Genomic DNA, 56343 nt, shown 5'->3' with positions numbered 1-56343 from the left:
AAGCACATCGTCAAACATATTCATTTCGTCGGGATCGGCGGCGCGGGCATGAGCGGCATCGCCGAAGTGCTGCTGAATCTCGGCTATCACGTGAGCGGCTCGGATCTCTCCAACGGCGCCGTCACCGAGCGCTTGCGGGCGCTCGGCGCACGCGTCGAGATCGGCCATCACGAGCAGAACATCGAAGGCGCGAATGCGGTCGTCGTATCGACGGCCGTGCGTCCGGACAATCCCGAAGTGCTGGCCGCGCGCCATCGCCGCGTGCCGATCGTGCCGCGCGCCGTCATGCTCGCCGAACTCATGCGGCTCAAACAGGGCATCGCCATCGCGGGCACGCACGGCAAGACCACGACGACCTCGCTCGTCGCGAGCGTGCTGGCCGCGGGCGGGCTCGATCCGACCTTCGTCATCGGCGGACGGCTGAACAGCGCGGGCGCGAACGCGCGGCTCGGCACGGGCGATTTCATTGTCGCGGAAGCGGACGAATCCGATGCGTCGTTCCTCAATCTTTTCCCGGTGATCGAAGTCATCACGAACATCGACGCCGATCACATGGACACCTACGGCCACGACTTCGCGCGGCTGAAGCAGGCGTTCATCGAGTTCACGCACCGGCTGCCGTTCTATGGCATCGCGGTGCTGTGCGTCGACGATCCGAACGTGCGCGAAATCCTGCCGTTCGTGTCGAAGCCGATCATCCGCTACGGTCTCGGCGCGGAAGCGCAGGTGCGCGCGGTGAATGTCGAGGCGCGCGACGGCCGCATGCATTTCACGACCCTGCGCGAAGACGCGCCGGCGCTCGACATCGTGCTGAACCTGCCGGGCACGCACAACGTGCAGAACGCGCTGGCGGCCATCGCCATCGCGACCGAACTCGAAGTCGCCGATGCCGATATCCAGCGTGCGCTCGCGGAATTCAACGGCGTGGGCCGGCGTTTCCAGCGTTACGGCGAAGTGAACACGACGGGCGGCGAAGGTGCGTACACGCTGATCGACGATTACGGTCATCACCCGGTCGAAATGGCCGCGACGATCGCGGCGGCGCGCGGTGCGTTCCCCGATCGGCGTCTCGTGCTCGCGTTCCAGCCGCATCGCTATACGCGCACCCGTGACTGCTTCGAAGATTTCGTGAGAGTGCTGTCGACGGTCGATGCCCTCGTCCTCACCGATGTCTATGCGGCTGGCGAAGCGCCCATCGTCGCGGCGGACGGCCGCGCGCTCGCGCGTGCGATCCGCGTCGCGGGCAAGGTCGAGCCGGTGTTCGTCGAAACGGTGGACGAAGTGCCCGACGCGGTCACGACCATCGCGCGCAACGGCGACGTGGTGATCGCGATGGGCGCGGGCTCCATCGGCGGCGTGTGCGGAAAGCTGGCTAACCCCCAGCCTCAGTAAGAGCAAGACAATGAGCAACCAAGTGAATCAAATCGATCCGGCCGTATTCGGCAAAGTCGCGGTGCTGCTGGGCGGGAATTCCGCCGAGCGCGAGGTCTCGCTCAATTCGGGGCGTCTCGTGCTCGAAGGCCTGCGCGAAGCAGGCATCGACGCGCACGCGTTCGATCCGGCGCGGCGCCCGCTTTCGGATCTGAAGGCCGAAGGCTTCGTGCGCGCGTTCATCGCGCTGCATGGCGGCTATGGCGAGAACGGCCAGCTGCAAGGCGCGCTCGACTTCTACGGCATCCGTTACACGGGCAGCGGCGTGCTCGGTTCGGCGCTCGGCATGGACAAGCTGCGCACGAAGCTCGTGTGGCAGCAGACCGGCATTCCCACGCCGCCGTTCGAAACCGTCTTCCGCGGCGAAGACTACGCGGCGCGCGCGCAGGACATCGTCGCGAAGCTCGGGCTGCCGCTCTTCGTGAAGCCGGCGAGCGAAGGGTCGAGCGTCGCCGTCATCAAGGTGAAGAGCGCGGAAACGCTCGTGCCGGCGCTCGAAGAAGCCGTCAAGTACGACAAGATCGTGATCGTCGAGAAGAGCATCGAAGGCGGCGGCGAGTACACGTGCTGCATCGCGGGCGATCTCGACTTGCCGGTCATCAAGATCGTGCCGGCGGGCGAGTTCTACGACTATCACGCGAAGTACGTCGCCAACGACACGCAATACCTGATTCCGTGCGGTCTCACAGAAGCTGAAGAAACGCGCATGAAGGCGCTGACCAAGCGCTCGTTCGAGATTCTCGGCTGCACCGACTGGGGCCGCGCGGATTTCATGCTCGATGCAAACGGCAACCCGTACTTCCTCGAAGTGAACACGGCGCCCGGCATGACGGACCACTCGCTGCCGCCGAAGGCCGCGCGCGCGGTCGGCATCAGCTACAAGGATCTCGTCGTGAAAGTGCTCTCGCTCACGCTGAAGAATTAGGTCGAACACACACCGGACACGAACAAGCGAAACCATGTGGAACAACGTTCGCCAACTCAACCTCGCCGCCAATGCGCTGCACGTCGTGCTCGTGCTGCTGCTGCTGGCCGCCGCGGGTTACTGGGCGATCCAGCGTCCCGAGTTTCGTCTGCGCGAACTTCAGATCGACGGCGATACGACGCACATCAGTTCGCCGGTCGTGCGCGCGAGCGTGGTCGGTCATTTGAAGGGCAATTTTTTCACGGTGGATCTGGACGCGGCGCGCACTGCGTTCGAGCAGGTGCCGTGGGTGCGTCATGCGAGCGTGCGGCGCGTATGGCCGAACGCGCTCGCGGTGACGCTGGAGGAGTACAAGCCGCTCGGCACCTGGGGCAACGATCAGTTGGTGAGCGTCGACGGCGAACTCTTCACCGCGAATCAGGGCGAGCTCGACGACGACCTGCCCGCGTTCGACGGTCCCGAAGGCACGGCGAAGGAAGTGGTCGCGCGGTATCACGATTTCCAGAAGTGGTTCGCGCCGCTCGACGCGCAGCCGGACGAAGTGACGCTGTCGCCGCGCTTCGCGTGGACGGTCAAGCTCTCGAACGGCACGCAGATCGAGCTCGGCCGCGAGCGCAATCAGGACACGCTGAACGAGCGCTGCAAGCGTTTCGTCGCGTCGTGGCCGTCCGTGACGGGAAGATGGGGGAAGGACATCGAATATGCGGATTTGCGTTACCCGAACGGCTTCGCGATACGCGCAGCGAACATGCGTTTCATCAACGACACCGACAAGGCCAAGAAGTAAGCAGACATCACGGGCAATGAGCACGCTATGAGCAAAGACTACAAAGACCTGCTGGTTTCCCTCGACATCGGAACGTCGAAGGTGGTCGCGATCGTCGCCGAACTGAAGGGCGAAGGCCACTACGAGGTGATCGGACTCGGTCAGAGCGACTCGAAGGGGTTGAAGAAGGGCGTCGTGGTCAATATCGAGGCCACGGTGCAATCCATCCAGCGCGCGCTCGAAGAAGCCGAGCTGATGGCGGACTGCAAGATCACGAACGTCTTCACGGGCATCGCGGGCAGCCATATCCGCAGCTTCAATTCGAGCGGCATGGTCGCGATCAAGGACAAGGAAGTCACGCAGGCGGATGTCGCGCGCGTGATCGAAACGGCCAAGGCGATCAACATTCCGACCGATCAGCAGGTGCTGCACATCCTGACGCAGGAATTCATCATCGACGGGCAGGAAGACGTGCGCGAGCCGATCGGCATGAGCGGCATCCGCCTCGAAGTGAAGGTGCATATCGTGACGGGCGCGGTGAGCGCGGCGCAGAACATCGTCAAGTGCGTGCGCCGCTGCGGGCTCGAAGTGAACGACCTCATTCTGCAACCGCTCGCGTCGTCGCTCGCGGTGCTGACCGAGGACGAGAAGGAACTGGGCGTGGTGCTGGTCGATATCGGCGGCGGCACGACCGACATCGCCATCTTCAGCGAAGGCGCGATCCGCCATACGGCCGTGATCCCCATCGCCGGCGATCAGATCACGAGCGACGTCGCGATGGCGCTGCGCACGCCGACGCCCGACGCGGAAGACATCAAGGTGAGCTACGGCATCGCGAAGCAGGCGCTCGCCGATCCGGACGAAATGATCGAAGTGCCGGGCCTCGGCGAGCGCGGTCCGCGCACGCTGTCGCGCCAGGCGCTGGCGGCGGTCGTGGAACCGCGCGTCGAAGAGTTGTTCTCACTCGTGCAGCAAGTCGTGCGCGAGTCGGGCTACGAAGAGTTGTTGTCGAGCGGCGTCGTGCTGACCGGCGGCGCGGCGATGATGCCCGGCATGGTCGAGCTCGGTGAAGACATCTTCCTGAAGCCGGTGCGCATCGGCGTGCCGGAATACGCGGGCGGCCTCGCGGACGTGGTGCGCAATCCGCGCTACTCCACTGCAATGGGCCTGCTTGCCGAAGGACGCTCGCAACGCATGCGCGGCCGCAAGGTCGCGGTGCAGAACGGATCGATGGGACAAGTGTTCACGAGGATGAAGGACTGGTTCCTCGGGAATTTCTAAGAAGAAGCATCAAAAGAACTTCGCGCTGGTACCGGCGGCTGGCGCGCGATGTGAGGTTGCCCGATCTCTCATCGAATAACGCCGATCTTCATTCTTGACGGAGGCAACATGGATTTCGAAATGCTGGAAACGGAAACCAACGGAACGATCATCAAGGTCGTCGGTGTTGGTGGTGCGGGTGGCAACGCGGTGCAGCACATGATCACGCGCGGCGTGCAGGGCGTGGACTTCATCGTGATGAACACCGACGCGCAAGCGCTCGCTCGTTCGCGCGCCCCGACGGTGCTGCAGCTCGGCATGACCGGTCTCGGCGCGGGCGCGAAGCCGGACAAGGGCAAGGAAGCGGCGGAAGACGCACGCGAGCGTATCGCCGACGCACTGCGCGGCGCGCACATGGTGTTCATCACCGCGGGCATGGGCGGTGGCACGGGCACGGGCGCGGCGCCGGTCGTGGCGCAGATCGCGAAGGAAATGGGCATTCTGACCGTTGGCGTCGTGAGCAAGCCGTTCGAGTTCGAAGGCGGCCGCCGCATGCGCGTGGCCGAAGCTGGCTCGCAACAACTGGAGGATCACGTCGACTCGCTGATCGTCGTGCTGAACGACAAGCTGTTCGAGGTGATGGGCGATGACGCCGAGATGGACAAGTGCTTCCAGTGCGCGGACGACGTGCTGAACAACGCTGTGGCCGGTATCGCGGAAATCATCAACGTCGATGGACTCGTGAACGTCGACTTCGAAGACGTGAAAACGGTGATGGGCGAGCAGGGCAAGGCGATGATGGGCACGGCGACGGTTGCCGGCGTCGATCGCGCGCGTCTCGCTGCGGAACAGGCGGTGGCGAGCCCGCTGCTCGAAGGCGTGGATCTGTCGGGTGCGCGTGGCGTGCTGGTGAACATCACGTCGAGCCGTTCGCTGCGTTTGTCGGAAACGCGTGAAGTGATGAACACCATCAAGTCGTATGCAGCCGACGACGCCACGGTGATCTTCGGCGCGGTGTACGACGACGCGATGGGCGACGCGCTGCGCGTGACGGTGGTCGCAACGGGCCTGGGCCGCGCGGCGAAGAAGCAGCAGCAAGCGCCGATGACCCTGCTGCGCACGGGCACCGACAACCAGCCGGTCGCGCATGCGCATCACGCTCCGCACAATTCGTACGGCACGCAGCACGGCCAGGGCACGACGGACTACGGTCAGCTCGACACGCCGGCCGTGTGGCGTTCGACGCGTGAGACGGCGGCATCGCACGTTCAGGCGCTGCAGGAAAAGGGCGTCGATACGTACGACATTCCGGCGTTCCTGCGCAAGCAAGCGGACTAAGCGCACGCACGGTATTTGCTGCTGAGTTCGTCATGACGACGCAGCCCACCGCGTGCACGCGCTGAACGACCGGCGCGGATGATGCTGGCTTCGCGTGGGGCGACTGTCCAAGGCCGCGTCCTGATTTAAATGGACGCCGGGCCGTGGCCAGCCGACCCCCACGAATTTGCCCCTGACGTCAAGGAAGGCAGGTTGAAGCCGGGATCGCCGCAACGCAGTTCGGCAACGCCGCGGGACGATGCGATCGCGAGGATGTCGCGAGCACTGATGAGGGAAGGACCGAGCATGATCAAAGTGGGTGAAACGTTGCCGGATGTCAGCATTTTCGAGTTCATCGAAGAGGCGACCGAAGGCTGCGCCGTGGGACCGAATGCGTTCCCGGTACGCGAGCGGTGCGCAGGCAAACGCGTGGTGATCTTCGGATTGCCGGGCGCGTTCACGCCGACGTGCTCCGCCAGACACGTGCCCGGCTATGTCGAAGCGGCGGCGGACCTGTCCGCGGCCGGCATCGACGAAGTCTGGTGCGTTTCCGTCAACGACGCGTTCGTGATGAGCGCGTGGGGACGCGATCTCCAAACCTCGGGCAAGGTGAGGATGATCGCGGATGGCAGTGCGCGTTTCACCCAGGCACTCGGACTGGATCAGGATTTGTCCGCGCGTGGCATGGGAATCCGTTCCCAGCGCTACGCAATGGTGGTCGACGACGGCGTGGTCAAGACGCTGTCCGTCGAAGCGCCCGGCAAGTTCGAAGTCAGCGACGCTCAAAGCATCCTGGCGACGTTGCGCTGAGTGCAGCGGCGCTGCGTTGCCCGCGCGCAACGCTCGAAGCGCCCTCGTACCAGGCCGCAACTTGGGGCCGATGACCGGAAATGCCTCCATTCCGGGCATCGGCCCGTTCTACTTCACTTTGACGCCGATTCCGCGTAACACAGGGAAACAGTTGATACTCCCCGGATCAGGACGGCGCGCGATGAATGGAGTATAATTCGAGCTATTAGTGTTTAATGAGCGATTGATTTCCTTTATAGGAAAAACACATCGGAAGAACATCATGTTGAAGCAGCGAACAATCAAGACCGTCGTCAAGACCGTGGGTATCGGGCTCCATTCCGGCCGCAAGGTCGACTTGACCCTGCGCCCCGCGCCTATTGGCACGGGCATCGTGTTTTCGCGTGTCGATCTGGCCGAGCCGGTCGATATTCCCGCGTCCGCGATGTCGATCGGCGACACCCGTCTCGCGTCCGTGCTGCAGAAAGACGGCGCGCGCGTGTCCACCATCGAGCACTTGATGTCGGCGTGCGCGGGCCTCGGCATCGACAATCTGTATGTCGATGTCACCGCCGAAGAAATCCCGATCATGGACGGTAGCGCGGCTTCGTTCGTGTTCCTGATTCAGTCCGCGGGTATCGAGGAACAGAACGCGCCGAAGAAGTTCATCAAGGTGACGAAGCCGGTCGAAGTGCGCGACGGCGACAAATTCGCGCGTCTCGAACCGTATTTCGGCTTCAAACTGAGCTTTACCATCGATTTTCGCCATCCGGCTGTCGACAAGACCGGTCAGGCGCTGGAAGTGGATTTCGCCACGACGTCGTATGTGCGTGAAATCGCGCGCGCGCGCACCTTCGGTTTCGCTCACGAAGTCGAAATGATGCGTGAGCTCGGTCTTGCGCGCGGCGGCAGCATGGATAACGCGATCGTGCTGGACGAATACCGCATCCTGAACAACGACGGCCTGCGGTACGACGACGAGTTCGTGAAGCACAAGATGCTCGACGCAATCGGCGATCTGTACGTGGTGGGTCATCCGTTGCTGGCGTCGTACAACGCGTACAAGGGCGGTCATGCGATGAACAACATGCTGCTGCGCGAATTGCTCGCGAACGAAGACGCGTACGAGATCGTCACGTTCGAGGACACGCAGAAGGCGCCGCGCGGTTTCGGATTCGATACGCAAACGGCGTTTGCTTGATAGCAGGCGTCAACGGAGCAGTGAGGAATGAGCGGCAGCGAAAGCGCCGCTCATTTTTTTTTGCGCGCGACGTATCAGCGGCCGTTTGCGCCGATCGCCGAAGCGTCGCGCGTTCGCCGGCGCCGCGTCATTTCCGCGACCTGCCAGCTAGCCAGCGCAACGCAGCCGAAGATCGTTTCCCGCATGCGCTTGATGAGCGGCAACGCAATCGCCACGTCCATCGGCACGCCGAACAGGGTCGCGAACGCCAGCACGGCCGCTTCCTGCACGACGAGCCCGGCGGGCACCATGAACGCGGCGTGCCGAACCGCCTGCGTCAGCGCTTCGATCGCGAGCGCCTCGCCGGCGCTTACCGGCGCGCCGAGCAGAGCCAGCGCCCAATAGACTTCGAGCGCGCCGAGCATATAACCGGCGAGTTGCCATCCGAACGCGCTTAGCAGCATGCAGGGGCGACGCATGAGCGCATCGAGCGCGGCATCGAGATGCGCGCCGCCGATGCCTTGCGTCAAAGGATGCGATGCGCCGAACATCCGCGCCGCGAAACGCTCGATTGCCTGGAACCATCCGCCTTTTCTGACGAGGGCGAAGGCGAGCACGGGCAGTGGCAGCGACAACATCAGGCCGAGCCCGATTGACTCGATGCCCGCGCCGCGCCGTGATGTCAGCGCAAACACAATGCCGAGCGCTGAAAACGCGTACTGAACGCCGATCGTCACCAGCACTTCCACGATCACCGACGCGCTTACGGCCGTCGCGTCCCGCACGCGCCATCGCGCGAGCCGCATGCCGACCACTTCGCCGCCGATGCTCGCAACGGGCAGCAGCCGGCTCACCGCTTCGCGCACGGCCGCGACCCACCACAGAAAACCGAGCGACGCGCGGCCGCCCAGTAGCACGCGCCAGCCTTGCGCGTCGAGCAGCAGCGGCAGCGCATGAAAGGGCACGAGCCACAGCAGCGTCCATCCGGCCTTGTCGATGGCCGCGGCGACGTCGTGCACGCCCTGATGCAGGACGAATGCAATCAACGCGACGATGCCGACGGGCAGCATCGCCCAGCGGAGCAGGCGTTTCATGTCTCGGAAGGAAAGAGGTCTGCGAACCCGCCGCAAATCGCACCCGATGAAGCGATAGCCGACGCGACGCGCGGCGACAGCAACGCGTCGAGTTCGTCGGCGTGACGATAGTCGCGCATCGATGCGGTGATCGGCGCATCGGCGTGCGTCGCGGGATGGCAGTAGATTTCCGTGACGCCGGGCGGCAGATGCGCAAGCGCGCGCAGTATCGCGGCGGTGTCCATCGCGCCGCTCGCCATCATGCCGAACACGCGATCGTTATGCGCAATGCCCGCGCGCGCAAGCCGTGCACGCATCAGCGCGATCCACGGACGAAGTGCGAGCGGCGCGCCGCTGTCGAACGGCAGGCGCATCGCGCGCATGCCGAAGTCCCGCCCGATGTCGAGAATCAGCGACAGCACCGTCGGATGCAAATGGAAATGCTTGTGCGTATTGACGTGATCGAGCGCGAGCCCGGTCGCGGCGAATGCCTCGAATTGCGCGCGGATCTCCCGCGCCAGTTGGCGGCGCACGTCGGGCAGAAAGAAGAAGCGAAAGCCATCGCGCACCATGCGATCCGCGAAGCGGCCGTTTTCATCGACGAGTGCGGGAATGCGGGCGGGCGGCAAGACCGCATGACCGTCCGCGAGCACGATATGCAGGCCGACGCGCAAACGCGGACGCGCCCGCGCGACCTCGACGGCATCGCGGGCGGCGGGCGCGCCGACCATCAGGCTCGCGCACGTGAGCACACCTTCGCGATGCGCGCGCGCGACCGCGTCATTCACGCGCTCGTGCAGGCCGAAGTCATCTGCGGTGACGATCAGGCCGCGCACGGCATCACGCCTCGTGCGCGCGCAGGAAACGGAAGAATTCGACGCCTTCGCGCAGGCGCCGCTTCATCATGTCCCAGCTCGTGAGCATCTCGCGCACGATCTCCCAGATCTTCGACGGGCGGAAATAGAAGCGCTTATAGAAGCTTTCGAGCTCGTGATAAATCTCGTCGCGCGACAGATGCGGATAGCCGATCGCGGCCAGTTGCACGCCTTCCTTGCTGACGAGATTGATGGTCTTGTTCTCTTCGAGCCAGCCGTTCTCGACGGCCTGGTTATAGAGCGTCGTGCCGGGATACGGCGCGGCCAGCGAAACCTGAATCGTGTGCGGATTGATTTCCTTGGCGTAACGAACCGTCTTTTCGATGGTCTCTTTCGTCTCACCCGGCAAGCCGAGAATGAACGTGCCATGCACCTTGATGCCGAGTTTGCGGCAATCGTCGGCGAAGCGTCGCGCGATATCCGTGCGCAAACCTTTCTTGATGTTCAGCAGGATCTGATCGTCGCCGGATTCGTAGCCGACCAGCAAAAGACGCAGCCCGTTTTCCTTCATGATCTTGAGCGTCGAGTACGGCACGTTGGCCTTCGCGTTGCACGACCACGTGACGCCGAGCTTGCCGAGCCCGCGCGCGATTTCCTCGACGCGCGGCTTGAAGTCGGTGAAGGTGTCGTCGTCGAACATGATTTCCTTGACTTCAGGCATGTTGTCGCGAATCCACTTCACTTCTTCGAGCACATTCTCGACCGAACGCACGCGATAGCGATGCCCACCCACCGTCTGTGGCCACAGGCAAAACGTGCAGCGCGAACGGCAGCCGCGTCCCGTGTAGATCGACACATACGGATAGTTCAGATAGCCGATGAAATAGTTCTTCACGTTCAGATCGCGCTGGTAGACCGGCGCGACGAACGGCAGCTCGTCCATGTTCTCGAGGATCGGACGCGCTGCGTTGTGCTCGATCGAGCCGTCTTTTGCGCGATAGCTCAGGCCCTGGATTTCGGCAAACGGCCGGCCCTCGGCAATCTCCTTGCACGTGTAGTCGAATTCCTCGCGGCACACGAAGTCGATCGCTTCGCTCGCCGTGAGCGAATTGTGCGGATCGACCGCCACTTTCGCGCCGACCATGCCGATCAGAATCGAAGGCGCGCGCTGTTTCAGATGCTCGGCGAAGAGCGCATCGGACGGAAACGAGGGCGTGCTCGTGTGGATGACGACGAGTTCGTATTGCGCGGCGATATCGAGCGTCGCTTCGACGGTCAGGCTATCGGCGGGGGCGTCGAGCACGCGGCTATCGGCGATGAGCGCGGCGGGCTGCGCGAGCCACGTCGGGTACCAGAACGAGCGGATCTCGCGCTTCGCCTGATAACGCGAACCGGCGCCGCCGTCGAAGCCGTCGAACGACGGCGCCTGGAGAAAGAGCGTCTTCATGAAAGCTCCGGCAAAGTATGTTGCGATGAAAAATGGAATGAAATGCGCGCGCCTGGCCGACGCCCCCGCGCGGGAAATCGCGGGTCTAACGTCGCGACGGCATCGAGGCCGAGGCTTCGGGCAGCACGCCGCCTTCAACGGGCAACTGCACGCCCCGCCAGACGACGCTCGAACCGAACGCGGCCGCGAGCCATTCGAGCGCCAGCAGGCCGTCGCGCAGCGGCACGAGCGCCAGGTCGCGCCAGAACGAACGCGCGTGGCGCGACTCGCGCGCGTGAAGCGCGAGCCGCGCGGCGCTGCCGGCGCATGACGCAACGAGCAGCGGCATGGCCACGGGCGACGTCGAGTCCGCCAGCGCGAGCGCCGCGCCGGCGACCATCCACGGAAAGGTGAACGTGATGAACAGAAACGCGAAGCCCGCGCGATTGATCGAGCGGATCGTGCGCAGCCAGCGCGTTTCACGCTGCCACAACGCGGACAGGCTCGACTCGGCCACGTCGGTGCCGACGATCATCGGCGCGAGCACCGTGCGCAGTCCGAGGCGGCGCGGATATTCGGCCAGGTAATAGTCGTCCGCGAGGCAGTCTTTGAGCGCATGGAATCCGCCGATTGCGTCGAGCGTCGCGCGGGTGAGCGCGAGCGTCGCGCCGAAGCCATAGCGCCGCGAGCCGCCGCCATGCGCGATGCGCACGGAAGGGGCGAACCACTCGTTGACGAAAAGCGAGCCGACGCGCGACCAGAAGCCCGCAACCGGGCCTGCGCGATAGAGACACGTGACGACGCCGGCTGTCGGATCGGCAAGGGGCGCGGTGACGGTGCGCAGATAGTGCGGCGTCACGGCGATATCGCTGTCTGCCACGACGAAGATGTCGTGGCGCGCGTGCTGCGCCGCATTGATGAGATTGCAGACCTTGAGATTGCGGCCATATACGCGCGAATCGACCACGAGGCGAATCGCGCAATTCGGATAAGCGGCCTGCAGACGGCGAACGGTTTCGATGGCTGCGTCGTTCGGTGAAGCAACGCTGCAAATCAGTTCGAACTCGCGATGCGATTGCTCGCAAAATGTCGCGAGGTTTTCGAACAAGCGCGGCTCCGCGCCGCAAAGCGGTTTGAGCACGCTCACGCCGTGGTCGTCGACTGCATTTTCGGATTTCTTCGCAATACGCCGTTCGAATCGCGGCATCGCCAATGCGGCGACGATCGAATAAGCCGCCGCGACAAATACGAGACAGGAGATAAGGGCGTCGATAGAGACAATACTTAACATTGCGAAGCCAGTCATTGCTCGGCGGGAAAATCCGAGAAGCAAATGCCCTATCGCAGCGTTCAAGCGTGCGTAAGCCTCCAGCCGTTTGAGAATGGCCGGATTTCATGCCGAGAGGTTTATTACGGTTGAATGATGCGGATAGCGAGCGGCGGGGCTAGAAGAGCGAGAGTTCGCTGGATTCTAGCAATGAGAATAAATGCGATGTGATAAAAATTGTGCGCGCCTAAACGATTATCAACGAATACCGGGATTATCTTCGCGCAATTATTTTTTGCATTTTTGCGGATCGATATTCGCGATTGACGGCGGCGGGATTTACAGAAATATCGATGCGTCCACGCCCGAATCCGGGCGATGTCACTTCTTGTCTTTCCCCGCCTGATGACGCGCGGCCATGCGCGCGAGCGCTTCCTGCAGCGGCGAAGGTTCGAGTGTTTCGGCCAGTTCCTGAAGCGCCGAGGCGCCGGCGGGCGACATCCGCGCCTGCTTCGGCGGGGCGGCTTCTTTCATCGGCTGCGGGCGCACGCGGATTCTCAGCGCATCGACGGCCCAGCCGCGCTGCTGGAGATCGGCGAGCAGGCGCGGCTCCAGATGCCGCAATCGCGCCGCGAGCGCATTGTGAGCGGCAAAAAGCGCGAGCACGCCATCTTTGATGAAACCCGGCTCCACGTTCGACGCCAGATAATCCGGCAACAGCGCGCTCAGGTCTCGCTGCAGCGCCGCCACCTGCTCGACGCCCGCACGCAGCGCGAGAAAGGCATCCGTGCGATCGAGCACGTCGGAGACGGCCTGCGGCCGGCGCGGATCGAAGCGTGACCTTGAATTTGTAGAAAAGCGGCTCATTTTGGTTGAGGCGAACGCCCGATGGAACGTTTGATTGTACGCGAGGCGGGTCATTGTCCGGTGGCCGGCGGTCTTTCCGGAGGCTGCTTCCAGCCAAGCTTTCAACCCGTTGACTGTCGCGCCGCGCTGACGCCCGGGCGGGCACGCCGACACAAGGTCTGACAAACTCGCGTGCTAAAATTCCCGATTCGATTTCACCCTATGGACTTAAGTCGCCGAGGTTCTCCGAGGCCGGACGCAGCCTGGCGCTGCCGCCCGTCCGAAGCCGCGACGCAGACACTGATCCGATGACGACCGGTTTCCTTCAGAAGATTTTTGGCAGCCGCAATCAGCGGCTGGTCAAGCAGTATCAAAAGACCGTTGCGGCGATCAATGCCCTCGAGCCGACCGTCGAGAAGTATTCGGACGACCAGCTGCGCGCCAAGACCGACGAGTTCCGCCAGCGCGTCGCGGGCGGCGAATCGCTCGACGTGATCCTGCCGGAGGCTTTCGCGGTTTGCCGCGAGGCGAGCAAGCGCATCCTGAAGATGCGCCACTTCGACGTTCAGCTCATCGGCGGCATGGTCCTGCACTACGGCAAGATCGCCGAAATGCGCACCGGCGAGGGCAAGACGCTCGTTGCGACGCTCGCGGCGTATCTCAACGCGCTGTCCGGCCGCGGCGTGCATGTCGTCACGGTGAACGACTACCTCGCCCAGCGCGACGCCGAATGGATGGCGCGCCTCTACAACTTCCTCGGCCTGTCGTGCGGCGTGAACCTCTCGCAGATGGAGCACGGCCAGAAACAGGAAGCGTACGCGGCGGACATCACCTACGGCACGAACAACGAGTTCGGCTTCGACTATCTGCGCGACAACATGGTCTACGAGACCAACTCGCGCGTGCAGCGGCCGCTCAATTTCGCGATCGTCGACGAAGTGGACTCGATCCTCATCGACGAGGCGCGCACGCCGCTCATCATCTCCGGTCAGGCGGAAGATCACACCGACCTCTACGTGCGCATGAACGCACTGCCGCCGCTGCTCGAACAGCAGATCGGCGAGGAAAAAGCGGACGGCACCGGCGTCGAGAAGCCGGGCGACTACACGCTCGATGAAAAAGCGCGCCAGGTGTTCCTGACCGAATCGGGGCACGAAAAGGCCGAGCGCCTGCTCGCCGAGTGGGGTTTGATCGGCGAGGGCGAAAGCCTCTATGCGCCGCAGAACATCACGCTGATGCACCACATCTATGCCGCGTTGCGCGCGCATACGCTCTTCCTGCGCGATCAGCATTACGTGGTGCAGAACGGCGAAGTCGTGATCGTCGACGAATTCACGGGCCGCATGATGACGGGCCGCCGCTGGTCGGACGGTCTGCATCAGGCCGTGGAAGCGAAGGAGCACGTCCAGATTCAGGCCGAGAACCAGACGCTCGCCTCCATCACGCTTCAGAACTATTTCCGCATGTACGCCAAGCTGTCCGGCATGACCGGCACGGCGGACACGGAAGCCTACGAATTCCAGGAAATCTACGGCCTCGAAACGGTCGTGATTCCGACTAACCGTCCGCCGAAGCGCGTCGACAAGCAGGATCAGATCTACAAGACCTCGAAAGAGCGTTACGACGCGGTGATTCGCGACATCCGCGATTGCGTCGAACGTGGCCAGCCGACGCTCGTCGGCACGACGTCGATCGAAGCGTCCGAGCTGCTCTCCAGCCTGCTGGGCCAGCAGGGCGTGAAGCATGAAGTGCTCAACGCAAAGCAGCACGCGCGCGAAGCGGCGATCGTCGCCGAAGCGGGCCGTCCGGGCGTCGTCACGATCGCGACCAACATGGCCGGCCGCGGCACCGACATCGTGCTTGGCGGCAATGTCGAGAAGCAGGCGTCGTTCATCGAAGCGGATCTGTCGATTCCCGAGAACGAAAAGGCCACGCGCATCCAGAAGCTGCACGACGAATGGCAGGCACTGCACGATCACGTGAAGGCGGCGGGCGGTCTGCATATCATCGGCACCGAGCGTCACGAGTCGCGCCGTATCGACAATCAGCTGCGCGGCCGCGCGGGCCGGCAGGGCGATCCGGGCTCGTCGCGTTTCTATCTGTCGCTCGACGATCCTTTGCTGCGCATCTTCGCGGGCGACCGCGTGCGCTCCATCATGGATCGCCTGAAGATGCCGGAAGGCGAGCCGATCGAGGCGGGCATGGTCACGCGCTCGATCGAAGGCGCGCAGCGCAAGGTGGAAGCGCGCAACTTCGACATCCGCAAGCAACTGCTCGAATACGACGACGTCTCGAACGATCAGCGCAAGGTGATCTACCAGCAGCGCAACGAACTGCTCGAAGCGAACGACGTGCAGGAAACCATCGCGGCGATGCGCCAGAGCGTGATCGGCGACGTGGTGCGCACCTTCGTGCCGGCGGGCAGCATCGAAGAGCAGTGGGAAGCGCCGGAACTTGAAGAAGTGCTGCGCAACGACTGGTCGCTCGATCTCGCCGTGCAGGAAATGATCAACGAGTCGAACTCGATCGACGCAGAGGAAATCTGCGAAGCCGTGCTCGCCGCCGCCGACGAAGCCTACGAGGCGAAGGTCGCAATGGTGGGCCGCGAATCGTTCAGCGCGTTCGAGCGCTCGATCATGCTGCAGACGCTCGACAGCCGCTGGCGCGAGCATCTCGCCGCGCTCGATCATCTGCGTCAGGGCATCCATCTGCGTGGTTACGCGCAGAAGAATCCGAAGCAGGAATACAAGCGCGAGGCGTTCGAACTGTTCGCCGCCATGCTCGATGCCGTGAAGCAGGAAGTCACGCGCGTCGTGATGAACGTGCAGATCCAGTCGCCCGAGCAACTCGAAGAGGCCGCCGAGCAGTACGAAGAGAAGGGCAGCCACTTGGAGAACGTGTCGTTCACGCACGCGGACTTCAACGCACCGGCGGCGGACCCGACCCCGGCGGCGGCTGCGGCGAGCGCCACCGCGCAGATGGTCAGCCAGGCGATGGCCTCCGGCGACGACATCAGCGTGGCGACGCGCCCTTCCGACGAAGTGCCGAAGGTCGGCCGCAACGATCCCTGCCCGTGCGGCAGCGGCAAGAAGTACAAAAACTGTCACGGCAAGCTGGCGTAATCGGCTGCTGACCAGAACCGAGCGACGCAGCGATGCGTCGTTTGTCTTTGCAGGACCCATCCTTCACGGCGCCGGCTTCGTTCCGCGAAGCGGCGTCAGTCTTTCATAGCGTGCCGGTGGTTCTTGCCGGCACTCGCCACCATCAGCGAGACGCGAACATGGCCGTCAATTTCCCCTCGATCGATCCCGCAGCGCTTCATCCCGTCGCCGGCGTCACGCTAGGCTGGGCCGAGGCGAACATTCGCAAGCCCAATCGCAAGGACGTGCTCGTCATTCGGGTCGACGAAGGCGCGAGCGTCGCGGGCGTGTTCACGCAAAACCGCTTCTGCGCCGCGCCGGTGACGGTCTGCCGCGAGCATCTCGCCGCCGTGAGCGAAGGAGGCAAGGGCATTCGCGCGCTGGTCGTCAATACCGGCAACGCGAATGCGGGCACGGGCGAGCCGGGCATGGCGCACGCGCGCGAAACCTGCGCGGAGCTCGCGCGTCTCGCGGGCGTCGATGCGCAACAGATTCTGCCGTTCTCGACCGGCGTGATCCTCGAACCGCTGCCGATCGACCGCCTGAAGGCCGGTTTGCCCGCCGCGCTCGCGAATCAGAAGGCCGCGCACTGGTTCGACGCGGCGCAAGCCATCATGACGACGGACACGCTGCCGAAGGCGTCATCGCGCCAGGTCACGATCGACGGGCATGTGGTCACGCTGTCGGGCATCAGCAAGGGCGCGGGCATGATCAAGCCGAACATGGCGACGATGCTCGGCTTCCTCGCCTTCGACGCGAACGTCGCGCAACCGGTGCTCGATCAGCTCGTGAAGCACGTCGCCGATCGCTCGTTCAACTGCATCACGATCGACGGCGATACGTCGACGAACGATTCCTTCATCCTGATCGCATCGGGCAAATCGAGCCTGCCGGCGATCACGTCGACGGATTCGCCCGCCTACGCCGCATTGCGCGATGCCGTGACGGAAGTCGCGCAGGAACTCGCACAACTCATCGTGCGCGATGGCGAGGGCGCGACCAAGTTCATGACGGTGACGATCGAAGGCGGTAAGGACGCGGCGGAGTGCCGCCAGATTGCGTACGCAATCGGCCATTCGCCGCTCGTGAAGACCGCGTTTTACGCGTCGGACCCGAACCTGGGCCGCATTCTCGCGGCCATCGGCTACGCGGGCGTGACGGATCTCGACGTCGGCAAGATCGATCTGTATCTCGATGACGTGCTCGTCGCGAAAGCGGGCGGCCGCAATCCGGCCTACAAGGAAGAGGACGGCCAGCGCGTGATGAAGAAGAGCGAGATTCTGATCCGCGTCGTGCTCGGACGAGGCAACGCGACGGCGACCGTCTGGACGTGCGATTTTTCGCACGATTACGTGAGCATCAACGCCGACTACCGTTCGTAACGCGGGCGCGCACCGAAGAGACAATGGACAAACTCGAACAATTTCTCACGCGCGCCGAGGCGGTGCTGGCGCGTATCGAAGGGATGTTGCCGCCGGCGACGCCCGATATCGACTGGCAATCCGCGGTGGCATTCCGCTGGCGCAAGCGTCAGGGGCGCGGTTTTCTGCAACCCGTCGCGGCCATTTCGAACATCTCGCTCGATGACCTTCAGAACATCGATCGACAAAAAGGCCTGATCCAGCAGAACACGATGCAATTCGTGAAGAAGCTGCCCGCGAACAACGTCTTGCTGACGGGCGCGCGCGGCACCGGCAAGTCCTCGCTCATCAAGGCGTGCCTGAACGCGTGGTCGAAGGACGGCCTGCGCCTGATCGAAGTCGATAAGGACGATCTGCACGATCTCGGCGATATCGTCGATTTGATTTCGGCGCGGCCCGAGCGCTTCATCGTGTTCTGCGACGATCTTTCCTTCGAGGAAGGCGAGTCGGGCTACAAGGCGCTGAAGGTCGCGCTCGACGGGTCCGTTACGGCGCAATCGGACAATGTGCTGATCTACGCAACGTCGAACCGCCGCCATTTGCTGCCCGAATACATGAGCGACAACGAGACGTACAAGCATACGTCCGATGGCGAAATTCACCCCGGCGAAGTGGTCGAGGAGAAGATTTCGCTCTCCGAGCGCTTCGGGCTGTGGGTCAGCTTCTATCCGTTCAAGCAGGACGACTATCTGTCGATCGTCGGCCACTGGCTGAAGCATTTCGGCTGCGATGCCACGGAAATCGAAAGCGCGCGCGGCGATGCGCTCGTCTGGGCGCTCGAACGCGGATCGCGCTCGGGCCGCGTCGCGTGGCAATTCGCGCGCGACTGGTCGGGACGCAAGCAATGACCGATTCGACGAGCGACATCGCACCCGATGGTCGCAAGGTGACGGAAGTGGCCGTCGGCGTGATGGTGCAGCACGACGGACGCTATCTGCTCGCGCAGCGGCCCGAAGGCAAACCGTACGAAGGTTACTGGGAATTTCCCGGCGGCAAGCTGGAAGCGGGCGAAAGCGTCGAGGCGGCGCTCGGACGCGAACTGCATGAGGAACTGGGCATCGACGTCACCGCGTGCCAGCTCTGGCGCACGCTCGAACACGACTATCCGCACGCCTACGTGCGTCTGTTCTTCTGCAAGGTGACGGACTGGAAGGGCACGCCGCGCGGGCGCGAAGGTCAGGCGATCGCATGGCAGACACTTCCGGTGGAAGTCGCGCCCCTGCTGCCCGCCGCCCTTCCGATTCTCGAATGGCTCGAAGAGGAAGAGCGCGAATGAAGATTCGCGCTTAGTTCAGGCCGCCGTGCGAGTCGTCGTCCGGCGGCGTTTCCTGCGAATTTCCCGATATCTTGTACTTTTCGGCCGCCCACGCGCCGAGATCGATCTGCTTGCAGCGTTCCGAGCAGAACGGCCGAAAACGGTTTTCAGGGACCCAGCGGACTTCCTTGCTGCAGGTCGGGCATTTGACGACAGTGATCATGACAGTTGCGAATCGAGCCTGGAACGGACTAACGGACGGTATTTGACCATATGAGGCCAAACCGTTCCCGGTTCAAAGGCTGCAAAGCGTCAGATGAAAGGGCACGTCGACATCGACGGCGCGCGGTTTCAGGTCGCCGTCCTGCACCGTGAAACGTACCCACAGCATGTACTTGTTCGCGCTGGCCTCGGGAATCACGCGCGTGTCCGGCGAAACGCGCACCTGCATCAACTGATAGGTGCGGCCGGACAACATCTGCTGATAGCTGCCCTGCATCGCCATGACTTTCGATGCCTGACCCGATTCGCGCGCGAGACGCAGCACGATGGTGGCCGCGTCGCGCAGTGCGAGCATCGGCGTGACCCATTGCGCGATGTCCTGCCGGCGTTCTTCCACCGGCAACTGCTGCCACGCGTAGTACGACGGCAAATCGAACTTGCAGGTGCCGCCGGGAATGATCGTGCGGCTGCGGATACTCGCGAGCCATTCGTTGTCGGCGAGATGCTGGCCGGTCTTGCCGTGCATGTCGGTGAGTCCGGCGAGCGTCTGCTCGATTTCGCCCAGCACGGCTTCCAGCGCTTCCTGCTCGATCCCCGGATTGCCGCGGAATGGCGCGAGCGTTTGCCGCTGCCGCTCCAGTTCCTTCATGAGATCGGCCTTGAGATCCGTGCGGCCTGCGACTTCGGCGATCTCGAAGAGCGTCGTGAGCGCGACGTGATGTTCTCGCGCGTCTTCCTGAGTCAGAAAGAACGTGAAGCGCTCGAACAGATCTTCGAGCCGCAGCAGCGTCCGGATACGCTCGTTGAAGGGATACTCGTAAAGGATCAAGCGCTCGCCTCGGCGTGGGTCGGTTGCTTCCATGAGCGGAAGTGAGCACATTCTAATGCCGCATCCTCACCCTAGCAAATCGGGGCCTGTTTGTGCGACAAACCGCGTGTTTCGGTGCCGAACTGGGAACTTTTCTGGCATTTCGCCAACTCAGGCCGACGCGTTTTCTCAGGCGGTCGCCAAAGACAGATAGCGCGCGTGCAACGTGTCGACTTGCTGCGCGAGCGCGTCGAGCGTGGCGCTTTCGTCGTTGACGACGATGTCGTCCGCCGCGGCGAGGCGGGCTTCGCGCGTTGCCTGTTTTGCGACGATCGCGAGCACCTGTTCGCGTGTGAAGGCGTTGCGCCGCATGACGCGCGTGATCTGTGTCTCGACCGGACAATCCACGACCAGCACGCGCGACACCCGCGCCGCCCATTCGCCCGATTCGACGAGCAGCGGCACGACGACGATGTGATACGGCCCCGGCGCCGCATTGCGCTGACGCTCCGTTTCGGCGCGAATCAGCGGATGCACGATGGCTTCGAGACGCGCTTTCGCGGTGTCGTCGGCGAAGACGAGCGCGCGCATCTTCGCGCGGTCGAGCGAACCGTCCGCGGCGATGAAATCGTCGCCGAACTCGCTCGCGATGAGCGGCATCGCGACGCCGCCCGTCGCCGTGATCCGATGCGCGATCAGATCGGTGTCGACGAGCGTGACGCCGCGCGTCGCGAAAAGATCCGCGACCGTGCTCTTGCCGCTGCCGATTCCGCCGGTGAGACCAATGCTGAACATCCGTCGCGCTCCTTCATCCGAACAATGCGTAAAGCGGCGTGCCGACGAAAAGCGTGATGGCGCCGCCCGCCGCGAGAAACGGCCCGAAAGGCAAGGGCTCTTCGAAACGCATGCGCTTCTTCCATGTGGCGACGATGCCGAACGCCGCGCCCGCGACCGCCGCGATCAGGAGGACTTGCGCGAGCGACGCCCAGCCGAGCCACGCGCCGATTGCGGCGAGCAGCTTGAAGTCGCCGTATCCCATGCCTTCCACGCCGCGCACGAGTTTGAAAAGCCAGTAGACGCACCACAGGAACAGATAGCCCGCGATCGCGCCCGTGACCGCATCGTGCAGCGTCGCGAAGCCGCCCTCGCCGAAATTGACGATGAGCCCGGCCCACAAGAGCGGCAGCGTCAGCACATCCGGAAGATAGCGCGTGTCGTAGTCGATGAGCCCTGCCGCGAGCAGGGTCGCGCACAGGCCGAACGCCGCAACAGCGGGCCAGGACGGGCCGAATGCATAGAGCGAGAGCGCCGCAAGCGCGCCGGTCGCCAGTTCGATCAGCGGATAGCGCGGGCTCACGCGTGCACCGCATGTCGAGCAGCGGCCGCGCAGCGCGAGATAGCTGATGACGGGAATGTTCTCCCACGCGCGCAGCACGTGCTTGCAATGCGGACATGCGCTGCGGGGCACGGCGAGATTGAAGCGCTCGGGGTACGGGTCGGCGGCGGGTTTGGGCAGATCGGCCGCGTCCGGCATCGCCGCTTCGACTTCGGCGCGCCAGGCGCGTTCGAGCAGCACGGGCAGACGATGCACGACGACCGTGAGAAAACTGCCGATCACGAGACCGAACACCACGGCGAAGCCATATTGCATGGCGAAGGGAAGCGCCGCGAACGCCGACACGTAGCGGCTCGCGAAGTGCGCGGCGGATGGATCAAACGAAGGCTGCATGATGAACGAACGATGGCTCTGGCCCGCGATGCTACACCACGTTGCCGAGCTGAATGATAGGAAGATACATCGCGATGACGAGTCCGCCCACGAGTGCGCCCAGCATCGTGATGACGACCGGCTCGCACAGGCTCGCGAAGCCGCCGATGCGCTCGTCCACTTGCCGGTCGGCGAGCGTGGCGAGATCGAGCAGCATCGAATCGAGCGAGCCCGATTCCTCCGCGACCGCGATCGGCTGCACCACGTCTTGCGGGAAGCATCCGGCGGCACGCATCGCGGCGGCGAGGCGCTCGCCGCTGCGCAGGCGCGCGGCGATCTCCACGGTCGCGCGGTCGAATACGCGGTTTCCCGTGGCCTGCGCGAGCGAGTCGAAGGCGTCGGCGAGCGGCGTGCCGGCAGCGAGCAGGGTGCCGAGCGCACGGCTCCATCGGGCGACGGCGAGCGAGCGCAGCAGTTTGCCCGCGAGCGGCAGGCGCAGCGCGGCGCGATCGGCGGATTCGCGTGCGTCGGGAGAGCGCTTCATCCAGCGCAGCAGGACGACACCCACGGCCGAGCACGCGATGACCAGCGGCACGCCGACGCTGCCGACGCCATCCGAAAGCGCGAGCACGAAACGCGTCGGCGCGGGTAGCGCCGCGCCGAAACCGTCGAAGATGGTCTTGAAGGTCGGCACGACGCCGATCAGCAAACCCGCCGTGATCGCGAGCGACAGCAGCAGCACCATGACCGGATAGGTGAGGGCCGCGCGTAGCCGGGCGCGCTGCGAGGCGGCGCGCTCGCGATCGTCCGCTAGACGGGTGAGCACGGCCGGCAACGCGCCCGCCGTTTCTCCGACCGAGACTAGCTGGCAGTAGAGCGCGCCGAACGCCGCAGGATGTTGCGCAAGCGCCGCCGAGAAGGGCACGCCGCGCGTGATATCGCGGCCTACGGTGCCGACGACGCGCGGCAGTCCGCCGCCCGTTGCGCTGCCCGAAAGCAGTTCGAGCGCGCCCGCGAGCGGCAGTCCCGCGTGCAGCAATCCCGCGAGCTGGCGCGTGAAAAGCGTGACTTCGGCAGCCTTCGTCTTGGGCGGCGGCGCGATGCCGAGCGTCTCGAGCGCGACCACGATGACGCCTTCACGCCGTAGCGTCGCGCGTGCCGCGGGCGCATCGGCGGCGATGATCTTTCCGCGTTTCTCCCGGCCTTCGGCGTCCATGCCGCGCCACGCAAAGCGAGTCTCCGACGAAACCTCGCGCATCATTCGATCTCCGTCGCTTCCGCAGCTTCAGCGACGCTCGTCACGCCCTCGCGCACGCGTGCAAAGGCCGCGTCGCGCAACGCGGGCATGCCTTGTGTCTGCGCCGTGCGCGCGATTGCATGAGTCGCCGCGCGCGACACGATCAGCTCGCGTATGTCATCCGAAACCGGCATCACCTGATGCACGCCGACACGTCCGCGATACCCAATGCCGTGACACGCCGGACAGCCGCGTGGCTCGAACGGATGAAAGCCGTCGGCGAGCGGCAGCGCGGAGGGCGCGCGGCAAACTTCGCACAGCTTGCGCACGAGTCGCTGCGCCGTGACCAGCCGCAGCGCGGAGGCGAGGTTATACGGCGCCACGCCGATGTCGATGAGACGTGCGATCGCGGCGGGCGCATCGTTCGTGTGCAGGGTCGAAAGCACGAGGTGTCCGGTCTGCGCGGCCTTCACCGCGACGTCGGCGGTTTGGGCGTCGCGGATCTCGCCGACCATGATGACGTCCGGGTCCTGGCGCATGAACGCGCGCAGCGCCACGGCGAACGTCAGCCCGGCCTTTTCACGCACGCTCACCTGATTGATGCCCGCAAGCTGGATTTCGACCGGATCTTCGACCGAGCACACGTTGCGCGCTTCGGCGTTGAGCATTTGCAGGAAGCAGTAGAGCGACAGGGTCTTGCCGCTGCCGGTCGGACCTGTCACGAGCACCAGACCGTGCGGCGCGCGAATCGCCGATTCGACCGTGCGGCTTTGCGCGTCATCGAGGCCGAGCGCGCCGAGCGACAGGTCTGGCGGCAGCGTGTCGAGCCGGCGCAGGACGAGCTTTTCGCCGAAGAGTGTCGGCAACGAATTCACGCGATAGTCGCCGGTGCGCCCACCCGGCAGACTCAGACGCAGCCGGCCGTCTTGCGGCACGCGCCGCTCCGCGATATCCATGCGCGACAGCACCTTGATGCGCGTGACGAACGCGTCGCGCAAGTGCGGCGGCGGGCGCCTGAGCACATGCAATGCGCCATCGACGCGCAGCCGGATGCGCCAGTCGTGTTCGGCCGGTTCGACGTGAATGTCGGAGGCGCCGCGCTCCGCGGCTTCGCGCAGCGTTTCGGCGAGCAGCGAGACGGCGGGCGTATCGTGATCGGACACGGCTTCCGCCGCGGCGCCGGGCGGGCGAGCGGGGCGCGTGAAAGTATCGAAGGCGTCGCGGGAAGGGGAGATCATGGGCGTCGTGCGGTCGGGGTCGAGATGATCCGATCATCCCGTCCGCGAAGGCCTTCGCCCAGTCGTCCGAATGGCTAACGCAGCGCGCGTTTCGGCGGTCCGTCCGGATGAAAGATCTTCACCGTGCGAATCGCCTGGTCGTCGCTGCGCATGACTTCGAAGGTCACGTTGGCGATGCGCATCGAAATATCTCCGTCCGGAATGTCTTCGAGCGTTTCGAGAATCAGGCCGTTGAGCGTTTTCGGTCCGTCCGTCGGCAACGTCAGATGCAGCCAGCGGTTGAGTTCGCGCAGAGGCATGCTGCCCGCGACGATGCACTCGCCGTTCTCGTCCCAGCCGCCGCGCGAGCCCGCGCCGCGCGGAATCGTCGTCGTGAATTCGCCGATCAGTTCTTCGATGATGTCTTCCGGCGTGACGAGCCCCTGCAGCTCGCCGTACTCGTCGACCACGATCGCGATGCGGTGGCCGCTTTCCTGGAAGAACTGCAATTGCTGGAAGACGGGCGTCCCGGCCGGCACGAAATACGGTTCCGCGAGCAACTCGCGCAGCGTGTCGCGCTCCAGTTCCTGGTTATGCAGCGCGGAAAGCGTCTTGCGCACGTGCAGGACGCCGAGCACGCGGTCGATGTCGCCCTGAAACACCACCAGCTTGTTGTGATAGCAGGTTTCGAGCTGATGCAGGATTTGTTCGAAAGGCGCGTCGAAATCGAGCGCTTCGATGCGGCGGCGCGGAATCATCACGTCATCGACGGTGATGTTCTCCAGATCGAACAGATTGAGCAGGATGCTGCGGTGCTTGGTCGGCATGAAGCTGCCGGTTTCCAGCACGATGGTGCGCAGTTCTTCGGGCGAGAGGCGCTGATCGCTCTTGGTTCGGGTGTTGATGTGCAGCGCCGCCAGAATCGCATTGGCGAACAGATTGACGAACCAGATGAGCGGCCGCCCGATGCGCATGAGCGGCGCGAGCACGAGACTCGCGGGCAGCGCGACTTTCTCCGGATACGTCGCGCCGACGATCTTCGGCGCGATTTCCGCGAACACGATGATCAGAAACGCGATGACGCCCGTGGTGATCGACAGGACCAGATTGTTATGGCCGAACGTGCGCAGCGCGATCGACGTGGTGAGCACCGGGATGATCGTGTTGATCAGGTTGTTGCCGATCAGGATCACGGAAAGAAGCTGGTCGGTCTTCGCGAGCAGTCCTTGCGTGGTGCGGGCGCGCAGCGATCCCTGGCTAGCCAGATATTTCAGCCGATGGCGATTGAGCGCCATCATCGACGTTTCGGAGATCGAGAAGAAGCCGGAAAGGAAAAGCAGCAGAAAGATGGCGCAAATTTGCGCCCATAAGGGAAGGGTGTCCACGCGATGGTCGGATAGGGGCGGAGATGGGAGGCAATATAGCAGACGGGGCGCGGCGCTTGCCCTAGGCCTTTCGGCCAGCGGACGCGCTTTCGTGCGCAAAAATAAAAAACCCGCATGGCGGACCATGCGGGTTTTTGCAATTCTGGTCGGGGTGAGAGGATTCGAACCTCCGGCCTCTACGTCCCGAACGTAGCGCTCTACCAGGCTAAGCTACACCCCGAATTCGACCAACTTGTACTCGATCTGTACTGCTACGCCGTTTCAGTCTCGTTTAAGACTGTCTCGACGTCGAGTAAGAACATAATTCTAACAGGCTTTCTTTGAAAATGGAATCAGGAAACGAAGAAATTGCTTTCGCCGCTGCTTCGGCTTCTTTCCGCGCACACTTCAGCGTGTGATCGAGCGCGCCAGAAGTCGTGATCGCGTGGAAGATCGTATCGAAACGATCCGTGCCGCCTTGCTCGATCGCTTCGCGTGCGAGCGCCGCCTGCTCGGCGGTGCCGTGCTCCATCAAATAGATGAGCGGCAGCGTGGGCTTGCCTTCGCGCAGATCGTCGCCGGCGTTCTTGCCCATCGATTCCGGCGTGCCGGTGTAGTCGAGCCAGTCGTCCATGATCTGGAACGCCGTGCCGATGCGCCGGCCGAACTCCGCCGCCGCCGCTTCGGTGCGCGCATCCGCGCCCGAGAGCACCGCGCCCAGTTGCGCCGCCGCCTCAAACAGCTTCGCCGTCTTGTAGCGGATCACCTGCATGTAACGCGCTTCGTCGACGTCCGGGTCGTGCATGTTGAGCAACTGCAGCACTTCGCCTTCGGAAATGATGTTGGTCGCGACCGAGAGAATCTCCATCACGCGCATCTTGCCGACGCTCACCATCATTTCGAACGAGCGCGAATAGAGGAAGTCGCCGACCAGCACGCTCGCCGCATTGCCGAAGAGCGCGTTCGCGGTCTTGCGGCCACGGCGCAGGTCGGATTCGTCGACGACGTCGTCATGCAGGAGCGTCGCCGTGTGGATGAATTCCACCACCGCCGCGAGTTCGTGCCGATGTCCGGTCGTGTCGCCGAGCGCGCCCGACACCAGCAGCAGGAGCGCCGGACGCAGCCGCTTGCCGCCCGCGCCGATGATGTACTCCGAAATCTGGTTGATCAGCATCACTTCTGATGCCAGGCGCTGCCGGATGACGCGATTGACCTGCTGCATGTCCTCGGCGATCGGGGCAAGCAGCGCGGCGGCGTTGGGAGAGGAAGTGGCGGTGGACGACATGATCGGCATTAAGGGTAATCCGGCGGATTATAAGGCGAATCCGACAGCCGACGGGTGTTTGGGGTGTCGAATCGCGCTGTGTCGCTGAAAATCGCGCGTGGTTCGACGGGTTTTCGCCGAGGATCGCGCCGGCCGCCTGCCCGCGCCGGGTGGGCTATCGCGCTTTGACGTCGAGCGTAACTCTATGTATAATCGCGTGTTTTCCCCCGCGTGGTGCGTGGGAAATTTGAAGTTTCCCGCGCGAGCGGGAAGAATTCTGAGTGAGGTTCTCAATGTACGCGGTCATAAAAACCGGCGGCAAGCAGTACAAAGTTGCCGTTGGCGAAAAATTGAAAGTAGAACAGATACCGGCAGACATTGACGCTGAAATCACGCTCGACCAGGTTCTCGCAGTAGGCGAAGGCGAATCGATTAAGTTCGGTACGCCGCTGGTCAGTGGGGCTTCCGTCAAGGCTACCGTCGTGTCGCAAGGTCGTCACAAGAAAGTGACCATCTTCAAGATGCGTCGCCGGAAGCACTACCAAAAGCACGCTGGCCATCGCCAGAACTACACCGAACTGCGCATCGACGCGATCAACGCGTAAGCGCACCGGTAAGGAGCTAAGCAAATGGCACACAAAAAAGCAGGCGGGTCTTCCCGCAACGGCCGCGACTCCGAGAGCAAACGACTCGGCGTGAAGGTGTACGGCGGCCAGGCAATCAATGCAGGCGGCATCATCGTTCGCCAGCGCGGCACGCGCATGCACCCGGGCGAGAACGTCGGCATCGGCAAGGATCACACCTTGTTCGCGCTGGCTGACGGCCACGTCAAGTTCGTGACCAAGGGCGCAGCACGCAAGCATACGGTCGTCGTCGTCCCGGCAGCGTAAGTTCTTACGCACGGGCTTCAGGACCGGAAAATGGCCCCGCGAAGTTTGCGGGGCCATTTTTATTTGGTGCGGTCAAATCGAATCATGAGTGACCGGGAATGTCGGTCACGGCAAAATACAGCAAACACGGGACGGAGCAACGCATGAAGTTCATTGACGAAGCGAGGATTGAAGTCATCGCCGGCGACGGGGGAGATGGCAGCGCGTCGATGCGCCGCGAAAAGTTCGTCCCGTTCGGCGGACCGGACGGCGGTGACGGCGGCCGCGGCGGCAGCGTCTATGCCATCGGCGATCGCAATATCAACACGCTGATCGACTACCGGTTTTCCAAGAAGCATCAGGCGCGCAACGGCGAAAACGGCCGCGGCGCGGATTGCTACGGCAAGGGCGGCGACGACATCACGCTGCGCATGCCGGTCGGCACGATCATTTCGGATCAGGAAACCGGCGAGATTATCGCGGACCTGACCGAGCACAATCAGCAGGTGCAGATTGCGCAAGGCGGCGCGGGCGGCCTCGGCAACCTGCACTTCAAGTCGAGCACGAATCGCGCGCCGCGTCAGAAAACCGACGGCAAGCCGGGCGAGCGCCGCATGCTCAAGCTCGAACTGAAAGTGCTCGCCGATGTCGGCCTGCTGGGCATGCCGAACGCGGGCAAGTCCACCTTCATCTCGTCGGTGTCGAACGCGCGGCCGAAGATTGCGGATTATCCGTTCACGACGCTCGCGCCGAATCTCGGCGTGGTGCGTGTCGGGCCGAGCAAGAGCTTCGTCATCGCCGATATTCCGGGTCTGATCGAAGGCGCGGCGGAAGGCGCGGGACTCGGGCATCGTTTCCTTCGGCACTTGCAGCGCACGGGCGTCCTGCTGCATCTCGTCGACATGGCGCCGTTCGATGAAAATGTCGATCCGGTCGCGGAAGCGAAGGCGATCGTCAACGAACTGCGCAAGTACGACGAGACGCTCTACGAGAAGCCGCGCTGGCTCGTGCTGAACAAGCTCGACATGGTGCCGGAAGACGAGCGCGCAGCGCGCATCGCCGATTTCGTCGAACGCTTCGAGTGGGACGGCCTGGTCTTCGAGATTTCCGCGCTGACGGGCCAGGGCTGCGAAGCGCTGACCTACGCGATCTACGACTATATTTCCCAGCATTCGGACGCGTCGCGCGCGGCGGAAGCGGAAGATCTGGCCGCCGATGTGCGCTTTCGGGACGAAGCGCGCGGCGACGCAACGAAGGAATAAGAGCAACCACGAGGAGAAAGCGCACGATGCGTTCGGTCATCGCCGCTGCGAAGCGAATCGTAGTGAAAGTTGGGTCCAGCCTCGTCACCAACGACGGGCGCGGGCTCGACCATGCAGCCATTTCTCGCTGGGCGGCGCAGATCGCGGCGCTGCGCGAGCAAGGCAAGGAAGTCGTGCTCGTGAGTTCGGGCGCGATTGCGGAAGGCATTCACCGGCTCGGCTGGACCAAGCGTCCGCGCGAGATCGACGAATTGCAGGCCGCCGCCGCGGTCGGTCAGATGGGGCTCGCGCAGGTGTATGAAAGCAGCTTCGGCGCGCACGGCATCCGCACCGCGCAGATTCTGCTGACCCACGCGGATCTCGCCGATCGCGAACGTTATCTGAACGCGCGCTCGACGCTGCTCACGCTGTTGCGCCTGGGCGCGGTGCCGATCATCAACGAAAACGACACCGTAATCACCGATGAAATCAAGTTCGGCGACAACGACACGCTCGGCGCGCTGGTCGCGAATCTGATCGAAGGCGATGCGCTTGTCATCCTCACCGATCAGCGCGGCCTGTTCACCGCCGATCCGCGCAAGGACCCGAACGCGACACTCGTCGAGCAGGCCGACGCCGGCACGCCGGAACTGGAGCAGATGGCCGGCGGCGCGGGTTCGAGCCTCGGGCGCGGCGGCATGCTGACCAAGATTCTCGCGGCGAAGCGCGCGGCGCATAGCGGCGCGAACACGGTGATCGCGAGCGGCCGCGAAGCCGACGTGCTGACGCGGCTCGCGTCGGGCGAATTGATCGGCACGCAGCTCATCGCACGCATGGCGCGCATGGCCGCACGCAAGCAGTGGATGGCGGATCACTTGCAGGTGCGCGGGCACGTCGTGATCGACGCAGGCGCGGTCAACAAGCTCACCGCAGACGGCAAGAGCTTGCTGCCGATCGGCGTGATCGACGTGAAGGGCGCGTTCGATCGCGGCGAGGTGATCGCCTGCGTCGACAATCAGGGGCGCGAGGTCGCGCGCGGCATCACGAACTACAGCAGTTCGGAAGCGCGGCTGATTCATCGGCGGCCGAGCGGGGAGATCGAAACCGTGCTCGGCTACATGCTGGAGCCCGAGCTGATCCATCGAGACAATCTCGTGCTCGTCTGAGCCGAAAAACGAAAACGCCCGCTGAAGTCCAGCGGGCGTTGTACTTTGGGCGCGGTGAAAATCAGCGCGAGTTGATCGAACTCTGCGTGCGCTTGTACTGAATGTTGTTGACGATCTGTTTCGCCGTGCCGACCGGCAGCTTGCTCGCGCAGAAATAATCCTGATAGAGCGCGGCCTGATACGCGTTCAGCTCGCCATTCTCGATGCGCTTGAAATCGAAGGCGACGCCCTGATCCCAGCCGTTCTGATCGTCGTTGATGCTCGCGTAGCGGCGCCATTCGTAGGTATCGCAACGAATGCCTTCATAGTTGACGTTGCGCGCGCCCGCCGGACTCGTCACGACGACCACGTAGCGCACGACGCCGTCCTTGCCGACCGTGAGCGAAGTCTTGTCGACGGAGAAGGTGAGCGGCGTGTTCTGCGAAACGTTGAACGCAAGCAGATTCGACGCTTGCGGCAAAGGCGGCAGCGTCTCGACTTTTTCCTCGGTCCAGTTCGGCTTGCGATCGAGCAGATAGGTGAACACGCCGTCGTCTTGCGTGGACGGCGCTTTGTTGCTGGAGCAGCCGGCGAGCACGGCCAGCGCTGCCGCGGATGCCGCGATTACCGCGAGTGTGGCGTTCACTTTCAATTGGGTCTTCCCGGAAACATACGCGCGGCCCTCGAAAAGCCGGCCCGCGAAACAAAGCGAGATGGCACGGCGAGAAGTTCGCCGTGCCATCGATCGCAATCGAGTTGAGTGTCAAAGTGTGCGAGGAACCGCCGCGACCGGTCTCACGATGAGCGGTGGACGATCACATGCACTTCTTCGCTGACCGTGCATTCTGCCTGAACCGCCGCGCCGGAGGCAGTTACGGCAGGTGCTTCGATCGTCATCGTCTGGAGCACGCGCGGGTAGCGCGGCCCATGATGCGCGGCGCGCTCGCCGCGTTCTCCGCGGGAGTTGGTGCGCCGCAGGAAGCGGGACAGCTCGGTGAGAGCCATTTGATAAACGTCGCGCTTGAACTCGATAACCGCGTCCAGCGGCACCCAATACTCGTTCCAGCGCCAGGCATCGAACTCCGGATGGTCCGTCGCGCGCAGACAGATGTCGCAATCGCGGCCTACCATGCGCAGCAGAAACCAGATCTGTTTCTGACCGCGATAATGACCGCGCACCTCGCGCTTGATGAACTTGTCCGGCACCTCATAACGCAGCCAGTCGCGTGTGCGACCGACAACTTTCACGTGCTCCGGAAGCAGACCGGTTTCTTCGTGTAACTCCCGATACATGGCTTGCACGGGGGTCTCGCCGTATTTGATGCCCCCTTGCGGAAACTGCCAGGAATGTTCACGCAGTCGTTTGCCCCAAAACACTTCGTTGCGCGCGTTCAAGAGGATGATGCCGACGTTCGGGCGAAAGCCTTCACGATCCAGCATACAGCCACCTTCAAATCCTTTAAAATTGCTTTGATTATAAACAGATAACGGACCCCGCGCATCGGTTCGAACCCGCGGCGCGCACCCCGGCGGCGGGGCATGAATTTCCGCGCCGGGTTTGCGGCTCTTTGCCAGGGTTTCCGGAAGACGGCAAAATCTTCTTCTTCATGCAAAGCCGTCGACCGTTTCAGTCGTTCACCTTGATACGCCAGCTCCGGCGCCACACAGGCTCCGCAGCGCGCGCCGCTTTTGGAAAATTTGAATGAAAGCATCCCGTTTCTTCATCGGCACCCTGAAAGAAGCTCCCGCCGACGCCGAAATCGTCAGCCACAGGCTGATGATGCGCGCCGGCATGATCCGCCGCGTCGCGGGCGGCATCTACGATTACATGCCGATCGGCCTGCGCTCGGTGCGCAAGGTCGAAGCCATCGTGCGTGAAGAGATGAACCGCGCGGGCGCGCTCGAATTGCTGATGCCCGCCGTGCAGCCCGCCGAACTGTGGCAGGAATCGGGCCGCTGGGAGCAGTACGGCCCGGAACTGCTGCGCTTCAAGGATCGTCACGAGCGCGATTTCGTCGTCGGCCCGACGCACGAGGAAGTCGTGACGGACATCGCGCGGCGCGACATCAAGAGCTATCGCCAGTTGCCGGTGAACTTCTACCAGATCCAGACGAAGTTCCGCGACGAAATCCGTCCGCGCTTCGGTGTGATGCGCGGCCGCGAGTTCATCATGAAGGACGCCTATTCCTTCGATAAGGACCTCGACGGCCTCGCCGAGTCGTATCGCAAGATGTACGAGGCGTACGTGCGCATCTTCACGCGCATCGGCCTGGAGTTCCGCGCGGTCGCGGCGGACAACGGCTCGATCGGCGGCAGCGGCTCGCACGAGTTCCACGTGATCGCCGATACGGGCGAGGACGACATCGCGTATTGCCCGACATCGGACTTCGCGGCGAACGTCGAGGCGGCGGATGCGCTGCCGCTCATCGCAGAACGCGCCGCGCCCACGGAAGAACTGAAGAAGACGCCGACGCCCGGCGCGGCGAAATGCGAGGCGGTCGCGCAGCTTCTGAACATTCCGCTCGAAAAGACCATCAAGTCGATCGTGCTCGCCACGGAGAACGAAGGCGCCGAGCCGACCATCTGGTTGCTGATGCTGCGCGGCGATCATTCGCTCAACGACATCAAGACGGGCAAGCTGCCGGGTCTTGCGGGCTATCGCTTCGCGACGGAAGCCGAGATCATCGAATGGTTCGGCACGCCGCCGGGCTATCTCGGCCCGATCGGCACGAAGAAGCCGGTGCGCGTGATCGCGGACCGCACGGTCGCGAACATGAGCGATTTCGTGGTGGGCACGAACGAGGTCGATTACCACACGACCGGCGTGAACTGGGGCCGCGATCTGCCGGAACCGGACGTGGCGGATATCCGCAATGTCGTCGCGGGCGATCCGTCGCCGGACGGCAAGGGTGCGCTCGAAATCTGCCGCGGCATCGAAGTGGGCCACGTGTTCCAACTGGGCACGAAGTATTCCGATTCGATGGGCGCGACGTTCCTCGACGAGAACGGCAAGCCCGCGCCGATGCAGATGGGCTGCTACGGCATCGGCGTCACGCGCGTGCTGGGCGCGGCGATCGAACAGAACTTCGATGACCGCGGCATCATCTGGCCGGAAGCCATCGCGCCGTTCGAAGTCGTGATCTGCCCGATGGGCTACGACCGCAGCGACGCCGTGCGCGAGCAGGCCGACAAGCTGTACGCCACGCTGCAGCAGCAGGGCATCGACGTGATTCTCGACGATCGCGGCGAGCGCCCGGGCGTGATGTTCGCGGACTGGGAACTGATCGGCGTGCCGCATCGCATCGTGATCGGCGATCGCGGGCTGAAGGAAGGCAAGCTCGAATATCAGGGCCGCCGCGATGCCGAAGCCACGCTGCTGCCGGTCGATGAAGCCGCTAACGTTGTGATCGAAAAAGTGCGGACCGCGCTCGGGAAGTAATGCAGTACAACTTTCTGTCGGCGACGATCCTGCTGCTGCTGATCACCGATCCGCTCGGCAATATCCCGATCTTCATCAATGCGTTGCGCGGCGTCGCGAAGGAGCGGCGCCGCGTCGTGATCCTTCGGGAAGTCGCGATCGCGTTCGGAATCCTGCTGGTGTTCATGATGGCGGGCGAGCGCTTTTTGCGCGCGATGAACCTCACGGATTTGTCGTTGCGCATCGCTGGCGGGATCGTGTTGTTTCTGATCGCGCTGCGCATGATCTTCCCGCATCCGGACGGCGCGATGGGCGGCGACTCACGCGGCGGCGAGCCGCTCATCGTGCCGCTCGCGATTCCGGCGCTGGCCGGGCCCTCGGCGCTCGCAACCGTGATGCTGCTGACCTCGCAAGCGCCCGGCAAGATGCTGGAGTGGGTCGGCGCGCTCACGGTCACGATGATCGTCTGCGCGACCGTGCTGATTCTTGCGGAAAAGATTCAGCAGTGGCTCGGCGAGCGTGTCGTCACAGCGTTCGAGCGCTTGATGGGTTTGGTGCTCGTCGCGATTTCCGTCGAGATGATCTTGACGGGGATACGCACCTTCGTGCATCAGCTTCAATGAAAAAGCGGCCGGTTGGCCGCTTTTTTTTGACTTACGCCCCTTCGGTCAACGCCCGAATCGTCGGCAAATTCCGCCAATACCCTTTGGCATCCATCCCGCATCCGAAAACATACCGGTCCGGCACCTCGAATCCACAGAAATCCGGACGCAGCGGCTTCGCCTTCGGAATGATCTTCTCGCACAGCACCGCCGACAGGAACGTCTTCGCGCCCATCGCCATGATGCGGTCGCGGATGGCGGCCATCGTTTCGCCTTCGTCGAGAATGTCGTCGAGCACGAGCACCACGCGATCCTTCACCGATTCCGCCGGCGCCACGCGCCACTGCATCTCGCTGCCGCCCTTGATGGCGTTGCGATAGCGTGTCAGGTGGATGTAATCAAACTCCAGCGGGAAATCCAGATGCGGCAGCAGCATGCCCGTGAACACGGCCGCGCCCCCCATCACCGAAAGTACGAGCGGGAAGTCGTCCTGCGTCGCCGCCTTGATGGACGAGGCCATCTTGCCGATCGATGCGTTGACTTCGTCAGCCGTCACGATCTCTTCCGAGTGGCTGAAAATATGGAGGGCTTCTTCGCGATTCATAGGGAAAGCGGGGAAAGGCAGACTACTTAGTGTGGAAAAAAACGGCGGCGTGCGCCATATGATAAACCCGCGCTTCGTTCGAGTCGGACGCCCGAAGAGAACGCGGGTTCAATAAAAATGCGGTTCAGCGCATGCCGGGCAGCATGCCCTTCATGCCGCGCATCATTTTCTGAAGGTTGCCGCCCTTCAGCTTCTTCATCATGCCGCGCATCTGCTCGTATTGATTGAGCATGCGGTTCACTTCCTGAACGTGCACGCCCGCGCCCGCGGCGATGCGGCGTTTGCGCGCCGCCTTGATGAGTTCGGGCTTCGCGCGCTCCTTGATGGTCATGGAGTTGATGATGCCTTCCATGCGGCGCATCTGCTTCTCGGCGTTGTTCATGTCCGCGCCTTGCGCCGCCTGCTGGAACTGTGCCGGCAATTTATCCATGAGCGACGACAATCCGCCCATGTTCTTCATCTGCGCGAGCTGTGCCTTGAAGTCGTTCAGGTCGAAGTCGCCGCCTTTCTTGACCTTGTCGGCGAGCTTTTGCGCGGCCGCGGTATCCACGCCGCGCTGCGCTTCCTCGACGAGCGCGAGAATGTCGCCCATGCCGAGAATCCGGTTCGCCATGCGGTCCGGATGGAACACTTCGAGGCCGTCCAGCTTTTCGGCGACGCCGACGAACTTGATCGGCTTGCCCGTGACGTGACGCACGGAGAGCGCCGCACCGCCGCGCGAATCGCCGTCGAGCTTGGTGAGCACGACGCCGGTGAGCGGCAGCGCGTCGTTGAACGCCTTGGCCGTGTTGACCGCGTCCTGACCCAGCATGGCATCGACGACGAAGAGCGTTTCGGCGGGCTTCAGCAAGCCGTGCAGCTCGCTGATTTCCTTCATCATCGCTTCGTCGATACCGAGGCGGCCGGCCGTATCGACGATCACGACGTCGTGATAGTGGCGCTTGGCCCAGTCGATCGCCGCGCGGGCGATGTCGGCGGGCTTCTGGTTCGGCTCGGACGGGAAGAAGTCCGCGCCGACCTGCTCCGTCACCGTCTGCAACTGGCGGATCGCGGCGGGGCGATACACGTCGACGGAAACCGTGAGCACCTTCTTCTTGCTCTTCTCGCGCAGCAGCTTGGCGAGCTTGCCGGTGGTCGTGGTTTTACCCGCGCCCTGCAGGCCGGCCATCAGGATGACGGCGGGCGGCGCGACGGCGAGATTCAGTTCCGCGGCCTTGCCTTCGTAATCGCCGCCGATCACGGCCGTCAGTTCTTTCTGCACGACGCCGACGAGCGCCTGACCCGGCGAGAGGCTCGACAGCACTTCCTCGCCGAGCGCCTTTTCCTTCACCTTCGCGATGAACTCGCGCACGACGGGCAGCGCCACGTCCGCTTCGAGCAGCGCGAGGCGCACTTCCCGCAACATCTCTTGCGTGTTGGCCTCGGTGAGCCGAGCCTCGCCGCGCAGCGTCTTGACGACGCGCGCCATCCGTTGAGTCAGGTTATCGAGCATGGGGAAACGGTAGAGAATGCGGCCCTTTTTCGACGCGAAACGTCCTGCCGCCCCGCGCTGGCGCAAGGGGGAAAACGTCGTGGATCAAGGGCCTAGTGTAAACTTCGAACATGGATATTGTACTGTATGCCCTCACTGCGCTTCTCTACGGCGGACTCGCCGTGGCGGGCTGGCGCGCGCATCGCCACACGGCCGTGGAGCCGGCGCTGGCCGGCGTGCCCACGGGCATCGCGCCGGCCGCCGCGCCCAGGAAACCGGCCGACATGGGCAACCTGGGCCGCGCTCTATTATTAGTAGCGCTGCTCGTGCACGGCCTGCTGCTGCACGCCACGATCTTTCCCCAGAACGCGATGGTCTTCGGCTTCGCGTTCGCGCTCTCCGCGATGTTCTGGCTCGGCGCGGGCATCTACTGGATCGAGAGCTTCTTCTTCCCGCTCGACGGCTTGCGCCTGCTCGTGCTGCCGCTCGCGTGCATCGCGTCGCTCCTGCCGCTTCTTTTCGGCGGCGTGCGCGTGCTGTCGTATTCCGCCGCGCCGATGTTCAAGCTGCATTTCCTGATCGCGAACATCGCGTACGGGCTCTTCGCGATCGCCGCGCTGCACGCGGTGCTCATGTTGATGCTCGAACGCCGCCTGCAGCGCATGCGCGGCATGGCGACGCGTCACGCCGGCAACGGCTGGCTCGCGAGCTGGCTCGACACGCTGCCGCCGCTCCTGACACTCGAAAAACTGCTGTTCCGTCTGATCGCGGCGGGCTTCGTGCTGCTCACGCTCACGCTCGTGTCGGGCATCGCGTTCAACGAACAACTGGTCGATCGCGCGTTGCGTCTCGATCACAAAACCGTGTTCGCCTTCGTCTCCTGGCTGATGTTCGGCGCGTTGCTCACCGCCCGCCGCATTTCCGGATGGCGCGGACGCGCCGCGTTGCGCTGGGTGCTCGCTTCGTTCGCCGCGCTGCTGCTCGCGTATGTCGGCAGCCGCTTCGTGTTCGAAGTGCTGCTGCATCGCGCGGTCGTCTGAGCGCAGGAAGCGCGCACTCTTTACCGGCATTTGAATCGATGCGAAATTTCATCTTCCTGATCGTCCTCTTCTTCGTGTGCCAATGGCTCCTGAAGAAACTGCGCCGCGCGAACGAACGCGCGCAGCAAGGCGACGCCCAAGCGGGCGGGGCGAGTGCCGGCGGCGCGTTCGGCGCGCGCCGGACGAGAAACGGCAACGGCAACGGCGCCGCGCCGCACGATGCACCGCAACTCACCGATCCGCTCATCCGCTGCGCGCAATGCGGCGTGCATACGCCGCGCAGCGAATCGATCGTCGTCGCGGGCGAGCGCTTCTGTTGCGCCGATCACGCGCGCCATTACGCGGCCCGTCCGACTGGCCGCGACGCGCGATGAACGCTCACGCCGCATCGAAGCGCGATCCGCACATCGACGCGCAAGGCTGGCTCACGGACGCGACGCGCCTGCCGTCGCCGAACTTCGAGGCGCGTCCGGACGGCGCGGTGCCGACGCTCATCGTCGTGCACAACATCAGCCTGCCGCCCGACGATTTCACGACCGACGCGATCGCCGAGTTCTTCCTCAACACGCTCGATCACGACGCGCATCCGTACTTCGATCAGTTGCGCGGCATGCGTGTGTCGGCGCACTTCGTGATCCGCCGCGACGGCGAAATCCGGCAATTCGTTTCCTGCGACGAACGCGCGTGGCACGCGGGCGTCTCGTCGTTCTGCGGACGCGAGCGCTGCAACGATTTCTCGATCGGCATCGAGCTCGAAGGCAGCGACCGCCTGCCGTTCGAGGACGCGCAATACGCAGCGCTCACGCGGCTGGCGCGCATCATCGTGAAGCGCTATCCGATCGATGCGGTGGCCGGTCATTCCGATATCGCGCCCGGCCGCAAGACCGATCCGGGCCCCCACTTCGACTGGCAGCGCCTGCGTCATGACAGCGCGTTGCCGCCGTCGTTCTTCCCCTTTCTGTCCAACATCTGACGCCGCGTAAGGTCTTTCTCGCTGCGGCGCAACAGGGTCGCGCGGGAGGCCTTGTCGTGCTTCGCCATAGCAAAAGTCAACCCCGCAGCGGCATGTCGAAGGCAAATAAAACTTTTTGAGACTGCGCGGATGTCCACTATACTTGGTGCCGAAAGACGTACTTGGCACTAGATCTTGTGTTGTTGTGGCGGCGCCCGCTCAGTAGAGCCGGCGCCGTCGGCTTTCCGGCGTAGAAGAAGTTTGGCTGGCCCGGGGCGATGCGCGAGGCGGTTCTCTCAGCGAGGGAGGGGCGCCGGGCGCATCGGGCGCCAGCGAGCAGCACCGTGAAAAGGCAAGCAAGCGAGCGCGAGTTGCGTCGACCGACACCGCGCGCCAACGCGGGCACCGCATGAGACGCCAAGAACAATGCGGGCCGTAAGCGCCGCGATTCGTGTTATCTGGCCTGCTGCATTCACAGCCCGGCTATACCGCCAAAACACCGCGCGAGCGTCGTGAAGTTCTCGCGAAGCGCGGCATAAGTGATAAATCCGCGGACCATCCGCACCATTCGAACACCAGGAGTTTTGCACATGCAAACCACCGAGAACGCCACGACTTCCTTCGAAGGCGCCTCCGCACAGCCGATGGGCGGCGCGCAAGCCGTGGGCGCAGAGGCGCTCGCGCCGAACACGACGTTTGCCGACTACAAGGTCATCCGTCGCAACGGAAGCGTGGTGTCGTTCGAGCCGACGAAAATCGCGATCGCCGTGACGAAGGCATTCATCGCCGTGAACGGTGGCCAGGGCGCAGCCTCCGCGCGCGTGCGCGAACTCGTCGAGCAACTGACGCAAGCGGTCGTGCGCGCGCTCGTGCGCAGCCGTCCGCACGGCGGCACGTTCCATATCGAAGACATTCAGGATCAGGTCGAGCTCGCGCTGATGCGCGGCGGCGAGCACAACGTCGCGCGCGCCTACGTGCTGTATCGCGAGAAGCGCTCGCAGCAGCGCACGCAAGAGCGCTCGGCCGGAGAGCACGCGCAGGCGCACGAAGGCGGCGTCATCAACGTGACGGACAACGGCGTCACGCATCCGCTCGACATGGACGCGCTGAAGGCGCTGATCGTCTCCGCCTGCGCCAATCTGGGCGATGCGGTGTCCGCCGATCCGATCGTCGCGGAAACGGTGAAGAACCTGTACGACGGCGTGCCGATGTCGCAGGTCTACGACTCGGCGATCCTCGCCGCGCGCACGATGATCGAGAAGGACCCGGCGTACAGCCAGGTCACGTCGCGCATCCTGCTGCACACGATCCGCCGCGAAATTCTCGAAGGCGAAGTGACGCAAGCCGAAATGGGCGAGCGCTACGCCGAGTACTTCCCGCTGTTCATCAAGCGCGGCGTGGAAGCCGGCCTGCTCGACGACAAGCTGCAACAGTTCGACCTGAAGCGCCTCGGCGCCGCGCTCGACGCGAACCGCGATCTGCAATTCGGCTACCTCGGCCTGCAAACGCTGTACGACCGCTACTTCCTGCACGTCGAAGGCACGCGCATCGAGTTGCCGCAGGCATTCTTCATGCGTGTCGCGATGGGCCTGTCGCTCAACGAAATCGACCGCGAAGCGCGCGCCATCGAGTTCTACAACGTGCTGTCGTCGTTCGACTTCATGTCATCGACGCCGACGCTGTTCAACTCGGGCACGCATCGCTCGCAATTGTCGTCGTGCTATCTGACGACGGTGTCCGACGACCTCGACGGCATCTACGAGGCGCTCAAGGAAAACGCGCTGCTCTCGAAGTTCGCGGGCGGTCTCGGCAACGACTGGACGCGCGTGCGCGCCCTCGGCTCGCACATCAAGGGCACGAACGGCAAATCGCAAGGCGTGGTGCCGTTCCTGAAGGTCGTGAACGACACGGCCGTCGCGGTGAACCAGGGCGGCAAGCGCAAGGGCGCGGTGTGCGCGTACCTGGAGTCGTGGCACCTCGACATCGAGGAATTCCTCGAACTGCGCAAGAACACGGGCGATGACCGTCGCCGCACGCACGACATGAACACGGCGAACTGGATTCCCGACCTGTTCATGAAGCGCGTCGTCGAAGGCGGCGACTGGACGCTGTTCTCGCCGTCGACCTGCCCGGACCTGCACGATCTGTTCGGCGCGGACTTCGAGAAGGCCTACGTCGCTTACGAAGAGAAAGCCGCGCGCGGCGAGATCAAGCTGTTCAAGAAGCTGCCGGCGGCGCAACTGTGGCGCAAGATGCTGGGCATGCTGTTCGAAACGGGCCATCCGTGGATCACGTTCAAGGACCCGTGCAACGTGCGTTCGCCGCAGCAGCACGTGGGCGTCGTGCATTCGTCGAACCTGTGCACGGAAATCACGCTGAACACGAGCGAGACGGAAATCGCCGTGTGTAACCTCGGCTCGGTGAACCTCGTCGCGCACATGGTCAAGCAGGCCGATGGCACGTACGCGCTGGATCACGCGAAGCTCAAGCGCACCATCAGCGTGGCGATGCGCATGCTCGACAACGTCATCGACATCAACTACTACGCGGTGCCGAAGGCGCGTAACTCGAACCTGAAGCATCGTCCGGTGGGCATGGGCATCATGGGCTTCCAGGACTGCCTGCATCTGCTGCGCACGCCGTACGCGTCGGGCGACGCGGTCGAGTTCGCGGATCGCTCGATGGAAGCCGTCTGCTACTACGCCTACTACGCATCGACGGAGCTGGCGGAAGAGCGCGGCCGTTACGCGACGTATCGCGGCTCGCTGTGGGATCGCGGCATTCTTCCGCAGGATTCGCTCAAGCTGCTGGCTGACGCGCGCGGCGGTTACGTGGAAGTGGATTCGTCCGAATCGATGGATTGGCCCGCGCTGCGTTCGCGCATCTCGCAGTACGGCATGCGCAACTCGAACTGCGTGGCGATCGCACCGACGGCGACGATTTCGAACATCATCGGCGTGTCGGCGTGTATCGAGCCGACGTTCCAGAACCTGTACGTGAAGTCGAATCTGTCGGGCGAATTCACGGTCGTGAACGATTACCTCGTGCGTGACCTGAAGGCGCGCGGCCTGTGGGACGAAGTGATGGTGTCGGATCTGAAGTACTTCGACGGCACGCTCTCGCGCATCGACCGCATTCCGGCCGATCTGCGCGCGATCTACGCGACCGCGTTCGAAGTCGATCCGAAGTGGCTCGTCGAGGCGGCGTCGCGCCGTCAGAAGTGGATCGACCAGGCGCAGTCGCTGAACATCTACATGGCGGGCGCGTCGGGCAAGAAGCTCGACGAGGTCTACAAGCTCGCGTGGATTCGCGGCCTCAAGACGACGTACTACCTCCGCACGATGGCGGCGACGCACGTCGAGAAGTCGACGGTGGCGCATGGTGCGTTGAATGCGGTGCCTTCGGGTGATGGCGGTTCTGGCGCGGCTGGCGGCTTTGGTGGTGGCGTAGGCGGTGGTGCTGCGGCAGCTGGCAATGGCGGCTTTAACGCGGCGGCGAGCGCACCGGCGGCCGAAGCGGCTCCCGAGGCCGACGGTCCCGTGTGCATGATGCGTCCGGGGGATCCGGGGTTCGACGAGTGCGAGGCTTGTCAGTAAGGTTCGACTGAGTTAGTCGGAGCGGGCCGGTATCGGGGCAGGGTTGTGCTTGCTTTCGGTGTCGGTCCGTTTTGCTTTTTTTTTCGCTGGATCCCGTTTTCTTGGTGGTCTATTGGCGCTGCCCCTCCCCGGGGCGGGGGTAACTTTCTTTGCTGCTGCAAAGAAAGTCACCAAAGAAAGCAGCTTCTCACCGCCGGCGGTCACACGCAGTTTGGCCACTCTTCTCCTCGGGGAACGGCACTCGTCTAAGTGTCGCCCTCAAGAATCAGCCGGGCTTGGACCGCGCACGGTCTGACTCGCCATAACTTCGAACACGCTGGTTCAGCACGAAATAGCTTCGGCACAGCGCTACGCGCTGCCGCTGGGTATGCGAGGGAAACCAACGAGCACGAGTGCACTCGCAAACCCGATAAGCCGGTCGGCCGCGAAGCGGGCCGGAGCTTGAAATGGCTGTACCAGTTTGTGGTGTGGTGCGATGTGACGGACCGTGCGCGATCCAGGCCCGATTGGGCCTATGGGGGCACTCTTTAGGCGAGGGCCGTTCCCCGAGGAGAAGAGTGGCCAACGTGCGTGTGACCGCGGGCGGTGACAAAGCTGCTTTCTTTGGTGACTTTCTTTGCAGCAGCAAAGAAAGTTACCCCTCCGCCGGGGAGGCGGTTACTGAGCAAGGGGCAAGAAGCCAGCAGAAGCAAGAAGGCAGCGAACAATCCTCACCCCCGCGTGCCACGCGAAATCTCAGTCCCCGCATCATGCGCCAGCCGCGCCGTAATCGGCATGGAAAGAAACGAGAAAAACCCAACAACAACAAACGCAGGCCAGAAATCCGACCATTGCACACTCGCATGACCGTTCAGATATTGCGAGAGTTCGAGCGTGATCCCCGCGACGGTCACGCCAAGCCCCAGCGACACCTGCTGCACAAAGCTCGCGAGACTGGTCGCACGGCCAACATCGCGTGTTTCGATCTCCGCATACGCGAGCGAATTGAGGCTCGTGAACTGCAACGCGGGAAAGAAGCCGCCGAGCAGCACGACAGCCCAGATCACCCACGTCGGCGTGCCGGGAAAGAACGCGCCGCACGCCGCGATGGCGATGCCCGACAGCGCCGCGTTGTAGAAGAGCGTCTGCCGGAAGCCGAAGCGATGCAGCACGCGCGATGCGAGCGAGCGCATGAACATGCCGCCGAACGCGGACGCGCAGGTAATCGCGCCGGACTTGAACGCGGTCATGCCGAGGCCTTCCTGCAGCGCGAGCGGCAGAAGAAACGGCACCGCGCCGAGCCCGATGCGAAACATCGAGCCGCCCAGCACGCTCGCCTGGAAGGTCGGCACACGGAAGAAGCGCAAATCGAGCAGCGGCTTTTCCGCGCGCCGCGCGTGCACGCAGTACAGCACGACCATCAGCGCGCCGGCGGCGCACATCGCGTAGGCGGTGCCTTGCGGAATCAGTTCGCCGCCGACGAGCGAGAGCCCGAGCAAGAGCAGCACGCCCGCGCCCGCCGAGAGGAAAAAGCCGAACCAGTCGAGCCGGCCCGGATGTTCCTCGTGCGAGTTGGCGATGTAGCGGTTGGTCAGATAGATGCCGATGATGCCGATCGGGATGTTGATGAAGAAGATCAGGCGCCAGTGCAGATAGGTCGTGATGAAGCCGCCGAGCAGCGGCCCGACCGCGGGTCCGAGCATTGCGGGCACGGAGAGATAGTTCATCGCGCGAATGAACTCCGAGCGGCGCACCGAGCGAAAGATGATGATGCGGCCGACGGGCACCATCATCGCGCCGCCGACACCCTGAATGAAGCGCGCGACGGTGAACGGTCCGAGCGATGTCGATGCCGCGCAGAGCAGCGAGCCGACGACGAACACGCCGATGGCCGCGCGGAATACGGCGCGTGCGCCGAAACGGTCGGCGACCCAGCCGCAGATCGGAATGAAGACGCCGAGCCCGAGCACGTAGCTCGTGACCGCAACCTTCAACGTAACGGGATCGCGTCCGAAGGCGCGCGCCATTTCGGGAATCGCGGTGACGATCACATTCGCGTCGACGCTTTCCATGAACATCGCGCACGCGACGATGAGAGGGGCGATGAAAGCTTTGACGGCGAGCGGCATGGTGAATCGCGATCGACACTTGGCGGCAAGAGCGGCGATTATGGCACCGATATGGAGCGGTCGCTGAGCGATCGAAGCGCGATACGTGCTGCGATGAACATTGAACGAGGAGTGAAGAAGCGATGGACCCGCAGGATCTGCAACGGCTCGTCACGCAGACGATGCCTTACGGCAAGTACAAGGATCGCGTGCTCGCCGATCTGCCCGGCCACTATCTCGCGTGGTTCGCGCGTGAGGGTTTTCCACAGGGCAAGCTCGGTGCGCTGCTCGCGTTGATGCACGAGATCGACCATAACAATCTGCGCTCGCTGCTCGATCCTCTGCGTGGCAGATGAGCGCTTTGGCTGTGAAAAGCAGCGCCGCGTAAACACGCTATAGGTTGTAGAGATGGTATTTGCAAGCACAAGATATTGTGGAAATTAGAGACGCAGAATGCTAGACTTCGGCAACGGTTTTCGAGGCGCGGGGCAGGCAACGGAGCGTGATGCGAGACGCCCGCGCAAGCATGTTTGAAGTGAAGCAAAGCGCGTTCGACGGCATGCATCGAAGCGCATCGAAGCGCGGGCAAATCGATCGCTCGTTGAGAGATGTTTCGCATCGCATCGAGTGTGGTCGCGAAGACATCCGTCGATGAGCAAAGTGAGCGAGCTTGCGAAGCGTTCGTTATCGAACGCATCAACGCGCCGATGTGCGCAGCGAAGGACGGCATGCGTTGCGCGCTCGCACGGAGCACCGGCCGCAACGCCTTGCGCGGCGCGGCTTTCAGGGCATCGATACGAAGCGCTCGAAGCACATCGCGAAGCCTTCGACATCACTCGATCAGGACCGCTTCACACACGATTCGAGACGTACGGCATCGAGCTTCGAACATGAAGCGAAGAGCCAAGTGTTGTATGCAGGTAGCAACGCCGAATCTAAATCGCATGAAAACGAGAATTTTCATGAGCAAACTCTTTTATCGCTCATGAAAAGATGGTACAAACCGATCTAAATTGATGGTGAGAATTTATGCTCAACTGGGATGACGAGACCACTGCCGTAGCTCCCTCGAGCGCTTCGCAACCGAACGCGTTGCGTCACGCTCAAGGCACGACTTTCGGTACGCAGGCAGCGCAAGCTGCGGCTCATCAAGCTGCCCATCACACTGCTCAAGCGAACAACATCTTTTCCGATGGCTTCGTTCCGCCCGCAGCCGCAATTCCATCCGCCGGCGCGATCGCCGCGCAGAGCGAAGCGCGCGTCAATGTCGCCGACAAGCGCATCATCAACGGCCAGACCGACGTCAATCAGCTCGTTCCGTTCAAGTACAAGTGGGCGTGGGAGAAGTACCTCGCCGGCTGCGCGAACCACTGGATGCCGCAGGAAGTGAACATGTCGCGCGACATCGCCCTGTGGAAAGACCCGAACGGTCTCTCGGACGACGAGCGCCGCATCGTCAAGCGCAATCTCGGCTTCTTCGTCACGGCGGACTCGCTCGCCGCGAACAACATCGTGCTCGGCACGTACCGTCACATCACCGCTCCGGAGTGCCGCCAGTTCCTGCTGCGCCAGGCGTTCGAAGAGGCGATCCACACGCACGCGTACCAGTACATCGTCGAATCGCTGGGCCTCGACGAGAGCGAGATCTTCAACGCGTATCACGAAGTGAAGTCGATCCGCGACAAGGACGAGTTCCTCATTCCGTTCATCAATACGCTGACAGACCCGGCCTTCACCACCGGCACGCTGGAAGCGGACCAGAAATTGCTGAAGTCGTTGATCGTGTTCGCCTGCATCATGGAAGGGCTGTTCTTCTATGTGGGGTTCACGCAGATTCTGGCGCTGGGTCGCCAGAACAAGATGACGGGCGCGGCGGAGCAGTATCAGTACATCCTCCGCGACGAGTCGATGCACTGCAACTTCGGCATCGACCTCATCAACCAGATCAAGCTGGAAGAGCCGCAACTGTGGACCGCCGAATTCAAGGCGGAGATCCGCGAGCTCTTCAAGCAGGCTGTCGATCTCGAATATCGCTACGCTGAAGACACCATGCCGCGCGGGGTGCTCGGCCTGAATGCGTCGATGTTCAAGAGCTACTTGCGCTTCATCTGCAACCGGCGTTGCCAGCAGATCGGGCTTGACCCGCTCTTCCCGAACGAGGAAAACCCGTTCCCATGGATGAGCGAAATGATCGACTTGAAGAAGGAACGCAACTTCTTCGAGACACGCGTGATTGAGTATCAAACCGGCGGCGCGCTGACCTGGGAATAATAAAAATCCAGGACGTGTTGCAGACGAAATCGATGGGATGGACGGGCAGCAGCGTGTCGCTCACGCGCGCCCGGCCGACAAGGTTTAGGAGAACGGTCGCCTGATGCAAAGTGCGCCTACTGACTTAGCGGGCCAAGTGGCTCGAATAGAAGACAGGCGTTTTGCGTTCCCTGCAAAGGGATGGGCAAACTTCCCCCCGGAAAATGCCAGCGGCAAGCTCGCTGGCTCGATCAAGCGATGGCCGGCGCCGCGAAGAAGCGGTGCTGACTTAATTTGGCGCGCGGTGCCTCGGGGCACGGCGCGCCTTGCCGTATTCATTAGCGTAAGCAGGTGGGATCAGCGTACGCCGATGAATAATCCGCTTCGTAGCGTGCGTTATCGAGAAGGCGACACGTGGGAAGCGGGTTTTGACGAAGGGTGTTGTTTGAACTGACTCTCATCTGAAAACCTGAAGGAGAAAATCATGGCAGTTGCCAAGAAAAAACCCGCCGCGAAAAAGGCTGCAGCAAAGAAAGTCACCGCCAAGAAGGCCGCTCCGGCGAAGAAGGTTGCCGCTAAGAAGGTCGCTGTGAAGAAGGTTGCAGCGAAGAAAGTAGCAGCGAAGAAGGTCGCGGCCAAGAAGGTCGCAGCGAAGAAAGTGGCAACCAAGAAAGTCGCAGCAAAGAAGGTAGCGGCGAAGAAGGTTGCCGCTAAGAAGGTCGCGGCGAAGAAGGTCGCAGCCAAGAAGGCGCCGGCGAAAAAGGCCGCAGCAAAGAAAGTCGCGACCAAGAAGGTAGCGGCGAAGAAGGCTGCAGCGAAGAAAGCGCCTGCGAAGAAGGCCGCGGCGAAGAAGGCGCCCGCGAAGAAGGCCGCAGCGAAGAAGGCCGCTGCGAAAAAAGCCCCCGCGAAAAAGGCTGCTGCGAAGACCGCAGCCGCTGCGCCTGCGCCTGCTCCTGCTGCGAAGAAAGCCCCCGCGAAGAAAGCTCCGGCCAAGAAGGCCGCTGCTGCGAAGAAGACCACGGCTGCCGCTCCTGCAACGACGGCAACGACCGTATCGGCGCCTGCTCCGGCTCCGGCCGCTGCGGTCAAGACGGCGTTGAACCCGGCAGCGGCATGGCCGTTCCCGACGGGCAGCCGTCCGTAACGTCTCGCGGTACGCGACACCCAGGCACACTTCGCTGTGCCCTTAGCCGGGTAGGCCTACCCGGCCTGAACCCGTCGCTGGAGAAATCCGGCGGCGGGTTTTTCACTTCGGCCAACGAATCACATCGAGCTTCGGCCGCGCGCTTTTGCGCGGCAAACAAAAAGCGCATGCATCTTTCGATACATGCGCTTTGTTGAGCGAGGCGCTCGCCGGCGGCGGCGCCTATTCCTCGGTTGAATGCCTCAGTGGAATGCCTCAGTGAGTCACGCGCGTGACGCCGCCGCTCGACAGCAGACGCACCCGCTCGCCCGCCTGAAAGACTTCGCCGTTCGCCGTCTGCGTGATTGCGCGAAGATCGCCGTTATCGAGGCGTACGGTGATCTCCAGACCGTTCTTCATCGCGACACTGTTCTCGACCGCGTTGCCCGCCACGGCGCCCGCCAGGCCGCCGATGATGCCTGCGATGATCGAGCCATTGCCGCCGCCGATCGCGCTCGCCGCCGCGACGCCGCCAAGCGCGCCGCCGCCGATGGTGCCGAGACCGGTCGGCTGGCCGTTGTTCGAGCTGATCTTCACGCCGCGCACGCTTTCGACGGTCGCCATGCGCACCGTTTCCTCGCGCTGCGCCTGGGACGCCGTGTAGACGTCCGAAGAGCTGCTGTTGTAGGCGCAGCCGGTCAGCGCCACCGAGCCGACGAGCGCCATTGCCAGCGCGATACGACTTATCGTTTTCATTCCCTTACTCCAATCATTCAGAACAGGCTGCTTCCGAAGGCCTGCTTGAAACGCTCTTCGATTTCGGCGCGCGTCGGCGCGTAGGTTTGCGGCCCCTGATGTTCGATTTTCAGCGAACCCATCAGACTCGCGAGACGACCCGTTTTCTCCCAGCCAAGCTTGTTTTCGATGCCGTACAGCAGGCCGCCGCGAAATGCGTCGCCGCAACCGGTCGGATCGACCACCTGAGCCGCCTTCACGACGGGAATCTCGAGCACGCCACCTTCATGATAGATCTGCGCGCCGTGTTCGCCACGTGTGATCACGAGGGCTTCGACGCGGCTTTTGATGTCTTCGATCGACCAGCCGGTCTTGTTGCTCAGCAACTTGGCTTCGTAATCGTTGACCGCCACGTAGGTGGCGAGTTCAATCATGCGACAAAGTTCCACGCCTTCGAGAATCGGCAATCCCTGGCCCGGGTCGAACACGAACGGCACGCCCGCGCGCGCCAGGCCTTCGGCGTGCTCACGCATGCCTTGTGCCCCGTCGGGCGCGACGATGCCGAGCGAGATGCCTTGCGCTTCGTCGGCACGGTTGAGGTGCGATTCCATCATCGCGCCGGGGTGGAACGCGGTGATCTGATTGTTGGCGAGATCGGTCGTGATGAAGCACTGCGCCGAGTGCTGATCGGCCAGCACGCGCACGTAGTCCTTCGACAGACCGAGCGCGTCGAGCCGGTCGATATAGAGCTGCGAATCGGCCGCGCCGAGCGTCGCCATGATCTTCGGTTCGCCGCCGAGCAGCTTGAGCGCATACGCGATGTTGCCCGCGCAGCCGCCGAAGTTGCGCCGCATCGTCGGCACCAGGAAGCTGATGTTCAGCATATGCACCTGGTCCGGCAGGATGTGGTCGCCGAAGCGGCCCTGGAAAGTCATGATGTTGTCGTAGGCGAGCGAGCCGCAGATGAGCGTAGCCAAGGCGAACGTCCTTTATGAATGGAAGAGGCGCAGACGGCGCGCGGCGAAGGGTTCACCGCGCCTCGTATGCGCGGACCGCTCCGCATGCGGGCGGTCCATCGCAAAACTTACTTCAGTGCAGCGAGCGCGGCGTCGTAGTTCGGTTCCTGCTTGATTTCGGTCACGAGCTCCGAATGCAGAACCTTGTTGTTCTCGTCCAGCACGACGACCGCGCGCGCCGTCAGGCCTTTGAGCGGGCCGCTCGTCACGTCGACGCCATAGGCCTGCGCGAATTCGTGGCCGCGGAAGGTCGAGGCCGTCACGCAGTTTTCGATGCCTTCCGTGGTGCAGAAGCGCTTCGCCGCGAACGGCAGATCGCCCGAGACCACGAGGACGACCGTGTTGTCGAGCTTCGTTGCCGCTTCGTTGAATTTGCGCGTCGAGGTGGCGCAGGTCGGCGTGTCGAGGCTCGGCACGATGTTCAGCACCTTGCGCTTGCCCGCGAAGTTCGCGAGCTTGATGTCGCCGAGATCCGTGCCGACGAGCGTGAATTCGGGCGCCTGCTGGCCCGCGCCCGGAAACGTGCCGCCGACGTCGATGGGATTGCCGCCGAGGGTAACTTGACTCATGTTGCGCTCCAGAGAATTGTCAGATGCTGACGGGAAAATCGCGCGTGCGAAGCCTTGAGGCAGCGACGCGCGTCGTGCGGCACGGGATTCAGCCCTTTGCGCGACGGACAACGCGGCATCGAAGCCGCGCTGCCTTCGCGATATCAGGGATAAAAGACCTGAACCCGGTAATTCGCGGCAACCGCATCGCCCGTATCGAGCCGGACGATGACCGGTTGCGCACTTTGCGGCGCGAGGCCGACGGCGAATATCGTACCCGGTCGCGCGTAATCCTGCGGCCAGAGCACGCGCCGGATGGCGACGTTGTTCTTGTCGTCGAGCAGCGTGAGTTCGAGCGCCGGATACGCGAGCGCCACGTCCAGCCGGTTGCGCAGCGACAGCTTCAGTTCGAGCTTGTGCGGGCCGTCCACCTGACGCAGCCCCGAGCTCTCGATTTGCAAGCCATCGATATCGCGCGGCGGCGAGATCGTGCAGCCGATCTGATCGCAGACATTCGAGTAGAGCATGTGCGAGCCGGGCACGAGCACCATCACGCTTTCGCGCTGCCACCATGCCAGTTGCACGAGGAGCAGCAGCGCCAGCAGCACCGCGGCGATGATGCCCGCGATGCGCTTGCCTTGCTCGCGGTCGCGCGCGCCGGCGGGTGGAATTCGCGCGGCTGGCTGGCCGCGCGCGGTTCGCGAATGACCGGAAACTTCTCGTTCGCACTCGAGCGGCGCGGCGCGGCGGGCGGCTCGTCGGCGAAGGCGGGCTCGGCGTCGTCGCGCCACGCGGATGACGCGGGCGGCTCCGGCGCAGGGCGGGGAGGCGGCGCATCCACTCGGGGCGCGGGTCCGATGAACGGCTCCGCGCGATCCTTCAACGGATCGAACGGCGGAGCGGGCAACTCGCCGGGCGGCGGCGCATCGGCGCCGGTTCGGGCCGAATTGGCCGCTTCGGGATGGGCTGCGCCCACGCGCACGAATTGTTTGATCGGCCCCGGTTCGGCGGGCAGCGCGGAAGGCTCGTTCGCCGCGCCGTGCGACGCCTCGGCGCGCGGCGGCGCGGTCCGCGTTTGCCCGGGCGCGCCCGCGAAGGAGGGCGCGTTCGCGTAGACCGTGCGCTCGTCCTGCTCGCCGGGAGCGGCGCTGGCTGACGGAGTTGGCGTATCAGTGTGCTTTGCCGCGCCGAGTTCGAGGTTGCGCGGTGCGAAGGGCTTCGGCTTCAGCGGCGGTTCGGGGACGGTCGGAGCATGCGCGGGCAGGTCCGGCGCGCGAACGGGACCGGCGCCCGAACTCGTCGCGGGACCGACGGCGACGTCGTCGTCGATGATCGCGGCATGTTGCGCGGCGCCTGCCGCAGCCGGCTCGTCGGGAAGCTCGAAGCGATGATGCGCGGCATCGAATACTTCCTGGCAATGTCCGCAGCGCACGCGGCCGTCATGCGGCGCGAGCAGATGCGGGTCCAGCTTGAATACGGTTTCGCAGTGGGGGCAGCGGGTTGCCAGCGCCATATAAGAAGTGCCGTAGGCCTGACGGCCTGATCGTGGAAGATGGCGCTATTTTAAAGGCTTTCGCGCCGCGTTCCCGCGAGGCACACCCAGCCTTCGTACTCGCGCCAGACGCCGATATCGATCCACTGCGCGTAGACCGCCGCGACTTCGTCGGCCTGCCGCGCGAGCACGCCCGACAGCGCGATCCTGCCGCCCGGCTTCACCTTCGCGGCGAGCATCGACGCCATCAGCTTGAGGGGATTCGAAAGAATATTCGCGACGACGATATCGAACTCGCCATCGGGACAGGCATCCGGCAAGCCGTAGGTCACGTCCGCGCGATTGCGTTCGCTGTTCTGGCGCGCCGACTCAACCGCCTGCGGGTCGATGTCGATGCCGACCACGGGATTCGCGCCGCACTTCTTCGCGAGAATGGCGAGGATGCCGGAGCCGCAGCCGTAATCGAGCAGCGATTGCCCCGGCTTCACCGACTGCTCCAGCCACTCCATGCAAAGACGCGTGGTCGGATGGCTGCCGGTGCCGAAGGCCAGGCCCGGATCGAGTTCGAGCACGAGTGCGTCCGGATCCGGCGCGTCGTGCCACGAGGGCACGACCCAGATGCGCTCGCCAATGGAAATCGGATCGAACTGCGCCTGCGTGAGACGCACCCAGTCCTGCTCCTCGACGTCGCGCACGGTGAACGCGGGCGCGTGCTGCAAGCCGATTTCGTTCGCGGCGGCCGTGAGCAGCACGGCCGGATCGGCGTCTTCGGCGAGCAAGGCGACCACGCGCGAATGCTTCCACGCGCTCTTTTCGGGCACGAGTCCCGGTTCGCCGAAGAGCGGCTGCTCGTCGGGCGTGTCGGCGTCGGCGTCTTCGACGGACACCGAGAGCGCGCCGACTTCAAGCAGCGCATCCGACAGCGCTTCGGCGTGCTCGCGATCCAGCTCGGCGATCAGTTCCCGGTAACTCATGCTCGTGTCTCTCGTCCTTGCTTACGACTCTTCCGCCACCGCGGCCTGGCGCGCGGCCAGCTTGTTCTCGAGATAGTGGATGCTCGTTCCACCCTCGACGAACTTCGCATCGATCATCATCTCGCGATGCAGCGGAATGTTGGTCGAGATGCCTTCCACGACCATTTCCGACAACGCGATGCGCATGCGGTTGATCGCCTGCTCGCGCGTCGCGCCGTAGGCAATCAGCTTGCCGATCATCGAATCGTAGTTCGGCGGGACGAAGTAATTGGCGTAAGCGTGCGAATCGACGCGAATGCCCGGACCGCCCGCCGTGTGCCACGACGTGATGCGCCCCGGCGACGGCGTGAACTTGAACGGATCTTCCGCGTTGATCCGGCATTCGATCGCGTGTCCCTTGAACTGGATGTCCTTCTGGCGGATCGCGAGCTTCTCGCCCGCCGCGATGCGAATCTGTTCCTGCACGATATCGACGCCCGTGATGAGTTCCGTCACCGGATGCTCCACCTGCACGCGCGTGTTCATCTCGATGAAGTAGAACTCGTTGTTCTCGTACAGGAACTCGAACGTGCCCGCGCCGAGATAGCCCATCTTCTTGCACGCGTCCGCGCAGCGGTCGCCGATACGTTCGATCAGACGGCGCGCGATGCCCGGCGCCGGCGCTTCCTCGATCACCTTCTGGTGACGGCGCTGCATCGAGCAGTCGCGCTCGCCGAGCCAGATCGCGTTGCGAAACGAGTCCGACAACACCTGAATCTCGATGTGGCGCGGGTTCTCGAGAAACTTCTCCATGTACACCTGCGGGTTGCCGAAGGCGCGGCCCGCTTCCTCGCGCGTCATGTTGACCGCGTTCACGAGCGCCGCTTCCGTATGCACCACGCGCATGCCGCGCCCGCCGCCGCCGCCCGCCGCCTTGATGATGACGGGGTAGCCGATCGTGCGCGCAATCTTCACGATCTCGCGCGGATCGTCCGGCAACGCGCCTTCCGAACCCGGCACGCAAGGCACGCCGGTCTTGATCATCGTCTGCTTGGCGGTGACTTTATCGCCCATCAGCCGGATGGTTTCGGGACGCGGGCCGATGAAGGTGAAACCCGATTGCTCGACGCGTTCGGCGAAATCGGCGTTCTCGGAGAGGAAGCCGTAGCCAGGGTGGATGGCTTCGGCGTCGGTGACTTCGGCCGCGCTGATGAGCGCCGGCATGTTCAGATAGGAGAGATTCGAAGGCGCCGGGCCGATACACACGGCTTCGTCGGCCAGTTTGACGTACTTCGCTTCCTTGTCGGCTTCGGAATAGACGACGACTGTCTTGACGCCCAGTTCGCGGCACGCGCGCTGGATGCGAAGCGCGATTTCGCCGCGGTTCGCAATGAGAATTTTTTCAAACATAGTGGGTCGGCTCATCAACGGGCTCGCGCGAGCGGCCCTCGGGGATCGAATCGGCGGCGCGCTTCTCGACACATTTCTCGACGAATTTCTCGACGAATCGAGGTCGTTCCGGCGCCGGCGCGGTGAAGCCGGCGGCGGCTGCGCGAAGCATCCGCGGCACGGCCCGGCGCGCCTTTAGTCGCCGATCACGAAGAGCGGCTGGCCGTACTCGACCGCCTGGCCGTTCTCGACGAGGATTTCCTTCACGACGCCAGCCTTGTCCGCTTCGATCTCGTTCAAGAGCTTCATCGCTTCGATGATGCAGATCGTCTGGCCTTCCTTCACCGTATCGCCGACCTGGATGAACGGGTCCGCGCCCGGCGACGGCGCGCGGTAGAACGAGCCGACCATCGGCGAGGTCACGATATGGCCCTGCGGCGCGGATGCCGCGGGCGTGGCCGCTGCCGGCGCGCCCGCTTCGCCCGTGGCGGCAAATTGCGGCGCTGCCGATGCCTGCACTTGCGGCGCGTACTGCTGCGGCGCCTGCATGTAGACGGGCGCGGCGTTCTTGACGATGCGAACCTTGCCTTCGCCTTCCGTCACTTCCAGCTCCGAGATGCCGGATTCCGAGACGAGGTCGATCAGCGTTTTGAGTTTACGAAGGTCCATCGAAAAATCCCCTTTCAATACTTGGAGACCGGGAATCGGCCCGGCACTTGACTTGATTTGTGGGTGTTCTAACTTCAGCGGCGAGCCAGCGCGGCCAGCCGTTCAGCGCGCGCAGACGCGTGGCGCAGTGTCGCGCCCGTGCATGCGCCGCCGGGAAAATCGACGGCAGAATCGATCGACACGCCGCACACGTTCGTATCGAACGCATCGGCATGGTCGCTTTGAAGCGCGCGCCCGAACCGCACGCGCATGACTGCTGGCGACGCCTCGCGACGGCCGGCACCGGTTTCACGGTAGCCGGACTCGACGGCGAGCTTGCCTTCTGGCGCCAGCGGTGTAGTCATAGTCGCTTCGGGTTGTGCGGAATTGGGCGCACTTTAGCGCCGTTTAGAGAATTTTGTCTAGTTTTACTCTGCGGTCCCGTCTGAAACGGCGGGACAAATTACCGCGCGGTTCCGCCCGATACGGCGAATTTTCCGCAAGTTCCGTGTAAAGCCCGCTAACTCACAGCTTACTTCACGCAACTCGCTGTCTATCGGCTGCGAATTTTTACAGGTTGTCGAGCGTGTGGCGCAACTCGGCCGGATCGACTTCGCCGAGTTTCGTCGAGCGGACCTCGCCCTTCGAATCGATCACCACCGTGAAGGGCAGGCCACCGGCATTATTGCCGAAGCTGCGCGCAAGGTCCGCGCCGCCGAAACCCGTCACGTAGACGGGGTAGGCGACGGGCACTTTGTGCAGGAAGTCGTTGACGTTCTTCTCGCTATCGACGCCAAGTCCGATGAACGTGATCCCTTTCTTCTCGTATTCGCGCTGCATCGCGGAGAGCGTGGGCATTTCCTTCACGCACGGACCGCACCACGACGCCCAGAAGTTGACGACGACCGGCTTGCCTTTGAACGAGGCAAGCGGCTGGGCCGTGCCGGACGCGCCGGGCGGCGTGGCCTTCCAGAGTTGATCCACGGCGTTGCCGCCCGGCTGGGTTGTCGCGGCGACGGTGTCGCTGCCGGTGAACACGTGGCCCGCGTAGAAGCCGCCGACGGTCGCGGCGACCGCGACCACGAGAGCCGCAAGAATGCGTGTGCTTTTCATGAGCGTCCGGAAGATAGATCAGCCGCCGATTTCGAGCGGCGGGGCGTCGGGATGGTCGAGCAGCGCGCGCACCGCCGCCGTATTCGCGCGCGCGAGGCGTCCGCGGCCGTCCGCGCGTACGGCGCCGCGCAGGTCATCGGGGCCATAGAGCGCGATATGCACGCCGACCGGCTCCTCGCCGCGCGTCCGATGCAGAAAACTCAGCGTCTCTACGTAGCCGCGCCCGGCGAAATGCCGAGTCTCCGACACGTCGTACTGTATGTTCGCGTTCAGCAGGTAAATCGCGACTTCCTTGGGATTGTCGCAGAAGCATTGCAAATGGATGTCGGAATGCTCGCCCGCCGTGCCGTTGAGCACCGCGCCCGTCAGGTACGGATCGAAGGGCTTGAGACGCTCCATCCAGTCGAGCGCGATCTCGCGCATGCGGCGCAGCACGGCCGGCTGACTGTCGCTCTGGAAGATCGCCTGATATTCGCGGATTTCCTCTTCGATCTGATCGTTGTCCGGCAGGAATTCGCCGCCGATCTTCGTCTCGCCGACCACGAGCTTCGCGGCCTTGCGCTTGGCGGTGGAGTAGTCGAGGCCGTCTTCGGCGATCATCCGCGCAGCCGCGATCGCGATTTCCTCGCGCACGCGTTGCGGATCGAAATGTGATTTGCGAACCATGCCGGAATGATACTAGATAACCTCGGGCGGCCCTTTTGCGGACCGGGTGCGGCGGGCTTGCGCAGGCGGCGGAAGGCTTAGCCCGCTCGGTTACAATATGCGCCTTCAGGCGCCTTTCTGCACGGGTTTGCCCTTAGGTTGCTCTTAGCTTCACGCAACGGCGCCGTCCCTGTTTCGCATCTCAATCGCCCGCGCGGCGCGACACGTTTTATGCATATCCACATCCTCGGCATCTGCGGCACCTTCATGGGCGGACTCGCGGTTCTGGCGCGCGAAGCGGGCCACAAGGTCACTGGCTGCGACGCGGGCGTCTACCCGCCGATGAGCACGCAGCTCGAAGCGCAGGGCATCGAGTTGATCGAAGGCTATGGCGTCGAGCAGCTTTCGCTCGAACCGGATCTGTTCGTCATCGGCAATGTGGTGACGCGTGGCAATCCGCTGATGGAGGCCATTCTCGATCGCGGGCTGCCGTACACGTCCGGCCCGCAGTGGCTCGGCGAACATGTGCTGAACGGCAAGTGGGTGCTCGCGGTCGCGGGCACGCACGGCAAGACCACGACGAGCTCCATGCTGGCGTGGCTGCTCGAAGACGCCGGCATGAATCCGGGCTTTCTCATCGGCGGGGTGCCGCTCAACTTCGGCATTTCCGCGCGC

The 56343-nt window shown here is 63.6% G+C and carries 57 protein-coding genes and 1 tRNA gene (2 of these 58 running past the window's edge); 26 read left to right on the top strand and 32 right to left on the bottom strand.

Going from position 1 to position 56343, the window contains the following annotated elements; genetic code table 11:
* From murC to lpxC, 7 genes are all read left to right on the top strand, one after another.
* Window positions 1-1392 carry the 3' portion of a UDP-N-acetylmuramate--L-alanine ligase gene (gene murC, locus AWB70_RS29345; RefSeq protein ID WP_053568809.1) on the top strand. 3 nt of this gene lie to the left of the window's left edge, so only the last 1392 of its 1395 coding nucleotides appear in the window; its start codon lies off the left edge, out of view; the stop codon is at window positions 1390-1392.
* 22 nt (window positions 1393-1414) lie between these two features.
* Window positions 1415-2356: a D-alanine--D-alanine ligase gene (locus AWB70_RS29340; protein ID WP_053568826.1), complete on the top strand. Its 942-nt coding sequence runs from the start codon at window positions 1415-1417 to the stop codon at window positions 2354-2356.
* Between the two features lie 34 nt (window positions 2357-2390).
* Window positions 2391-3143 (top strand): cell division protein FtsQ/DivIB, encoded by a 753-nt coding sequence (locus tag AWB70_RS29335; protein WP_014192336.1) that lies wholly within the window; start codon window positions 2391-2393, stop codon window positions 3141-3143.
* Between the two features lie 27 nt (window positions 3144-3170).
* On the top strand, window positions 3171-4403 hold the full coding sequence (gene ftsA, locus AWB70_RS29330; RefSeq protein ID WP_014192335.1) for a cell division protein FtsA: 1233 nt from the start codon (window positions 3171-3173) through the stop codon (window positions 4401-4403).
* A 108-nt stretch (window positions 4404-4511) separates the two neighbouring features.
* Window positions 4512-5720, top strand: coding sequence for a cell division protein FtsZ (gene ftsZ / locus AWB70_RS29325; RefSeq protein ID WP_014192334.1), 1209 nt, complete (start codon window positions 4512-4514; stop codon window positions 5718-5720).
* A 285-nt stretch (window positions 5721-6005) separates the two neighbouring features.
* Window positions 6006-6509, top strand: coding sequence for a peroxiredoxin (locus AWB70_RS29320; protein WP_014192333.1), 504 nt, complete (start codon window positions 6006-6008; stop codon window positions 6507-6509).
* Window positions 6510-6771: 262 nt separating this feature from the next.
* Window positions 6772-7689: a UDP-3-O-acyl-N-acetylglucosamine deacetylase gene (gene lpxC, locus AWB70_RS29315; protein ID WP_041730670.1), complete on the top strand. Its 918-nt coding sequence runs from the start codon at window positions 6772-6774 to the stop codon at window positions 7687-7689.
* A gap of 74 nt (window positions 7690-7763) precedes the next feature.
* Here the strand turns inward: lpxC and AWB70_RS29310 are convergent, their stop codons facing one another.
* The 5 genes from AWB70_RS29310 to AWB70_RS29290 all read right to left on the bottom strand — a co-directional run bounded on the left by AWB70_RS29310 (window position 7764) and on the right by AWB70_RS29290 (window position 13116).
* The gene (locus AWB70_RS29310) at window positions 7764-8762 is read right to left on the bottom strand and encodes a lysylphosphatidylglycerol synthase domain-containing protein (RefSeq protein ID WP_053568808.1); all 999 of its coding nucleotides are present in this window, start codon (window positions 8760-8762) and stop codon (window positions 7764-7766) included.
* Complete coding sequence (gene hpnK / locus AWB70_RS29305; RefSeq protein ID WP_053568807.1) at window positions 8759-9577, bottom strand: hopanoid biosynthesis-associated protein HpnK; 819 nt, start codon at window positions 9575-9577, stop codon at window positions 8759-8761. Before hpnK ends, AWB70_RS29310 begins: the two co-directional genes overlap by 4 nt.
* A 4-nt stretch (window positions 9578-9581) precedes the next feature.
* A complete protein-coding gene (gene hpnJ, locus AWB70_RS29300) occupies window positions 9582-11003 on the bottom strand; it encodes a hopanoid biosynthesis associated radical SAM protein HpnJ (RefSeq protein WP_053568806.1) in 1422 nt (473 codons plus the stop codon).
* Between the two features lie 85 nt (window positions 11004-11088).
* Complete coding sequence (hpnI, locus tag AWB70_RS29295) at window positions 11089-12288, bottom strand: bacteriohopanetetrol glucosamine biosynthesis glycosyltransferase HpnI (RefSeq protein ID WP_053568805.1); 1200 nt, start codon at window positions 12286-12288, stop codon at window positions 11089-11091.
* Between the two features lie 342 nt (window positions 12289-12630).
* Window positions 12631-13116, bottom strand: a complete 486-nt coding sequence (locus AWB70_RS29290) for a DciA family protein (protein ID WP_053568825.1) — start codon at window positions 13114-13116, stop codon at window positions 12631-12633.
* A gap of 287 nt (window positions 13117-13403) precedes the next feature.
* Between AWB70_RS29290 and secA the strand changes: the two genes are divergently transcribed.
* The 4 genes from secA to AWB70_RS29270 all read left to right on the top strand — a co-directional run bounded on the left by secA (window position 13404) and on the right by AWB70_RS29270 (window position 18932).
* Entirely contained in the window at window positions 13404-16217 is a 2814-nt protein-coding gene (gene secA, locus AWB70_RS29285; RefSeq protein ID WP_014192327.1) for a preprotein translocase subunit SecA, read from the top strand.
* A 158-nt stretch (window positions 16218-16375) separates the two neighbouring features.
* Window positions 16376-17617: a bifunctional glutamate N-acetyltransferase/amino-acid acetyltransferase ArgJ gene (argJ, locus tag AWB70_RS29280; RefSeq protein WP_053568804.1), complete on the top strand. Its 1242-nt coding sequence runs from the start codon at window positions 16376-16378 to the stop codon at window positions 17615-17617.
* A 23-nt stretch (window positions 17618-17640) separates the two neighbouring features.
* On the top strand, window positions 17641-18504 hold the full coding sequence (locus AWB70_RS29275) for an ATP-binding protein (RefSeq protein ID WP_014192325.1): 864 nt from the start codon (window positions 17641-17643) through the stop codon (window positions 18502-18504).
* Window positions 18501-18932: an NUDIX domain-containing protein gene (locus AWB70_RS29270; protein ID WP_045451083.1), complete on the top strand. Its 432-nt coding sequence runs from the start codon at window positions 18501-18503 to the stop codon at window positions 18930-18932. The genes AWB70_RS29275 and AWB70_RS29270 overlap by 4 nt, the downstream gene beginning before the upstream one ends.
* Before the next feature lie 10 nt (window positions 18933-18942).
* On the opposite strand, the gene yacG is transcribed toward AWB70_RS29270, so the two are convergent.
* From yacG to AWB70_RS29225, 9 genes are all read right to left on the bottom strand, one after another.
* The gene (gene yacG / locus AWB70_RS29265) at window positions 18943-19134 is read right to left on the bottom strand and encodes a DNA gyrase inhibitor YacG (RefSeq protein ID WP_014192323.1); all 192 of its coding nucleotides are present in this window, start codon (window positions 19132-19134) and stop codon (window positions 18943-18945) included.
* A 72-nt stretch (window positions 19135-19206) separates the two neighbouring features.
* Complete coding sequence (gene zapD / locus AWB70_RS29260; protein WP_045452205.1) at window positions 19207-19962, bottom strand: cell division protein ZapD; 756 nt, start codon at window positions 19960-19962, stop codon at window positions 19207-19209.
* A 168-nt stretch (window positions 19963-20130) separates the two neighbouring features.
* Entirely contained in the window at window positions 20131-20736 is a 606-nt protein-coding gene (coaE, locus tag AWB70_RS29255) for a dephospho-CoA kinase (protein WP_053568803.1), read from the bottom strand.
* 13 nt (window positions 20737-20749) lie between these two features.
* Entirely contained in the window at window positions 20750-21670 is a 921-nt protein-coding gene (locus AWB70_RS29250; RefSeq protein ID WP_053568802.1) for a prepilin peptidase, read from the bottom strand.
* A 31-nt stretch (window positions 21671-21701) separates the two neighbouring features.
* Window positions 21702-22910 (bottom strand): type II secretion system F family protein, encoded by a 1209-nt coding sequence (locus AWB70_RS29245; protein WP_053568801.1) that lies wholly within the window; start codon window positions 22908-22910, stop codon window positions 21702-21704.
* Complete coding sequence (locus AWB70_RS29240; RefSeq protein ID WP_053568800.1) at window positions 22907-24124, bottom strand: GspE/PulE family protein; 1218 nt, start codon at window positions 24122-24124, stop codon at window positions 22907-22909. The genes AWB70_RS29245 and AWB70_RS29240 overlap by 4 nt, the downstream gene beginning before the upstream one ends.
* A gap of 74 nt (window positions 24125-24198) precedes the next feature.
* Window positions 24199-25488 carry an HlyC/CorC family transporter gene (locus tag AWB70_RS29235; protein ID WP_014192317.1) on the bottom strand — a complete coding sequence of 430 codons (1290 nt, stop codon included), beginning with the start codon at window positions 25486-25488 and terminating at the stop codon, window positions 24199-24201.
* 143 nt (window positions 25489-25631) lie between these two features.
* Window positions 25632-25708 (bottom strand) — tRNA-Pro (locus AWB70_RS29230).
* Between the two features lie 51 nt (window positions 25709-25759).
* Entirely contained in the window at window positions 25760-26752 is a 993-nt protein-coding gene (locus AWB70_RS29225) for a polyprenyl synthetase family protein (RefSeq protein ID WP_014192316.1), read from the bottom strand.
* Window positions 26753-27024: 272 nt separating this feature from the next.
* On the opposite strand from AWB70_RS29225, the gene rplU reads away from it, so the two are divergent.
* The 4 genes from rplU (at window position 27025) to proB (ending at window position 30007) form a co-directional block, all read left to right on the top strand.
* Entirely contained in the window at window positions 27025-27336 is a 312-nt protein-coding gene (rplU, locus tag AWB70_RS29220; RefSeq protein ID WP_014192315.1) for a 50S ribosomal protein L21, read from the top strand.
* 24 nt (window positions 27337-27360) lie between these two features.
* Window positions 27361-27621 carry a 50S ribosomal protein L27 gene (gene rpmA / locus AWB70_RS29215; RefSeq protein WP_014192314.1) on the top strand — a complete coding sequence of 87 codons (261 nt, stop codon included), beginning with the start codon at window positions 27361-27363 and terminating at the stop codon, window positions 27619-27621.
* Between the two features lie 143 nt (window positions 27622-27764).
* Entirely contained in the window at window positions 27765-28862 is a 1098-nt protein-coding gene (gene cgtA / locus AWB70_RS29210; protein ID WP_053568799.1) for an Obg family GTPase CgtA, read from the top strand.
* Window positions 28863-28888: 26 nt separating this feature from the next.
* Complete coding sequence (gene proB / locus AWB70_RS29205; RefSeq protein ID WP_053568798.1) at window positions 28889-30007, top strand: glutamate 5-kinase; 1119 nt, start codon at window positions 28889-28891, stop codon at window positions 30005-30007.
* 61 nt (window positions 30008-30068) lie between these two features.
* Here the strand turns inward: proB and AWB70_RS29200 are convergent, their stop codons facing one another.
* The 3 genes from AWB70_RS29200 to AWB70_RS38515 all read right to left on the bottom strand — a co-directional run bounded on the left by AWB70_RS29200 (window position 30069) and on the right by AWB70_RS38515 (window position 31698).
* Window positions 30069-30632 carry a CNP1-like family protein gene (locus AWB70_RS29200; RefSeq protein ID WP_053568824.1) on the bottom strand — a complete coding sequence of 188 codons (564 nt, stop codon included), beginning with the start codon at window positions 30630-30632 and terminating at the stop codon, window positions 30069-30071.
* 149 nt (window positions 30633-30781) lie between these two features.
* Complete coding sequence (locus AWB70_RS29195) at window positions 30782-31426, bottom strand: RNA pyrophosphohydrolase (protein ID WP_014192310.1); 645 nt, start codon at window positions 31424-31426, stop codon at window positions 30782-30784.
* Window positions 31378-31698 carry a hypothetical protein gene (locus AWB70_RS38515; protein WP_143281721.1) on the bottom strand — a complete coding sequence of 107 codons (321 nt, stop codon included), beginning with the start codon at window positions 31696-31698 and terminating at the stop codon, window positions 31378-31380. The genes AWB70_RS29195 and AWB70_RS38515 overlap by 49 nt, the downstream gene beginning before the upstream one ends.
* On the opposite strand from AWB70_RS38515, the gene AWB70_RS29190 reads away from it, so the two are divergent.
* Both AWB70_RS29190 and AWB70_RS29185 read left to right on the top strand, forming a co-directional pair.
* Window positions 31689-33425, top strand: coding sequence for a proline--tRNA ligase (locus AWB70_RS29190; protein ID WP_053568797.1), 1737 nt, complete (start codon window positions 31689-31691; stop codon window positions 33423-33425). The two genes, AWB70_RS38515 and AWB70_RS29190, sit on opposite strands and share 10 nt — an antisense overlap.
* Window positions 33425-34027 carry a MarC family protein gene (locus tag AWB70_RS29185; RefSeq protein ID WP_053568796.1) on the top strand — a complete coding sequence of 201 codons (603 nt, stop codon included), beginning with the start codon at window positions 33425-33427 and terminating at the stop codon, window positions 34025-34027. Before AWB70_RS29190 ends, AWB70_RS29185 begins: the two co-directional genes overlap by 1 nt.
* 31 nt (window positions 34028-34058) lie before the next feature.
* Here AWB70_RS29185 and AWB70_RS29180 read toward each other — a convergent pair whose 3' ends face one another.
* Window positions 34059-34610, bottom strand: a complete 552-nt coding sequence (locus AWB70_RS29180) for a hypoxanthine-guanine phosphoribosyltransferase (RefSeq protein ID WP_053568795.1) — start codon at window positions 34608-34610, stop codon at window positions 34059-34061.
* A gap of 124 nt (window positions 34611-34734) precedes the next feature.
* The gene (ffh, locus tag AWB70_RS29175; RefSeq protein ID WP_014192306.1) at window positions 34735-36102 is read right to left on the bottom strand and encodes a signal recognition particle protein; all 1368 of its coding nucleotides are present in this window, start codon (window positions 36100-36102) and stop codon (window positions 34735-34737) included.
* A 110-nt stretch (window positions 36103-36212) separates the two neighbouring features.
* On the opposite strand from ffh, the gene AWB70_RS29170 reads away from it, so the two are divergent.
* From AWB70_RS29170 to AWB70_RS29155, 4 genes are all read left to right on the top strand, one after another.
* On the top strand, window positions 36213-37121 hold the full coding sequence (locus AWB70_RS29170) for a cytochrome C assembly family protein (RefSeq protein WP_053568794.1): 909 nt from the start codon (window positions 36213-36215) through the stop codon (window positions 37119-37121).
* Window positions 37122-37159: 38 nt separating this feature from the next.
* Window positions 37160-37495 carry a PP0621 family protein gene (locus AWB70_RS29165; RefSeq protein ID WP_053568793.1) on the top strand — a complete coding sequence of 112 codons (336 nt, stop codon included), beginning with the start codon at window positions 37160-37162 and terminating at the stop codon, window positions 37493-37495.
* Window positions 37492-38094 carry a 1,6-anhydro-N-acetylmuramyl-L-alanine amidase AmpD gene (gene ampD, locus AWB70_RS29160; protein ID WP_053568792.1) on the top strand — a complete coding sequence of 201 codons (603 nt, stop codon included), beginning with the start codon at window positions 37492-37494 and terminating at the stop codon, window positions 38092-38094. Before AWB70_RS29165 ends, ampD begins: the two co-directional genes overlap by 4 nt.
* A 569-nt stretch (window positions 38095-38663) precedes the next feature.
* Entirely contained in the window at window positions 38664-41669 is a 3006-nt protein-coding gene (locus tag AWB70_RS29155; RefSeq protein WP_053568791.1) for a ribonucleoside-diphosphate reductase subunit alpha, read from the top strand.
* A 710-nt stretch (window positions 41670-42379) separates the two neighbouring features.
* Here the strand turns inward: AWB70_RS29155 and AWB70_RS29145 are convergent.
* On the bottom strand, window positions 42380-43777 hold the full coding sequence (locus AWB70_RS29145) for an MFS transporter (RefSeq protein WP_014192301.1): 1398 nt from the start codon (window positions 43775-43777) through the stop codon (window positions 42380-42382).
* 122 nt (window positions 43778-43899) lie between these two features.
* On the opposite strand from AWB70_RS29145, the gene AWB70_RS29140 reads away from it, so the two are divergent.
* The 4 genes from AWB70_RS29140 to AWB70_RS29120 all read left to right on the top strand — a co-directional run bounded on the left by AWB70_RS29140 (window position 43900) and on the right by AWB70_RS29120 (window position 47150).
* Complete coding sequence (locus AWB70_RS29140) at window positions 43900-44112, top strand: DUF3820 family protein (protein ID WP_014192300.1); 213 nt, start codon at window positions 43900-43902, stop codon at window positions 44110-44112.
* Between the two features lie 673 nt (window positions 44113-44785).
* Window positions 44786-46027: a ribonucleotide-diphosphate reductase subunit beta gene (locus AWB70_RS29130; RefSeq protein ID WP_041730658.1), complete on the top strand. Its 1242-nt coding sequence runs from the start codon at window positions 44786-44788 to the stop codon at window positions 46025-46027.
* 103 nt (window positions 46028-46130) lie between these two features.
* On the top strand, window positions 46131-46460 hold the full coding sequence (locus tag AWB70_RS39420) for a hypothetical protein (RefSeq protein ID WP_075644240.1): 330 nt from the start codon (window positions 46131-46133) through the stop codon (window positions 46458-46460).
* 30 nt (window positions 46461-46490) lie between these two features.
* On the top strand, window positions 46491-47150 hold the full coding sequence (locus tag AWB70_RS29120; RefSeq protein ID WP_045451067.1) for a histone H1-like DNA-binding protein: 660 nt from the start codon (window positions 46491-46493) through the stop codon (window positions 47148-47150).
* Between the two features lie 255 nt (window positions 47151-47405).
* Here AWB70_RS29120 and AWB70_RS29115 read toward each other — a convergent pair whose 3' ends face one another.
* The 12 genes from AWB70_RS29115 to AWB70_RS29075 form a co-directional block, all read right to left on the bottom strand.
* Window positions 47406-47885, bottom strand: a complete 480-nt coding sequence (locus AWB70_RS29115; RefSeq protein WP_053568789.1) for an outer membrane lipoprotein — start codon at window positions 47883-47885, stop codon at window positions 47406-47408.
* A gap of 17 nt (window positions 47886-47902) precedes the next feature.
* A complete protein-coding gene (locus AWB70_RS29110) occupies window positions 47903-48841 on the bottom strand; it encodes a carbohydrate kinase family protein (RefSeq protein ID WP_053568788.1) in 939 nt (312 codons plus the stop codon).
* Between the two features lie 107 nt (window positions 48842-48948).
* Window positions 48949-49449 carry a thiol peroxidase gene (tpx, locus tag AWB70_RS29105; protein WP_014192294.1) on the bottom strand — a complete coding sequence of 167 codons (501 nt, stop codon included), beginning with the start codon at window positions 49447-49449 and terminating at the stop codon, window positions 48949-48951.
* A 143-nt stretch (window positions 49450-49592) separates the two neighbouring features.
* Window positions 49593-50012, bottom strand: coding sequence for a DUF3426 domain-containing protein (locus tag AWB70_RS39120; RefSeq protein WP_200826450.1), 420 nt, complete (start codon window positions 50010-50012; stop codon window positions 49593-49595).
* Window positions 49979-50941, bottom strand: coding sequence for a zinc-ribbon domain-containing protein (locus AWB70_RS29100; RefSeq protein ID WP_200826449.1), 963 nt, complete (start codon window positions 50939-50941; stop codon window positions 49979-49981). Before AWB70_RS29100 ends, AWB70_RS39120 begins: the two co-directional genes overlap by 34 nt.
* 50 nt (window positions 50942-50991) lie before the next feature.
* Window positions 50992-51894, bottom strand: a complete 903-nt coding sequence (gene prmA / locus AWB70_RS29095; protein ID WP_053568787.1) for a 50S ribosomal protein L11 methyltransferase — start codon at window positions 51892-51894, stop codon at window positions 50992-50994.
* Window positions 51895-51915: 21 nt separating this feature from the next.
* Complete coding sequence (gene accC, locus AWB70_RS29090; protein WP_014192291.1) at window positions 51916-53283, bottom strand: acetyl-CoA carboxylase biotin carboxylase subunit; 1368 nt, start codon at window positions 53281-53283, stop codon at window positions 51916-51918.
* Complete coding sequence (locus AWB70_RS38905) at window positions 53276-53434, bottom strand: hypothetical protein (protein WP_159680340.1); 159 nt, start codon at window positions 53432-53434, stop codon at window positions 53276-53278. The genes accC and AWB70_RS38905 overlap by 8 nt, the downstream gene beginning before the upstream one ends.
* 23 nt (window positions 53435-53457) lie before the next feature.
* Entirely contained in the window at window positions 53458-53931 is a 474-nt protein-coding gene (gene accB, locus AWB70_RS29085) for an acetyl-CoA carboxylase biotin carboxyl carrier protein (protein ID WP_045451063.1), read from the bottom strand.
* A gap of 74 nt (window positions 53932-54005) precedes the next feature.
* Window positions 54006-54275 carry a hypothetical protein gene (locus AWB70_RS38510; protein WP_053568786.1) on the bottom strand — a complete coding sequence of 90 codons (270 nt, stop codon included), beginning with the start codon at window positions 54273-54275 and terminating at the stop codon, window positions 54006-54008.
* 205 nt (window positions 54276-54480) lie between these two features.
* Window positions 54481-55023 carry a TlpA family protein disulfide reductase gene (locus tag AWB70_RS29080; protein ID WP_053568785.1) on the bottom strand — a complete coding sequence of 181 codons (543 nt, stop codon included), beginning with the start codon at window positions 55021-55023 and terminating at the stop codon, window positions 54481-54483.
* Window positions 55024-55041: 18 nt separating this feature from the next.
* Window positions 55042-55689, bottom strand: a complete 648-nt coding sequence (locus AWB70_RS29075; protein WP_053568784.1) for a hypothetical protein — start codon at window positions 55687-55689, stop codon at window positions 55042-55044.
* Between the two features lie 117 nt (window positions 55690-55806).
* Here AWB70_RS29075 and mpl point away from each other — a divergent pair, with 117 nt between their 5' ends.
* Window positions 55807-56343, top strand: the 5' portion of a protein-coding gene (mpl, locus tag AWB70_RS29070; RefSeq protein ID WP_374730264.1) for a UDP-N-acetylmuramate:L-alanyl-gamma-D-glutamyl-meso-diaminopimelate ligase. 960 nt of this gene lie beyond the right edge of the window; 537 of the gene's 1497 nt are visible here — the first part of the coding sequence; it begins with the start codon at window positions 55807-55809; its stop codon lies beyond the right edge, outside the window.

Origin of the sequence: Caballeronia cordobensis (assembly GCF_001544575.2) — a bacterium.
GTDB classification, from domain to species: Bacteria; Pseudomonadota; Gammaproteobacteria; order Burkholderiales; family Burkholderiaceae; genus Caballeronia; species Caballeronia cordobensis.
The sequence above is the reverse complement of the archived record's forward strand: the minus strand, read 5'-3'. Positions and strand labels throughout refer to the sequence as shown.

Bases quoted from the DNA above. Each gene is read 5' to 3' on its own strand.
- ftsA (WP_014192335.1), top strand. From the start codon at position 3,171: ATGAGCAAAGACTACAAAGACCTGCTGGTTTCCCTCGACATCGGAACG.
- AWB70_RS29245 (WP_053568801.1), bottom strand. From the start codon at position 22,910: ATGATGCGCGAGGTTTCGTCGGAGACTCGCTTTGCGTGGCGCGGCATG.
- AWB70_RS29080 (WP_053568785.1), bottom strand. From the start codon at position 55,023: ATGAAAAGCACACGCATTCTTGCGGCTCTCGTGGTCGCGGTCGCCGCG.
- AWB70_RS29270 (WP_045451083.1), top strand. From the start codon at position 18,501: ATGACCGATTCGACGAGCGACATCGCACCCGATGGTCGCAAGGTGACG.
- argJ (WP_053568804.1), top strand. From the start codon at position 16,376: ATGGCCGTCAATTTCCCCTCGATCGATCCCGCAGCGCTTCATCCCGTC.
- AWB70_RS29320 (WP_014192333.1), top strand. From the start codon at position 6,006: ATGATCAAAGTGGGTGAAACGTTGCCGGATGTCAGCATTTTCGAGTTC.
- AWB70_RS29075 (WP_053568784.1), bottom strand. From the start codon at position 55,689: ATGGTTCGCAAATCACATTTCGATCCGCAACGCGTGCGCGAGGAAATC.
- AWB70_RS29170 (WP_053568794.1), top strand. From the start codon at position 36,213: ATGGATATTGTACTGTATGCCCTCACTGCGCTTCTCTACGGCGGACTC.
- hpnJ (WP_053568806.1), bottom strand. From the start codon at position 11,003: ATGAAGACGCTCTTTCTCCAGGCGCCGTCGTTCGACGGCTTCGACGGC.
- rpmA (WP_014192314.1), top strand. From the start codon at position 27,361: ATGGCACACAAAAAAGCAGGCGGGTCTTCCCGCAACGGCCGCGACTCC.
- AWB70_RS29130 (WP_041730658.1), top strand. From the start codon at position 44,786: ATGCTCAACTGGGATGACGAGACCACTGCCGTAGCTCCCTCGAGCGCT.
- accC (WP_014192291.1), bottom strand. From the start codon at position 53,283: ATGTTTGAAAAAATTCTCATTGCGAACCGCGGCGAAATCGCGCTTCGC.
- ampD (WP_053568792.1), top strand. From the start codon at position 37,492: ATGAACGCTCACGCCGCATCGAAGCGCGATCCGCACATCGACGCGCAA.
- AWB70_RS29250 (WP_053568802.1), bottom strand. From the start codon at position 21,670: ATGCAGCCTTCGTTTGATCCATCCGCCGCGCACTTCGCGAGCCGCTAC.
- secA (WP_014192327.1), top strand. From the start codon at position 13,404: ATGACGACCGGTTTCCTTCAGAAGATTTTTGGCAGCCGCAATCAGCGG.
- proB (WP_053568798.1), top strand. From the start codon at position 28,889: ATGCGTTCGGTCATCGCCGCTGCGAAGCGAATCGTAGTGAAAGTTGGG.
- AWB70_RS29165 (WP_053568793.1), top strand. From the start codon at position 37,160: ATGCGAAATTTCATCTTCCTGATCGTCCTCTTCTTCGTGTGCCAATGG.
- hpnI (WP_053568805.1), bottom strand. From the start codon at position 12,288: ATGACTGGCTTCGCAATGTTAAGTATTGTCTCTATCGACGCCCTTATC.
- yacG (WP_014192323.1), bottom strand. From the start codon at position 19,134: ATGATCACTGTCGTCAAATGCCCGACCTGCAGCAAGGAAGTCCGCTGG.
- coaE (WP_053568803.1), bottom strand. From the start codon at position 20,736: ATGTTCAGCATTGGTCTCACCGGCGGAATCGGCAGCGGCAAGAGCACG.
- AWB70_RS29140 (WP_014192300.1), top strand. From the start codon at position 43,900: ATGGACCCGCAGGATCTGCAACGGCTCGTCACGCAGACGATGCCTTAC.
- cgtA (WP_053568799.1), top strand. From the start codon at position 27,765: ATGAAGTTCATTGACGAAGCGAGGATTGAAGTCATCGCCGGCGACGGG.
- AWB70_RS38515 (WP_143281721.1), bottom strand. From the start codon at position 31,698: ATGCTTTCATTCAAATTTTCCAAAAGCGGCGCGCGCTGCGGAGCCTGT.
- AWB70_RS29145 (WP_014192301.1), bottom strand. From the start codon at position 43,777: ATGCCGCTCGCCGTCAAAGCTTTCATCGCCCCTCTCATCGTCGCGTGC.
- AWB70_RS29335 (WP_014192336.1), top strand. From the start codon at position 2,391: ATGTGGAACAACGTTCGCCAACTCAACCTCGCCGCCAATGCGCTGCAC.
- lpxC (WP_041730670.1), top strand. From the start codon at position 6,772: ATGTTGAAGCAGCGAACAATCAAGACCGTCGTCAAGACCGTGGGTATC.
- AWB70_RS29155 (WP_053568791.1), top strand. From the start codon at position 38,664: ATGCAAACCACCGAGAACGCCACGACTTCCTTCGAAGGCGCCTCCGCA.
- AWB70_RS29100 (WP_200826449.1), bottom strand. From the start codon at position 50,941: ATGGCGCTGGCAACCCGCTGCCCCCACTGCGAAACCGTATTCAAGCTG.
- AWB70_RS29120 (WP_045451067.1), top strand. From the start codon at position 46,491: ATGGCAGTTGCCAAGAAAAAACCCGCCGCGAAAAAGGCTGCAGCAAAG.
- ffh (WP_014192306.1), bottom strand. From the start codon at position 36,102: ATGCTCGATAACCTGACTCAACGGATGGCGCGCGTCGTCAAGACGCTG.
- tpx (WP_014192294.1), bottom strand. From the start codon at position 49,449: ATGAGTCAAGTTACCCTCGGCGGCAATCCCATCGACGTCGGCGGCACG.
- AWB70_RS38510 (WP_053568786.1), bottom strand. From the start codon at position 54,275: ATGACTACACCGCTGGCGCCAGAAGGCAAGCTCGCCGTCGAGTCCGGC.
- AWB70_RS29240 (WP_053568800.1), bottom strand. From the start codon at position 24,124: ATGATCTCCCCTTCCCGCGACGCCTTCGATACTTTCACGCGCCCCGCT.
- AWB70_RS29310 (WP_053568808.1), bottom strand. From the start codon at position 8,762: ATGAAACGCCTGCTCCGCTGGGCGATGCTGCCCGTCGGCATCGTCGCG.
- AWB70_RS29195 (WP_014192310.1), bottom strand. From the start codon at position 31,426: ATGCTGGATCGTGAAGGCTTTCGCCCGAACGTCGGCATCATCCTCTTG.
- AWB70_RS39420 (WP_075644240.1), top strand. From the start codon at position 46,131: ATGCAAAGTGCGCCTACTGACTTAGCGGGCCAAGTGGCTCGAATAGAA.
- AWB70_RS38905 (WP_159680340.1), bottom strand. From the start codon at position 53,434: ATGCTTCGCGCAGCCGCCGCCGGCTTCACCGCGCCGGCGCCGGAACGA.
- AWB70_RS29185 (WP_053568796.1), top strand. From the start codon at position 33,425: ATGCAGTACAACTTTCTGTCGGCGACGATCCTGCTGCTGCTGATCACC.
- AWB70_RS29115 (WP_053568789.1), bottom strand. From the start codon at position 47,885: ATGAAAACGATAAGTCGTATCGCGCTGGCAATGGCGCTCGTCGGCTCG.
- AWB70_RS29225 (WP_014192316.1), bottom strand. From the start codon at position 26,752: ATGTCGTCCACCGCCACTTCCTCTCCCAACGCCGCCGCGCTGCTTGCC.
- AWB70_RS29290 (WP_053568825.1), bottom strand. From the start codon at position 13,116: ATGAGCCGCTTTTCTACAAATTCAAGGTCACGCTTCGATCCGCGCCGG.
- AWB70_RS29180 (WP_053568795.1), bottom strand. From the start codon at position 34,610: ATGAATCGCGAAGAAGCCCTCCATATTTTCAGCCACTCGGAAGAGATC.
- rplU (WP_014192315.1), top strand. From the start codon at position 27,025: ATGTACGCGGTCATAAAAACCGGCGGCAAGCAGTACAAAGTTGCCGTT.
- prmA (WP_053568787.1), bottom strand. From the start codon at position 51,894: ATGAGTTACCGGGAACTGATCGCCGAGCTGGATCGCGAGCACGCCGAA.
- ftsZ (WP_014192334.1), top strand. From the start codon at position 4,512: ATGGATTTCGAAATGCTGGAAACGGAAACCAACGGAACGATCATCAAG.
- AWB70_RS29275 (WP_014192325.1), top strand. From the start codon at position 17,641: ATGGACAAACTCGAACAATTTCTCACGCGCGCCGAGGCGGTGCTGGCG.
- AWB70_RS29190 (WP_053568797.1), top strand. From the start codon at position 31,689: ATGAAAGCATCCCGTTTCTTCATCGGCACCCTGAAAGAAGCTCCCGCC.
- accB (WP_045451063.1), bottom strand. From the start codon at position 53,931: ATGGACCTTCGTAAACTCAAAACGCTGATCGACCTCGTCTCGGAATCC.